The following is a 55623-nucleotide window of genomic DNA, read 5'->3' on the forward strand; positions in this document are numbered from 1 at the left end:
GATGTTCTGGGTGATGGCCGTGCTGACGACGGTGTTCGGTGTGCTGGTCGCGCGGCTGGTCCCGGCGCCCCCGGGGCTGGCCAGCGGCCGCTTCGACGGCGTCGGGGCGCTGGGGCTGAGCGCCGGGCTGACCGCGCTGCTCCTGGCGATCTCGTACGGCGGTGAATGGGGCTGGCTCAGCACCCCCACCCTGGGCCTGGCCGTCGCGTCCGTGGTGGTGCTGGGGCTGTGGGGCGTATGGGAGCGCCGGGCGGCCGATCCGCTGATCGATCTGGTCACCACGGCACGGCGGCCGGTGCTGCTGGTGAACATCACCTCCGTCGTCGTCGGCTTCGCCCTGTACGCACAGATCCTGATGGTGCCTCAGCTGCTGGAACTCCCGGAGCGCACGGGCTACGGCTTCGGCCTGTCGACCGTGCGGGCCGGACTGCTGATGCTGCCCGCCGGGCTCGCGATGATGGCCGCGTCGGCGGTCGGCGCCAGGATCTCCGCGGCCCGTGGCCCCAAGTTCTCGCTGCTGCTGGGCACCGCGCTGATCGGCCTGGGCTACGCGGTCTGCCTGGCCCAGATGGGCTCGATCACGATGCTGATCATCGGCACCGTGGTGTCCAACGGCGGCGTCGGTGTCGCCTACGGGGCGATACCCGCGTTGATCATGAAGGCCGTCTCGCCCACCGAGACCGGGGTCGCCAACGGGTTCAACACGCTCATGCGGTCCATCGGCACGTCGCTGTCCGGCGCCGTCATCGGCGCGATCTTCGCCGGGCGGAGCATGCCGCTCGGCGGAACCTCCGTCCCGCTGCGGGGAGCCTTCGTGCTCATCGCGGTGGTCGGCATGGCCGGAGCGGTGTTCGCCCTGGCCATCGGCGCCGCGATCCCCGGCCGGCCGCACGAATCTTCCACCTCATGAGCAGAGAGGCCATGTCATGACCGAAACCCAGGCGACCTCCAGCGCGGGACGGGCCGCCGGATGCCCGTTCGCGCCCGCCCCCGAGCTGTACGCGGCGCAGAAGCTCGACGAACTGCCCCGCGTCACGCTGCCCAACCCGCTGCTCGGCGACTTCGACGCGGTGCTCGTCACCCGGTACGACGACGTCAAGAGCGCCCTCGCCAACGACCAGTTGCGGATGGGCGGCTCCATGCCGTACCAGGCGGGCAACCTGCTGAGCTACGACGGCGCCGACCACACCCGGCTGCGGCGCATGCTGACCGGGTCGTTCACGACCAAGCGGGCGCGGGAACTCCGCCCGGCGATCGAGGGCGTCGTCGGGTCCGCGCTCGACGCGCTGGAAAAGGCCGGTCCTGGCGCGGACCTGGTGGAGGTCTTCTGCAACCCCATCCCGACGCTGGTCATCTGTGAACTGCTGGGCGTGCCCTACGGCGACCGCGAGGACTTCCAGCGCCGCACCAAGGTCGCGCTGGACTTCAGCGTCAGCCGCGAGGTGCAGATGGAGAAGGCCGCCGAGATGGAGGCCTACATGGCCGGTCTCGTGGCGCGCCACCGGGAGCACCCGGGCGAGAACGTGCTGGGCCGGGTGGTGCGCGAATACGGCGACCAGCTCACCGACAGCGAACTGGCGGGCATCGGCAACATGCTGCTCATCGCCGGGCACGAGACGATCGCGAGCACCCTCTCCGCCAGCATCGCCCTGCTGCTCCAGCACCCCGATCAGCTCGCGGTGGTACGGGACGACCCCTCGGCGACCGACGGCGCCGTCGAGGAACTGCTGCGGTACACCGCACCGGCCGCTGTCCTGCCGCGCCAGGCGGCCGGGACCATGTGCGTACGCGATCAGGAGATCAAGGAGGGCGAACGGGTCGTGGCGTCCGTCCTGGCCGCCAACCGGGACCCCTCGGCCACCGGCGAGGACGCGGGCCAGGACGCGGGCCAGGACCTGGACCGGCTGGACGTACGACGCCCTCCGCACCGCCACCTCACCTTCGGCTTCGGCCCGCACCAGTGCCTCGGCCAGCAGCTGGCGCGCATGGAGCTGCGGGTCGCGCTCCCGGCGCTGTTCACCAGGTTCCCCACGCTGACGTCGGCCGTCCCGCACGACGAGCTGGACTACCGCACGAACGCGCTGGTCTTCGGCGTGAACACCCTGCCGGTCACCTGGTGACCCACGACCGGAAGCGGAGCTGACCCATGAACGTCGAGGTCGACGAGAGCCGATGCGTCGCGGCCGGAAACTGCGCCGCGTTCGCCCCCGCGGTCTTCGACCAGCGCGACGACGACGGCACGGTGATCCTGCTCGACCCGACTCCGCCGGAGAGCGAGTACGAGCGGGTCCGGGAGGCCCACCCGAGGTGCCCGGCCGCCGCCATCGTCCTGCACGAGAACCCATCGGATCGCGGCAAGTGACCACACCCTGCCGAGAGTTCGCCCAACCCCAGGGGAAGAACCCATGTATGACATAGAGGTACCCGTTCTCGTTGTCGGTGGCGGCGGCTGCGGACTCAGCGCGTCGGTGTTCCTGTCCGACGCGGGCGTGCGCCACCTGCTGGTGGAGCGCCGCGAATCGACCTCGGTCCTCCCCAGGGCGCACTATCTGAACCAGCGCACCATGGAGATGTTCCGGCAGCACGGCATCGCCGACGACGTCTACCGGATCAGCGCCCCGCTGGCCAACATGAGCGAGGTCGTCTGGCGCACCTCGCTGGCCGGTGACGACCCCGTGGACGCGCGGGAGTTGCACCGGATGGACGCCTTCGGCGGCGGCAGCACCGCCGCTCCGTACGCGGCCGACAGCCCCGGCCCCTCCACGAACCTGCCGCAGCACCGGCTGGAGCCGCTGCTGCGCCGCCACGCCGAGGAGCGGGCGCCGTCCAGTCTGCTCTTCCACCATGTGATGGAGGAGTTCACCCAGGACGCGGACGGGGTGACCGCGCGGATCACCGACCGGTCGACCGGCGAGACGAAAACCGTGCGCGCCCGCTATCTGCTGGGCGCCGACGGCGGCCGGAGCGTCGGCGCCGCGCTGGGCGTGCCGATGGACGGCGCAGGTGGCGGATTCACCATCCTCTCGGTCCACTTCAGCGCGGACCTCTCCCGCTGGTGGAGCGGCGACTCGGTGCTGATGACCCACATCATCAGCCCCGAGGGCGAGGTGTCCGTGGTCGTCGCGGCCGGACCCGACTGGGGCCTGGCGTCCGACGAATGGGCGCTGCACTTCCGGATGCCACCGGGCGCCGACGCCGATCTCGGCCCGGAGGCGATCGCCGCGCGGGTGCGGGAACTGCTGAAGCTGCCGGAGGACCTGAGCCTGCGGGTCCACCATGTGAGCGAGTACCGGCCGGAGGCCGTCGTGGCCCGGTCCTTCCGCTCCGGCCGGGTCTTCCTCGCCGGGGACGCCGCCCACCGGCAGCCGCCCGCGAACGGCGGCGGCCTGAACACGGCGGTCCAGGACGCGCACAACATCGCCTGGAAGCTCGGGGCCGTGCTCGGCGGTCAGGCCGACGACGCGCTGCTCGACTCCTACGAGGCGGAACGGCTGCCCGTCGCCACGCGCAACGTGGGATGGGCGATGTTCAGCCTGCGCAACTACGGGGTCCTGTTCGGGAGCCTCGGTGTGCAGCCCGGGCAGCCCGAGGCCACCCGGGCGAGCTTCTGCGAGCTGCTCTCCGACACCCCGATGGGGGAGACCCGGCGGGCCGTGGTGCGCGAGGTGTTCGGCACCCAGCGGATCGAGTACCAGGCGCACGACATCGAACTCGGCCACCGCTACGAGACCGGCGCGGTGATCCCGGACGGTACCCCGCCACCGCCCCGGGACGCGATGGGCGCCACGTACCATCCGCTCACCCGGCCGGGGCACCGGCTGCCGCACGCGTGGCTGCGGCACGGCGACACCCGGGTGTCCACACACGACCTGGTCGGCAACAGCGGCGGCTTCGTGCTGATCACCGGGGTGCTGGGCGAGAGCTGGGCGGTCGCGGCCAAGAAGGCCGCGGACACCCACGGTGTGGCGCTCACCGTGGTGCCCATCGGGAGCAGATCCGACGAGGCGGGCCACTGGGACGCCGACGGCACCTGGGCCTCGGTGCGCCAGATCGACGACGGTGGTGCCATCCTCGTACGCCCGGACAACCATGTGGCGTGGCGCGGCGCCACCGCGAGCGAACACCCCGACGAGGACCTGGACGCGGTGTTCCGCGCGCTGCTCGTACGCCCCGTACCGGCGGCCGAGGGGAGCCGGGCCGATGACCGCCGATAAGCACCAGCTGATCGTCCGGGAGTTCCTGGCCGCGATGGGCCCGACGCCCGCTGACGTCCGCGCCGCGGTGGACCGCTTCCTGAGCGACGACTGCGTATGGGAGAACCCCGGAGCCCCGGTGTGCCGGGGCAAGGGGGAGATCCTCGCCCTCATGCCCGCCGACTTCGCACGGCTGGAGGTCAGGTTCCGGCACCTGGCCACGACCGGCGACACCGTCCTGGCCGAGCGCATCGAGAACATGTTCCGCACCGACGGCACACCCATCGCGCGGAACCTCAGGGTGATGGCGGCGTTCGAACTGCGGGACGGCCGTATCAGCGCCTGGCGGGACTACTACGACAGCACCAACCTCCTGTCCGAGCACCCGGAATGGTAGCCATGACGAATACCCGAACGGATCCGATGGAACTGCGAACGGAACTTGTCGACAGGGTCCACAAGTTCGGGCCCGTCTTCGCGGACGGTGTCGCCGAGGGGGAGCGGGAGCGGAGGCTGCCCGAGAGCAGCGTCCGGGCCATCGACGACTCGCAGGTCAGCAGGTGCTGGACCGCGCGCGCCTACGGCGGGCTCGAAACCGACGTGCGGACGCTGAGCGAGGTCACCAAGGCCCTCTCCCACTACTGCCCGTCCACCTCGTGGGTGGTCAACAACATCAACGGGTCGAACCTGCTCGCCGCGAAGTTCCCCCAGGCGGCCCGGGACGAGGTGTTCGGGACCAACCCCGGCGCCAAGCTGGCCTCGATCTTCGCGGCGCAGGGCACGGCGGTCCGGACCACGGGCGGCTATCTGCTCACCGGCGCCTGGCCGTACGGCACCGGCATTCTCCACGCCGACTGGGCGATCCTGATCGCGAAGGAACTGGGCGCGGACGGGGCACCGGTGGGCGGGCTCTCCATCCTGGTGCCCACCGCGGACCTGACGATCGAGGACACCTGGCACACCGTGGGCATGCGCGCCACCGGCAGCCACACCGCCGTGGCCACGGAGGTGTTCGTCCCCGAGCACCGGGTGATTCCGGCCGCGCTGCAGCGGGGGCGGGAGAACGCCACCGACACCACGCTGCCGCCGCTGTTCCGGTCGGCCGCGATCGCGGCCATGGCCACCATCTGCGCCTCGGTGGTGATCGGCGTCGGCCAGGCGGCGCGCGCGTTCGTGGTCGAGCGGGCGCCGGGCCGGGGCATCGCGCCCACCGGCTTCGCGAGCCAGCCGGACTCACCCACCTTCGTGTCCGCCCTCGGCAAGACGGCACTCCAGATCGACGCGGCCGAGCTGCATGTGAACCGGGCCGCCGACGCGATCGACGCGGCCGCCGCCGCGGCCACCGCGCTTCCCGACAGCGAACTCCTGCGCATCCGCGGTGACGTCGGGCAGGCGGTGAACCTGGTGACCGTCGCGCTGGACGAGCTGATGTGGGCCCATGGCGCGGCCGCGTTCGCCCAGTCGAATCCGATGCAGCAGTACTGGCGGGACGCCAACACCGCGGCCCGGCACGCGATGCTCAACGTCCACGTCGGCCATGAACTCTACGGCGGGGCGTTCTTCGGCCTGGACCCCATCGTCCCCAGCCTCTGACCGCGAGGAACCCCATGAGCTGGCTTCCCCCTTATCTCCTTCAGATGTCAGAGGTCGCGCCGGTGACGGTGGGGCAGGCCGACGTCCCCGGCTGGCTTTTCTGGTCGGTCGCCGGGCCGACGGCGGTGGGCTGGACACTGACCTACATCCTGGCCATCCGGCAGGCCTTCAGGGACGGCCGGGTGGGCATTCCCGCCTACCTGGTGGCGGTGAACTTCGCCTGGGAATTCAGCCTGGGATTCCTGCTGGAACAGACACCGACACAGCGGCAGATCAACCTTTTCTGGGTCGTCTTCAACGTCATCCTGCTGTATCAGGCGTTCCGGTACGGGCGACGCGACCATCCCGAGCTGTCGCCGCGTACCTTTACCTGGACGCTCGCCGGCGTGCTGATATGGGCGGCGCTGATCGTGATGGCGGGCGCGAATGAGTTTCACGACCGCGACGGAATGTACACCGGAATGATCATCCAGGTGCCGCTGAGCGCCTCATTCCTCCTGATGCTCAAACGGCGCGGGTCCAGTGTGGGACAGTCCATGTACATCGCCGTCGCGAAGTTCACCGGATCCGTGTTCGCCGGGCTGACCGCTTTTATCGTCTACCCGTCCCACCTGCTGTTCCTGGTGCTGGTCCCGACCTATGTCGGCCTGGACATCGCCTACCTGGTGATGCTGCGCAGGGCGATGCGCGCGGAGGGGCGGCCCCTGTGGGCGAGGCGCCATGGCGCCCTGCCCGCACCCGGCGCCCCACGGTCAGATCACGCCACTGCGTAGCGCGTACGCCACGGCGTGGGGCCGGTTGCGCAGATTGAGACGCCTGGTGACCTCGAAGACGACCCGCTTCACCGCCCGCTCCGAGAAGCACAGCTTCTCGGCGATCTCGGCGGTGTTCAGGCCCTCCGACATGAGCCGCAGGACATCGATCTCGCGCGGGGTCAGCCCGGAGAGGTGCAGACCGCGCGGCGACAGCACCTCGCGCTGGACCCGCTCCACCTGGCGGAGCAGCTCGCCGAGCATCTGCGAGGGCAGCACGCCCCCGCCGGACGCGGCGGTCCGTACCGCCTCCTCGATACGCTCACTGGTGGCGCCCACGCGCAGCAGCACCGCGACGACGTTGCACTCCACCACGGTGAGCAGATCGGCCCGGTCGACCTCACAGGCGATCAGAACCACTGGTACGTCCAGGGTTTCCTTCATTGTGCGCAATGCCGACGCCGTTTCCACGGTAATCTTCTCCGCGACGAACACAGCGACATCGGCCGAAGCACGGTGCTCGCCCGATACGACTTCGATGTGCCCAGTCGCGTCGAGATGGCTGCTGACTGCCCTGTACGTCAGGGGATCCGGTGCCCGCACCAGCGTTCGAATCAGGTTTGCCGTAGTCCTATTGCCCACGACCGCTCCCAAAGAATTCACCGTATGCTCACCCAGAGTCTTTTAACTGCTGTGTGCAGAGGGATTCGCCGAGCCTGGTCAACACCCTCGAACTGCCCAGCGGGCAGGGAGGGTTCTTTGCGATCCGGAACGACTTCAAGGACCATACAGTGGCCGAGTTCGCAGAGTCGATGACTTGCGGATGTTCTGGTTTTAAACAGGGGAAAACCCTCGGCCGGGTGCCGAAAGCCTTGAAGACGGCCGCATCGGTGTGCTGCGGCCGTCCTCAAGGCTCTTACCCGAGCGCGGGTTCGCGCTGGGCTCAGTTCCCGGGCGCCCCCGCCCCGTTCAGGACCTGGACCGTCGGCGCGGCGTCGTCCACGGGCTCCATGTCCTCGGCGATGCGCAGCGCTTCCTCGATGAGGGTCTCCACGATCCGGTGCTCGGGAACGGTCTTGACGACCTCGCCCTTGACGAAGATCTGGCCCTTGCCGTTGCCGGACGCCACACCGAGGTCGGCCTCGCGCGCCTCGCCGGGGCCGTTCACCACGCACCCCATCACGGCGACCCGCAGCGGTACCTCCATGCCTTCCAGCCCCGCGGTGACCTCGTCGGCGAGCTTGTAGACATCCACCTGGGCGCGCCCGCACGAGGGGCAGGACACGATCTCCAGCTTGCGCGGCCGCAGATTCAGCGACTGCAGGATCTGCACACCGACCTTGACCTCCTCCACCGGCGGAGCCGACAGGGACACCCGGATCGTGTCGCCGATGCCCTGGCGCAGCAGCGCGCCGAACGCGACGGCCGACTTGACGGTGCCCTGGAACGCCGGACCCGCCTCGGTGACGCCCAGGTGCAGCGGGTAGTCGCAAGCTTCGGCGAGGATCTCGTACGCGCGCACCATGACCACGGGGTCGTTGTGCTTCACCGAGATCTTGAGGTCGTGGAAGTCGTGCTCGGCGAAGAGCGAGGCCTCCCACAGCGCCGACTCGGCCAGTGCCTCGGGCGTGGCCTTGCCGTACTTCTCCATCAGGCGCTTGTCCAGCGACCCCGCGTTCACCCCGATCCGGATCGGGGTGCCGTGGTCCTTGGCGGCGCGGGCGATGTCGGCGACCCGGTCGTCGAACTTCTTGATGTTGCCGGGGTTGACGCGGACCGCGGCGCATCCGGCCTCGATGGCGGCGAACACGTACTTGGGCTGGAAGTGGATGTCGGCGATGACCGGGATCTGGGACTTCCTGGCGATCGCGGGCAGCGCCTCGGCGTCGTCCGCGCTCGGGCAGGCCACGCGGACGATGTCGCAGCCCGCCGCGGTGAGTTCGGCGATCTGCTGCAGGGTGGCGTTGATGTCGGCCGTGACGGTCGTGGTCATCGACTGCACCGAGACGGGGTGGTCACTGCCGACCCCGACCGGGCCGACCTGCAGCTGGCGGGTCTTGCGGCGCTCTCCGAGCACCGGAGGCGGCAGTGCGGGTATACCGAGCGCGACCTGGGTCACCGCGGTGTCCTTTCCACGTGGTTGGCGTGCCGTGTCGCCAGGGCACTGTGCAGCGTGAGCGCGGTGTCGGCGATGGACTCCCCGGTGAGACCGTGCTCGGCGAGGATGGCCGAACGCTCGCCGTGGCTCAGGAACTCATGGGGCAGCCCCAGGGTGTGCACCGGTGTCCAGACCTGGGCGTCGGCGCACGCCTGCGCCAGCGCCGTGCCCACACCCCCGGCGCGCGTGCCGTCCTCGACGGAGAGCACCAGCCGGTGACGGGACGCCAGATGCGTCAGGGTCGGGTTGACCGGCAGCAGCCAGCGCGGATCCACCACGGTCGTCCCGATGCCGTGTTCCGCCAGCAGCTCCGCCGCGCGGAGGGCGGGGGAGGCGAGGACTCCGGCGGAGACGAGCAGGACATCGAGCGGCTGGGACCGGCTGCGGTGCAGCACGTCCAGCCCGTCCATGCGGGTGAGGGCGGGGATCTCGGGGCCCGCGCCGCCCTTCGGGAACCGCAGCGCCGTGGGGCCGTCGTGGACGTCCACCGCCTCGCGCAGCAGCTCGGCCAGCTGGGCGGTGTCACGTGGCGACGCGACCCGCATGCCCGGTACCCCGCCGAGCAGCGCGAGATCCCACATGCCGTGGTGGCTGGCGCCGTCGGGGCCGGTGACGCCCGCGCGGTCCAGGACGAAGGTCACCGGCAAGCCGTGCAGGCCCACGTCCATCATCAGCTGGTCGGCGGCGCGGCCCAGGAACGTGGCGTACAGGCACACCACCGGGTGCCGTCCACCCATCGCCAGCCCCGCCGCGCTGGTGACGGCGTGCTGCTCGGCGATGCCCACGTCGAAGACGCGGTCCGGGAACCGCTGGGAGAACCGGTGGAGGCCGACCGGGCGCAGCATCGCGGCGGTCAGCGCGACGATGTCGGGCCGTCCGGCGGCGACGCTCGCCAGCTCCTCGCCGAACACCCCGGTCCAGCTGGGCGAGCCGCTGGAGCGCGGGCGCCCCGTCGTGGGGTCGATGACCCCGATGCCGTGCATCCGGTCCGCCTCGTCCTGCTCGGCGGGGGCGTAGCCGAGTCCCTTCCGGGTGACGCAGTGGACCACGACCGGGCGGTCCAGCTCCGCCGCGTGGCGGTAGGCCGCCTCCAGCGCGGCGATGTCGTGTCCGTCCACCGGGCCGAGGTAGGCGAGGCCGAGGTTCTCGAACAGGTTCTGGCCTTCGTGGCGGCCTTCGCGCAGCGCGGCCAGATGGTCGGCCAGGCCGCCGACCGTGGGGTCGTACGAGCGGCCGTTGTCGTTGAGGACCGCCACCACCCGGTCCTCGCTCTGGCCGAGGTTGTTCAGGGACTCCCAGGCCAGGCCCCCGGTCAGCGCGCCGTCGCCGATCACCGCGACCACGCGGCGGTGCGCCTCACCGGCCAGCCGCTGGGCCTTGGCCAGGCCGTCCGCGTACGACAGGGCCGTGGCGGCGTGCGAGTTCTCCACGTGGTCGTGCGGGGACTCGGCGCGCATCGGGTAGCCGGACAAGCCTCCGGCCGCGCGGAGCGTGGCGAAGGCGTCCTGCCTGCCGGTGAGGATCTTGTGGACGTAGGACTGGTGACCGGTGTCGAAGACGATGCGGTCGGTCGGCGAGTCGAAGACGCGGTGCAGGGCGATGGTCAGCTCGACCACGCCGAGGTTCGGGCCGAGGTGTCCGCCGGTGGCGGCGACACGTTCGACCAGGAAGTCCCTGATCTCGCTTGCCAGCACCGGGAGTTGATCCGGGGGCAACTCCTTGAGCTGCCGGGGTCCCAGGACACTGCTCAGGACGGTGGACGCGGTTGACGCAGAAGTGGACGACATGGCTCCCCCGTTCAGCTCGTAGATCCGTCCGCCGATGGCTCCGTATCGCCGCGCAGCGCGGAGGGCAGTTCGAAGCGCACGGTCTCGCGGGTGATCTCACGTTCCTCGACGGAGACCGGGCCGAACTCGCCCAGCGCGGTCACGACCTCCGAGACCAAGTGGTGCGGGGCCGAAGCACCGGCGGTGAGCGCGATCGTGCGCACTCCCTCCAGCCATTCGGGCCGGATGTCGGCGGCACTGTCGATCAGATGGGCCGGGGTGCCCTGGCGGCGGGATAGTTCCACCAGGCGGACGGAGTTGGAGGAGTTGGTCGAGCCGACGACCAGGGCGAGGTCGGACTCCCCGATGATCGCGTTGAGCGCCTTCTGGCGGTTCGTGGTGGCGTAGCAGATGTCTTCGGACGCCGGTTCGTGCAGCAGCGGGAACCGCTCCCGCAGGGCGCCGACGACCTCGGCGGTCTCATCGACCGAGAGCGTGGTCTGGGTGAGGTAGGAGATCTGCCGCGCATCGGCCGGTGACAGGTTTCGCACGTCCTCGACCGTCTCGACCAGCACCGTGGACTCCGGCGCCTCCCCGAGGGTGCCCTCGACCTCCTCGTGCCCTGCGTGGCCGACGAGCACGACGGTGTCGCCGCGCCCCGCGAAACGGCGGGCCTTGGCGTGGACCTTGGCGACCAGCGGGCAGGTTCCGTCGATGACGTCGAGGGCGCGGCGATCCGCCTCCTCGCGCACGGCGGGGGACACCCCGTGTGCGGAGAACACCACCGTCGCGCCGTCGGGCACCTGGTCCAGTTCGTCCACGAACACCGCGCCCCGCCCCGCGAGATCGCCGACGACGGACACGTTGTGCACGATCTCCTTGCGGACGTAGACCGGAGCGCCGCGCGACTCCAGAGCTTCCTCGACGATCTCGATGGCCCGCTCGACACCGGCGCAGAAGGACCGAGGGCCGGCCAGCAGGACGCGACGTGCGCCGCCGTTCTCCACATGCTCGTCCGAGCTTACGTAAGCCATGTTTCCGGAGACTAGGAAGGCGATGTCCTCCGATCAACGCGCGATTCCACTTTCCCGAACGGTCGCTGCGGCGGTGCGTCGAGGCTCTGTCACAAAGGGACTGATCGCATGGCCCCACGGGACAACAGCCTCCGGTGATCTTGAGTTGACCGCCCGGGCGCAGGTAGCCATGAACAGTGAACGCTGGACGGAATTCTCGGACGCTGGCCCGTGGAGCAGCCGCGGATGAGGTGGTTGAGATGGACGCGACCGGATCCGCGGGAGGCCCGCTGCGGAAGGCGCTCGCCGTCCTCGAGGCCCTGGCCGGGGCGTCGCGGCCACTCACCCTGTCGGAGCTGGCCCGGCTGGTCGGCCAGCCGAAGTCGACCCTGCACCGCACCATGCGGGTGCTGACCGATCTCCGTCTCGCCGTCCGCAGGGAGTCGAAGTACTACGAGGTCGGGGACTACCTGTCCCAGATGGCCGCCACGAGCGGCGCGGCCCGGGCGCAGAGTCTCAGCTACCCGATCACCCCCTTCCTCATCGAGCTGTTCCAGCTCACCCACAAGATCGTCAGCGTGGGCATGCTGTCGGGTACGAACGTCCACCATGTCGGGACCCTCTACCGCCAGGAACACGCCCGGCTCGCGATGGCGCTGCGCCACCCGTTCCCGGCGCACTGCTCGGCGGCGGGCAGGCTCCTGATCGCCAAGAGCACCCGGAACCCGGCGGACGTCGGTGGCACCGCGCTGGTCGCGGACACGCGGTGGACCGTCACCGGGACGGACACGATGCGGCGCGAGTTCGAGCAGATCCGGCGCACCGGACTGTCCTACGTCAGGAGCGAGCACATCCCCGGCCTGGTCGAGGTGGCCGCCCCGGTCCACCTCGGCAAGTCCGGCCAGGTGGCGGCGATCGTGGTGGGCGACACGGTGAACAACATGGACCTGCGCAGCGTGGGGCGCGTACTGCTGCGGACCGTGGGCGTCATCGAACAGAACCTGGCCGGGGTCTGCTGACGCCCCTCCTCGGGGAGCCCGTGGCGTGCGGCGGAGAGAGCGGGGACGCGCGCCAGGGCGCGGTGTCAGAGGGGCGTCAAAACCACGGCGTGCGGTGCCAGGAATCCGATAAGGGGGCTCGGCCCCGCCCGCTGCGCCGCCCGAAGCTGAGCACCCGATGTGTTCCAACCCGGAGGCGCGACGACATGACGAAGGTGTTCCGTGGCGAGGACCCGGCCGCGGCCGTGAGCGGGGCCGACGAGGAGCCGCCTGATACCGGCGTACGTCCCGATGGCCCCGGCGAGCGGCACCGGCTCACCGCCACCCAGGGCCTGGCGGCGCTGTCGCTGGACGCGATGGCGTCGGTGGCGTACGGGCCGGAGGCCATCGTCCTGGTGCTGGCCGCAGCGGGGGCGCACGGGCTCGGGTTCACGCTGCCGGTCACGCTCGCCATCGCCGGGCTGCTCGCGGTGCTGGTCGCCTCGTACCGGCAGGTCATCGCCTCCTTCCCGAACGGCGGCGGGGCGTACGCGGTGGCCAAGGCCCACCTGGGCAGACGGCCCGCGCTCATCGCCGCCGCGTCGCTGATCCTGGACTACGTCCTCAACGTGGCCGTGTCCGTGACCGCCGGAGTCGCCGCGCTCACCTCCGCCTTCCCGGCCCTGTACGCGGACCGGGTATGGCTCTGCCTGGCCGTGCTCGCGCTGGTGACGGCCGTCAATCTGCGCGGCGTCGTCGAGTCCGCGCGCGCCTTCATCGTCCCCACCGTCGTCTTCGTGGGCTCCATCCTCGCCATCATCGCCGTCGGACTGTTCCGCTCCGCGCCGGTCAGCACCGCCACCGCCGACGGACACGCCACCGCGCTCGGCCACGGCGCGACGACGGTCGGCGCGCTGCTCCTGCTGAAGGCGTTCGCCTCCGGCTGTTCGGCGCTGACCGGCGTCGAGGCCGTCGCCAACGCCGTACCGTCCTTCCGCGCCCCGGCCGCCCGCCGCGCCCAGCGCACCGAGGTGGCGCTCGGCGCGCTGCTGGGCGTCATGCTGATCGGGCTGTCGGTGCTGATCGGCCGCTTCCACCTCCAGCCGGTCGAGGGCATGACCGTCCTGGCCCAGCTCGCGGACGCCTCCCTCGGCCACAACTGGGCCTTCTACGTCGTCCAGTTCGCCACCATGGTCCTGCTCGCGCTGGCCGCCAACACCTCCTTCGGCGGGCTACCGGTCCTGATGAGCCTGCTGGCCCGGGACAACCACCTGCCGCATGTGTTCGCCCTCAAGGCCGACCGCCAGGTCCACCGCCACGGTGTGCTCGCCCTCGCCGCCGCCTCCGCCGCCCTGCTGATCGCGTCCGGCGGGGACACCAACACCCTCGTACCGCTCTTCGCCATCGGCGTCTTCGTCGGCTTCACGCTCTGCCAGACCGGCATGGTCCGCCACTGGCGCGCCGAACGCACCCCCGGCTGGCAGGGCAAGGCCGCGCTCAACGGCTTCGGCGCCCTGCTCACCGGCATCGCGGCGATCGTCGTCACCGCCACCAAGTTCACCGAGGGCGCCTGGCTCATCGTCCTCGCCCTGCCGCTCCTCGTCCTCGCCTTCGGACGCGTCCACCGCGCGTACGCCTCGATCGGCCGGGCCCTGGAACTCGGCCGCATCCCCGACCCACCCCACCCCGGCCACTCCCTGGTCGTCGTCCCCGTCGCCGGACTGTCCCGGCTCACCCGCGAGGCGCTGGGCGCGGCCGCCTCCCTCGGCGACCAGGTGCACGCCGTCACCGTCGTCCACCCCGACCCGGAGGACCGGCGCGCCGCCGAGACGCTGCGCCGCGACTGGGAGCTGTGGAACCCCGGCACCGACCTGATCGACGTCCCCTCCGCCACCCGCTCGCTGGGCCGCCCGATCGTCGCCTACGTGCGCGAGCTGACCGCCCGCCACCCCGAGTCCCGGATCACCGTCCTCATCCCCGAAACCGAACCCGCCCACCTGTGGCAACGACTCCTCCAGAACCAGCGCGGCGCCATCGTCGCCCACGCCCTGCGCCGCGACACCGACGCGGCGATCTGCCGCCTGCGCTTCCGGCTGCCGATGGACTGACGGCGTCAGCCGCTCACGCTCCGGGGATTCATAATGTTCTGGATTCAGCATGACGTGTACTCTCGTCGGTGTGCTGACTCTCGCCGCTGACATCGAGGTGCTGGCGCGGTTCGGCCGCGCCCTCGCCGACCCGATCCGCTGCCGGATCCTGCTCGCCCTGCGCGAGGCTCCGGCGCACCCCGCCGATCTCGCCGACGCCCTGGAGATCTCCCGGACCCGGCTGTCGAACCATCTGACGTGTCTGCGCGACTGCGGGCTGGTCGTCGCGGTGCCGGTCGGTCGTCGTATCCGCTACGAACTCGCCGACGAACGCCTCGGGCACGCGCTGGACGACCTGCGCACCGCCGTGGTGGCCGTCGCGGCGGACAAGACCTGTCCGGACGCGGAGGCGAAGGGCTGCTGCTGAGATGAGCGCGGAGACATCCATCGGCATTGGCCCGTCCCCGGCCCGCCGCGAGGCGCTGGCGAAGCGCATACGGCTGATGGTCGCGGCCACCATCACCTACAACGTCATCGAGGCGGTCGTCGCGATCACCGCCGGGACGCTCGCCTCCTCCACCGCCCTGATCGGCTTCGGCCTGGACTCCGTCATCGAGGTGTCCTCCGCCGCCGCGGTCGCCTGGCAGTTCTCCGCCCGCGACCACGCCGTGCGCGAGGCGAGGGAGAAGACGACCCTGCGGCTCATCGCCGTCTCCTTCTTCGCCCTCGCCGCGTACGTCGCCCTCGACGCGGTCCGGGCGCTGACCGGCACCGGGGAGGCCGAACGCTCCACCCCCGGCATCGTCATCGCCGCGCTGTCCCTGGCCGTGATGCCCTTCCTCTCCGCCGCCCAGCGCACGGCGGGCCGCGAGATCGGCTCCGCCAGCGCGGTCGCCGACTCGAAGCAGACGCTGCTGTGCACCTACCTCTCCGCCGTCCTCCTCGTCGGCCTGGTCCTCAACGCCACCCTCGGCTGGTCCTGGGCCGACCCCATCGCCGCCCTGGTCATCGCCGCCATCGCGGTCAGGGAGGGCCGCGACGCCTGGCAGGGCAAGGGCTGTTGCGCGCCCCCGGCCGCGCCGAACCCTGCGGCCGACGCCTGTGGCTGCTGCGAACCGTCGCCGAAGTGAGGGCGGCGGCTCAGCGCGGAAGCACCCAGTCCGGGGCCCACGTACCGGCGGCGTGGTGGTCGGTCGTCGTGGTGGCGAGGTGGGTGCGGAGGGCGGGTAGGGCCGGGTGGGGGTTGTCGCGGTGCCAGAGGAGGGAGTGCGGGTAGACGGGCACCGGGTCGGTCACCGGGATGCGGCGCAGGCCGTGGCCCGAGGGCCAGACGAGCCGGGTCTGCTCGCTCATGAAGGTGGCCAGGGCCGGGGTGTCGGCGACGGTGTCGAGGAGCGCGTCGGAGCCGAAGTTGGGGCCGGTCGCCTCGATGGTGAGGCCGAACTCGGCGACGAGGTCGTCGTAGTAGGCGGCCCACTCGGTGCCGGGGACGATGCCGGGCATCCAGATCCGGTGCCCGGCGAGCTGAGCGACGGTCACCGACCGGGCGCCCGCCAGGGCGTGGCCGGGGCCGGTGAGGAGCTGGAGCGGTTCGTCGAGCACCCGGACGGACTCGATGTCCTCGGGCAGGGGGCGGCCGGGCATGGCGACGGCGCGGAAGGACGCGTCGATCGCGCCGGACCGGATGGCGGCGACGGCCGCCTCGACGTCGAACAGCATCACCACGTCGAGGTCGATCTCGGGGTGCGCGCGGTGGAAGCCGCGCATCAGGCCCGAGGGCGCGACGCGCGAGGCGATCACGTCGACGCGCAGCGGACGGCTGCCGGGGCGTACGGAGGCGACCGCGCGCTCGGCGGCGCGCAACAGCTCGCGCGCGTGGGGCAGGAACGCCTGCCCGTCGATGGTGAGCCCGGCGCCGCGCGCGGTGCGGGTGAACAGCCGCACGCCGAGGTCGCGCTCCAGCGCGGCGATGCGCTTGGAGACGGCCTGCTGGGTGACCACCAGCTCGGCGGCGGCCTCCTGGAACTGCCCCGCGTCGGCGGCGGCGACGAAGGTCCGGACGGTGTCGAGGTCCACGCCGACACCCTATGGCCACAACCATCGGTTGTGGCTGACGGCTCCGCAGTTGTTTGATCCCAGGTCGCGGCGCTCGCTTTGATTCTTCCGATCGCGGATCGGTTGTGCGGAGCGGAATGGTGAGGGGCGTCGGGCATGAGGAGTGGACAGCGGCTGGGGCGGCGGTTCGGGTGGTTCTGGGGTGCGTACGCCTCCAGCGCGCTCGGCACGTGGCTCGCCTTCGGCGCGTTCCCGCTGATCGCCATCGAGGCGCTGCACGCAGGACCGGCCGAGGTCGCCGCGCTCGCCTCGGTGGGGGCCGCCGTGGGCGCGGCCGTGGCGGTGCCGCTCGGCCCGTGGGTGGAGTTCCGCCGCAAGCGGCCGGTGCTGATCGCGACGGACCTGGTGCGGTGCGCGGCGCTGCTGACGATCCCCGCCGCGTTCGCGCTCGGCGTCCTCACGTACGTACAGCTCCTGCTGGTCTCGGTCGTCGTCGCGGCGGCCGACATCACCTTCCGCGCGGCCTCCGGGGCGTACCTGAAGACGCTGCTCCCGGCCGAGCACCTGCTCGTCGCCAACGCCCGCTTCGAGTCCACGGCCTGGACGACCACGATCATCGGCCCGCCGCTGGGCGGCGCGGCGACCGGGCTCCTCGGCCCGGTGGCCACGGTGGTGGCCGACGCGGTCAGCTACCTGCTCTCGGCCCTCGGGCTCCGCGCGATGGGCGGGCACGAGCCGCCGCCCGAGCGCCAGGAGGCCGCGCGCCTGCGGGCCGGGGACCTGCTCGACGGCTGGCGGTACACCCTCGCCGACGCGGCGCTGCGGCCGCTGTTCTTCAACACCGCCCTGTTCAACGCCCTGGTGATGGCCACCCAGCCGCTGCTGGCCGTCCTGATGCTCGGCCACCTCGGGTTCGCGCCATGGCAGTACGGCCTCGCCTTCGCCGCGCCCTCGATCGCCGGGCTGATCGGCTCGCGGCTGGCCCGGCCGCTCGTCACCCGGTTCGGACAGCGCCGGGTCCTCGTCGTGTCCGGGGCGCTGCGCGCGCTCTGGCCCGTCGGCCTGGCCTTCCTGGGGCCGGGCACCGGAGGGCTGCTGCTGGTGATCGGCGTCGAGCTCGGGCTCATCTTCTGCTGCGGCGTCTTCAACCCCGTCTACACCACCTACCGCCTCGAACGCACCGCGACCGATCGGGTCGCCCGCACCCTGTCCGCCTGGACGGTGACGATCAAGGCCACGACCGCGCTCCTGACGGCCGTCTGGGGCATGCTGGGCAGCCTGCTCGGCCCGCGTACCGCCATCGGCCTGGCGGGCGTGCTCCTGCTGGCGACTCCGCTGCTGCTGCCCCGCCGCCGGTCCGCCACTGAGCGGACAGATAATCGGTTGCCTGGCGGCGATGGCGCTGGATCTACTGCCGCATGACGACGCCACCAGCACCCCTTGAGGCCGAGCGGACCGACGGGACATCCGTCCGGATCGGCGCGCTCGTTCCGCTGACCCGCCCTGGCTGGGCCGAGGCGGGCCACCACCTGCTCGCCGGACTCGAACTGGCCGTATCCGAGGTCAACGACACCGGCGGGATCGCCGGAAGACCACTGGAGCTGGTGGTCCGGGACACCTCGGCCGATCCGCAGAGGGCCACGGCGGCCATCGACGAACTGGCCCGCCTGGGCGTGGCCGCCGTGGCGGGGGAGTACCACAGCGTCGTCGCACGCGCCGCTGCCACCAGGGCCGACGCCCTCGGCCTGCCGTACCTCTGCTCGTCGGCGGTGCTCGACGCGCTCACCGAACAGCCGACGGAATGGGTCGCGCGTCTCTCCCCGCCGCAGTCCCGTGGCTGGCAGCTCTACGGGGACTTCCTCCTCGGCGCGGGCCACCGCCGCATCGCCATAGCGGCCCAGCCGAGCGTCTACTGGGCAGCCGGGACCCGCATCCTGCGGGACTATCTCGCCGCACGCGGCGGCACCGTCATCGAACTGGACATGCTCGCCCCGGAGGCCGTGTGCGACGCACTCGTCGGCCAGCGCGCGACAGCCCTCCTCCTCCTGGTCGGCCACCCGGAACCGGCCGTGCCGATCGTCAAGGCCGTCCGCCGCGACCAGCGCCTCGCCGAGGTCATGATCGGCGCCCCGGCCGGGCAACCGGAGTTCGCCGAATGGGCGGCGTCGCTGGGCGAGGACGGCGCCGGGATCCCGTTCCTGCGCTACCTGCCCGAGCGCCTTGGCCCCCTCGGCGTACGAGTTGAGAGGACCCTGCGCGCGCGGCTGGGCGAAGCGCCTTCCTTCGTCGCCTTCGAGGGCTACGACACGGTCGCCGTCCTCGCCGATGTGCTGCGCTCGTACGGCGCGGACCGGGCGCGCACCGCCGAATCCTGGTCGCGCGTGGCGGTCGAAGGCACTCGCGGGCAGATCCGGTTCTCCCGCACGCCGGGCATCAGCGTGTGGCAATGGGCGGGGGCGCCCCTCCAGGTCGTCGACCGGGATCCGGCGCACCCCGAACGCTTCCGGATCCTGCACACGCCGTCGTAGCCGTCGCCCTCGCGGCAGTGCCGGTCTGTCGTACCAGCGATGGATCCGCCCGGCCCAGTCGTACTGCGTTCTCAGTAGCGGGAAGTGTCGGCAGGCGCACGACGACAGGACGGCCCGCTCCCGGGGAGTCTGGGCGGACAGTCGGCACCAGATGTGGAGACCTCCTGCCGTGGCTACATTCCTTTACCAAGTGGGCCGTCTGGCCTTCCGGCGACGCTGGTACGTCGCCCTGGTCTGGGCGGCCGTCCTGGCCGCTGTCGGGCTGGGCGCCCTCAAGGCTCCGGGGGCCTCCGACGAGGAGTTCTCCATGCCGGGCATCGAGGCCCAGAAGGCGTTCGACCTCATGGAACAGCGCTTCCCCGGCGTCACCGCAGACGGCGCGACAGCCAGGGTCGTGTTCGTCGCGCCGGGCGGTGAGAAGGTCACCGCCACCGAGAACAAGCGGACCGTCGAGAAGGCCGTGGCCGACCTGGCCGACGGCCCCCAGGTCGCGAGCGCCGTCGACCCGTTCCGGGCGAAGGCCGTCAGCAAGGACGGCACGACGGCGTACGCGTCCGTCACCTACAAGGTCGCCGCAGCCGACCTCACCGACGCCAGCACGACGCGGCTGGAGCGGGCCATCGACACGGCCCGGGACTCCGGGCTGACCGTCGAGGCGGGCGGAAGCGCGATGAACGAGGGTGGCGGGCCCGGCGGTGTGGCCGAGGTGGTCGGCGTCGCGATAGCCGCCGTCGTACTGCTCGTCACCTTCGGCTCGCTGGCCGCCGCCGGACTGCCGCTGCTGACCGCGATCATCGGCGTCGGCGTCAGCATGGCCACCATCCTGACCCTGTCCGAGGCGCTGGGCCTGTCCACGACGACCGGCACCCTGGCGATGATGCTGGGCCTCGCGGTCGGCATCGACTACGCCCTGTTCGTCGTCTCCCGCTACCGTGAGGAGCGCGCCAAGGGCCACGCACCGCAGGAGGCGGTCGGTCTGGCGGTCGGCACGGCCGGTTCCGCGGTCGTGTTCGCCGGGCTCACCGTCGTCATCGCGCTGGCCGGACTCGCGGTGGTCGGCATCCCGATGCTCACCAAGATGGGCCTGGCCGCGGCGGGCGCGGTCGTGGTGGCCGTACTGATCGCGCTGACGCTGGTCCCGGCGTTCCTCGGCTTCTGGCCGAACGCCGTGCTCCGGCGCCGGGCCCGCAAGAGCGGCCGTATCGAGGAGAGCACCGAGAACAACGGCGGCACCCGCTGGGCGCGGTTCGTGCTGCGGCGTCCGCTGCCCGTGCTGCTGCTCGGCGTGGTGGGCCTCGGGGCCCTCGCGGTGCCGATGACGAACCTGCAGCTCGGCATGCCGGGTGACGAGGCGAAGTCGACCTCCACCACCGAGCGGCGGGCCTACGACGCGCTCGCCGAGGGGTTCGGGCCGGGCTTCAACGGGCCGCTGACGGTCGTCGTAGATGCGAAGGGGGACGGCGACCCGAAGTCCGCCGCCGCGATGGTCGCGAAGGAGATCGGCGGCACCGAGGGCGTCGTCTCCGTCTCCCCGGCCCGCTTCAACGAAGCCGGTGACACGGCCGTCTTCCAGGTCGTACCGTCCACGGCGCCGACCGACGAGAAGACCAAGGACCTGGTCACGACCATCCGGGACGAGCGGCCCGCGGCCGAGGCCAGGACCGGGGCGACCTTCGAGGTCACCGGCACCACCGCGCTGAACATCGACATCTCCGACAAGGTGCAGTCCGCGCTGATCCCCTACCTGGTCGTCGTGGTGGGCCTCGCGATCGTGCTCCTGCTGGTGGTCTTCCGGTCCCTGCTGGTCCCGCTGAAGGCGGCCGTCGGCTTCCTGCTGTCGGTGCTGGCCTCCCTCGGCGTGGTCGTCCTGGTCTTCCAGCAGGGCCACGGCGCCGAACTCCTCGGCGTGGAACAGACCGGCCCGATCATGAGCCTGATGCCGATCTTCCTGGTGGGCATCGTCTTCGGCCTGGCCATGGACTACGAGGTGTTCCTCGTCTCGCGGATGCGGGAGGCGTACGTCCACGGTGAGCGGCCCGGCCAGGCGGTCACGTCCGGCTTCCGACACAGCGCCCGGGTGGTGGTGGCCGCCGCGCTGATCATGATCGCGGTGTTCGCCGGGTTCGTCGGCGAGAGCGACTCCATGATCAAGATGATCGGGTTCGGACTCGCCGCCGCCGTCCTGTTCGACGCCTTCGTCGTACGGATGGCGATCGTGCCCGCCGTACTCGCCCTGCTCGGCGACAAGGCCTGGTGGCTGCCGAAGTGGCTGGACCGGCTGCTGCCCAACGTCGATGTGGAGGGCGAGGCGCTCAGCCGCCGCCCGGCAGTGGACCAGACTGCTGTCCCGGAAGCGGCCGAGACACCCGGCCGGGAAGCGGCCCGCGTCTGATACGGCCGCCCGACCCACCCCCGCCGGGGCCGCCCGTGGCGCACGACACGGGCGGCCCCGGCAGCCGTCCGCGCGGGGAACGGGCCACGATGGTCCCAGAGCACCGACCGGAGAACCCGATGAGCACCAGCCTTGAGCGTTATACGGACCGTTTCGAGCAGTACGCCGACCGCCACCCCCGCATCGTCGACGTGGCGGTCGTCCTGGCCCTGATGGGGTGCGCGACCCTCGGCAGCGATCTCACGCTGCCCGGCGCCGACCCGCCCGACCAGGGCAGGGCCGCCCTCGTCCTGATGGGCGTGTCCTGCCTCGCCCTGCTCAAGTACCGCACCCACCCGCGCACCGCCGTCGTCGTGACCGGGGTCTGCACGGTGGTCGTGATCGCGCTGGGGTATCTGCTCACCCCGCTGCTGCTGGGCCCGGTCATGGCGGCGCTCTACTGGCTGGCCACGCTCTCCGACCGCAGGACCACCCGCGTCTTCGGCTTCACCACCATGGTGGCGCTGATGGCCGCGTCCGTGGCCTCCGACTCCATGGACAGCCTCTCCGTGGTGCTCAGGACGGTCGGCCCCTTCTTCTGGCTGCTGCTGCCGCTCGCCGCGGGCACCATGACCCGGCTGCGGCGCGCCTACCTGGCCTCGGTGCAGGCCCGCGCCGAACACGCCGAGCACACCCGGGAGGAGGAGGCACGGCTGCGCGTCACCGAGGAGCGCATGCGCATCGCCCGCGAGCTGCACGACGTCGTCGCCCACCACCTGGCCCTGGCCAACGCGCAGGCCGGTACGGCAGCCCACCTCGTACTCAGCAACCCGCGGCAGACGCAGCAGATCCTCACCGACCTGACCGGCACCACGTCCTCCGCGCTGCGCGAGCTGAAGGCCACGCTGGGACTGCTGCGCCAGAACGACGACCCGGCCACCGGAGCGCTGGAGCCGTCCCCCGGCCTCGCCCGCCTGCCCGAACTGGTCTCGGCGTGCGCGTCCGCGGGACTCGCCGTCACGGTCACCACGACAGGGGAGCCGCGCCCGCTCTCGCCCGGGGTGGACCTGACCGCGTTCCGGATCGTGCAGGAGGCGCTCACCAACGTCACCAAGCACGCCGCCGCGGACTCCGCCCACGTACGCCTCGCCTACGCCGGTTCGCGCCTGCTGATCACGGTCAGCAACGACGGCCCGGACACCTCCGGCGCCACGGGTGCCAACGATTGCTTGGAGGCCGTACGGGGCCGGGGCTTCGGCCTCATGGGCATGCGCGAACGCGCCCACACCATCGGCGGCGAACTCCGCGCCGGACCCCGCCCGGAAGGCGGCTTCGAGGTCACCACCGCGCTGCCGCTCCAGCCCTCGGCACCCGAACCGGCCACGGCCGCCACCGATGTTCCCTCAGGAGGAGAAGAGTCATGACCATCAAGGTGCTGCTCGCCGACGACCAGGCCTTGCTGCGGGCCACCTTCCGGATCCTGATCGACTCCTGCGCGGACATGACGGTGGTCGGCGAGGCCTCGGACGGCGCGGAGGCGCTGGAGCTGACCCGCGCCCACCACCCCGACATCGTCCTCATGGACATCCGGATGCCGGGCACCGACGGTCTCGCCGCCACCTCCGCGATCTGCGCCGACCCGGAACTGGCCGCCACCCGCGTGCTCATCCTGACGACGTTCGAGACCGAGGACTACGTCGCCCAGGCGCTGCGCGGCGGCGCCAGCGGCTTCCTCGGCAAGGACGTCACCGCCGACACCCTGCTGGCAGGTCTGCGTACGGTGGCCTCCGGCGAGGCGCTGCTGTCACCCGCCGCGACCCGCACCCTCATCACGAACTTCCTCATGTCCCCCGCCCCCGACACCCACCTCGCGCCCCCGCAGCGCCTGTCGGAACTCACGGTCCGCGAACGCGAGGTGATGGGCCTGGCCGCCGAGGGCAAATCCAACACCGAGATCGCCGAGATCCTCACGGTCAGCCCGCTGACCGTGCGCACCCACGTCCACCGCGCGATGACGAAGCTGGGCGCCCGCGACCGTGCCCAACTGGTCGTCATCGCCTACCAGACGGGCCTGGCCCAGGCGCCCCCGCCGCTGCCGCCCGGGTGACGGGGGCTCACCAGCCGACGATCCGTTCCACCAGCAGGAACACCCCGATGGCGATCATCATCGCCCCGGAGACGCGGGTCACCGCCCGGGCCGCCCCCGGCCGCGTCTTCAGGACCGTACGGGCGAGCACACCGACGCCGAGGTACACCAGCGCGCAGGCCGTCATGTGGAGCGTGCCGAGCAGACCGGTCTGCGCGGCGACCGGCCAGCCGTGGGCGGGGTCGATGAACTGCGGGAACAGCGAGAAGTAGAGCAGCAGCGCCTTGGGGTTCAGGCCGCTGATCCCGACCCCCTTGAGCATGATCTGCAAGCGGGAGGACCCCATGGCCTCGTCGGAGGCCGTCAGCGTGGCGGGCTGCCGCAGCACACCGCAGCCCAGCCACACCAGATACCCGGCCCCGGCGACGGTCAGCGCGGTGAGCACGGTCGCCGAACTCGCCACGATCACCACCAGCCCCGCGACGGCGAGCAGCGTGTACCCGACGTACCCGGCGATCAGCCCGGCGACCGCCGGAACGACCGACCGGTCCCGCAGACCGGCCGAGATCGCGTAGGCCCAGTCGGCCCCCGGGGTGAACACCAGCAGCAGATCCACTGCCAAAAAGGCCGCCAGCGTCGTCAGTTCCATGGTTCGATCCCTCTCATTCCTTGCTCTGAGAGGGAGGCTAGGCGGAATCGGCCCGAATGTGTTTGCGTTCTTACCCCGGAACGGCCTCCGGCGAGGCAGAATCTCTCTCCTAGCCGCCACAGTCCGGAAGATTCTTGCTAAGCCGCAGGTCAGGGGCGTTCGGCGATGCGGGCTAGGACACGGTGAGGATGCGGTGCTGGCCGTGGGCGGCCAGGGGCTTGGCGTCGTGGATGCTGGTGACCCAGGTGACGGCGGCGTACCGGCCGGGGGAGAGCGGCGGGGCGAGGGTGGCTGCCCGGCCCGGGGAGAGCGGCGGGGTGCCCAGCCAGCGGGTGATGTCGAAGGGCGGGGGCGCGGTGTGGTCGAAGAACGCCTGGATGTCGTCCTCGGTGACGGTGTCGTCGGCGATGGGGTAGAGGACCAGTTCGTTGACCTGGCCTCGCATGCGGTTGACGTACCGGAGGGGGCTGCCGGGCCTGAGTTGGCCGCTCAGGTCGAAGCGGGGTCCCAGGCCGGGGGCCTCCCAGGCCGTGAGGGTGGCCGCGGGGGCGGCGGCCGGGGCCTGGTCGCGCGGTGGGCGGACCGTGAGCGTGCGGACGTACTCCTGCCCCGGCGCGGGGTCGCGGCCCCGGTCGCCCTCGAAGTCCAGGAATTCCAGGATCAGATAGCGGCCGGGCTCCAGCCCGATGGTGAAGCCGGTGTCCGTGCCGACGTGGGTGAAGCCGCCCCCGTACAGCTCGGCGGCGGCCATCAGGGCCTTGGCCGCCTCGATGTTCTCCCGGCCCTCGGTCGCGAAAACGCTCCGCAACCGGGTACGGAACTCCGCCTCGCTCACGCCGCGCCGCAGCCGGGCGAGGCCAACGGCGCCCGTCCGGTGGCTGGTAGTCCGTAACCGGAAGGCGACGGCGCCCGCGCGGGTCGCTGAGGGAGCCGAGAAGCCGTCCTCTCCGGTGACGATGTCCAACGCGGGAACGTGTGGGCCGTGGGGCGCGCGTGCTCGCGCCGTGCCGCCCATCACCGCCGTAGCACCCAGCGCCGCCAGGCCCGTCAGGGCGCCGCGTCTGCTGAACCGAACCATGGGATCGTCCTCTCCGAAGGCGTTGCCACCCACACCTGCCACATCGCGCATCACTCCGACTCGGATAGAGACGCGGACCGGCCGGCGACCGTTGCCTGCACCTGCCGCAAGGTGGACCGTGGCGTGGCCGTGGCCAACTGGTGGGTGGGTCGGCGATGATGACGGAAACCCGCCAGCCCTGCCCCCGCCGCCCCGCCTACTGTCGCGGCATGTCACAGGACAGTCGCACCATCGTCGAGGCCGCATGGCAGGCGTTCGCCACTCATGACGCCGATCAGATATCCGCGGTCTTCACCGAGGACGCCGAATGGCTCGCTCCGCCGGGAAACGCCACCGCGATCGCCCTGGACGCCCCGAGCCACATGGTCGGCAAGCGCGCGATCACACGCTTCCTCGCCGACGACTTCCCCCGGCTGTTCGTGCGCGACGTCGCGGTCACCTTCCACGGCTTCCACGTCGACGGAGATCGGGTGATCGTGGAGGAAACCATGGCGGCGACTCTGGCCGACGGCAACCACTACGCCAACGACTACTGCCTCGTCTTCGAACTCCGGGACGGCCTCATCCACCGGGTCCGCGAGTACATGGATACCGCCCGCGGACACCGCATGATCAGCTTCTGAGGCTGTAGTGGAGCAGACGGGAACGGGCGGTCTTCTCGTCCAGCCGCAGGCACACGAGCCGCGCAGCTGCGCCGCCTTCGGCGCGCCCAGCGTGCCGTCGTACACCCACCACTCGGTCAAGGCGTGGCCGCCGCCCGCGGACGGCGGGCCCGACGAACCCAACGGGGCTGTGGGGAGGCTAGACTTCGGGGTCAATGTTTCGTAAAAACCAGGTACGGCGCGGGGGAGCCCCGTACAAAACGATTGGGTAGCCAGTGCTTCTGAAAACGTTCGGCTGGTCGTTCGCGGTCACCGCGCTCGGCTTGGTGGCGGCGGTGTTCTACGGGGGGTGGACCGGCTTCGGGATCGTGGCGATCCTGTCCATCCTCGAGATCTCGGTGTCCTTCGACAACGCCGTGGTCAACGCCGGGATCCTGAAGAAGATGAACGCCTTCTGGCAGAAGATCTTCCTCACCATCGGCATCCTGATCGCGGTCTTCGGCATGCGCCTGGTCTTCCCGGTCGTGATCGTCGCCGTCAGCGCCCAGATCGGTCCGATCGAAGCGGTGCGGCTCGCGCTCGACGACAAGGAGAAGTACCAGCAGCTGGTGACCGACGCCCACCCGTCGATCGCCGCCTTCGGTGGCATGTTCCTGTTGATGATCTTCCTTGACTTCATCTTCGAGGACCGGGAGATCAAGTGGCTCGGCTGGCTGGAGCGTCCGCTCGCCAAGCTCGGCAAGGTCGACATGCTCTCCGCCTGCATCGCGCTCATCGTGCTGCTCGTCACCGCGATGACCTTCGCCACCAACGCCCACCAGCACGGCGGCATCCATGTGGACAAGGCGGAGACCGTCCTGATCGCCGGTATCGCGGGCTTGATCACCTACATGATCGTCGGCGGCCTCTCCGGCTACTTCGAGAACAAGCTCGAGGAAGAGGAGGAGCGCGAGCACGAGGCCGAGGAAGAGGCCAAGAAGAGCGGCAAGCAGGTCCCGGCGGTCGTGATGGCGGGCAAGGCCGCGTTCTTCATGTTCCTCTACCTGGAGGTCCTGGACGCGTCCTTCTCCTTCGACGGTGTCATCGGCGCCTTCGCGATCACCAACGACATCGTCCTGATGGCACTCGGCCTCGCCATCGGCGCGATGTACGTCCGTTCGCTCACGGTCTACCTGGTCCGCCAGGGCACCCTCGACGACTACGCCTACCTGGAGCACGGCGCGCACTACGCGATCGGCGCCCTCGCCGTGATCCTGCTCGTCACCATCCAGTACGAGATCCACGAGGTCATCACGGGCCTCGTCGGCGTCGTCCTGATCGCCTGGTCCTTCGTCTCCTCGGTCCAGCGCAACCGCAGGCTGGCGGCGGCCGAGGGGAAGGACACGGGGTCCGACGAAAAGGCTGAGGTCTCCTCCGGCGTCTGAGCCGGGCCGTCAGGCGGACGGCAGGAGTGGCGCCAGGCCGTCGAACCAGCCCCTGGCGCCACTCCAGGTGCGGTGGCCATCCCGCGCGTGGTCAGTTCTGCTTGTCCACGTTGATGGCCTGGCGGAGTTCCTCGCTCGCCGCTCCCGGTTCGTGCCGCTGGTTCTCCAGCAGCGCGGCGGCGATGGCGTCGAGCTTGCGCTGGATGGCGTGTTCCGCGCGCCGTTCGGAGTTCTTCAGCAGTGCCAGAAGCAGCAGCGACACAGCGGACATCGCCTCGCCCACCATCAGCAGCCACGGCGTGGGCAGCTTCAGGGCATGCGCGGTGATCGCACCGGCGACCAGAACGAGGCACACGCCGAAGAAGCCGGGGGAGCTGGTGAAGTTCGAAGCGTGTTCCGCCAGGCGCGTGAACCAGCCCGGCCGGTCGCCGTCACGGTGCGCGGGGTGCTGAGGCGCGATGAGGTCTCCAGCCGTCCTCACGACGCCCCCCGGTGGGCAGGGGCCTGCGACCCCGCCCGCTCCAGGCGTGCCATGCGATCAGCAGGGTCCTCCGCTCCGGTGGCCGTCGACACTACGTTCTCCCCATGGTCGGCACTACGTTCCTCCAACGGTCGGCCCCCATGCGGGACCCGACCAAACCTGTGAATTCGAGCTGATATGGCCGTGCCTACCCCGCCTTCCGCCGAGCATGCACCTGTGTGAACCGGCCGACATACCGGGACGGCAGGCCTTGTTCTACGATCTTCCGCATGGCGAAGCGCGCGGTACATCGGCGGGCCCGGAAGATCCTGGGCGAGGAGCCGGTGGCCCTGGTCTGGTGCGAGCTTCTTCGTCGTCATCCCGATGATGCTGATCGACAGACTGGAACCTGACCGCAGGTCAGCTGCTGCTGCACTGGTACGGGCATTCGCCCAACCCCAAACGCCTGGTCATGCTGGGGCGCGATCGCGTCTGTATCGCCACGTCTCCTCGCCGTCGACTGTCGCCCACCAAGGCCGACGACTTCCGGACCGTCGCGGAGTTCCCCCTCGACCAGGCCCACGTCGAAGGCGAGGCGGGCCAGCCGCGCGGATTCGCCACGTTCCGGCTGCGCTTCGCCGACGGCTCCTGGCTGGAGGTGGGACGGCTGGCCGAACCCGAGGACGCCGACCACTTCCTTCGCACCGTCAGCGCCTGACCAGCCAAGTCCGGTGATGCGGGCTGCGGTTCGGGTGGGACGACCTGCCTGCGATCTTCGTTGGCCTGCTCCCTGGCGGTAGCTCCTGCGGCCCCTGCGCGACCCGGCCGCCGCCGGTCTCGCCGAAGAGGACGCCGACGGCTGACAGAGATCCGGTCACCCGCGACACTTTCCTGCTGCGCAATCTGAACAGCGACATGTGCGTCACCGCTGTGGGCGGCGGCGACACGGAAGCCCTCCAGCAGCGTCCATGCGATCCCCGGTGGGAGGAGCAGACCCTCACCATGGTGGACTCCAGCAAGCCCAGTCGGTACCAGCTGCGCAACGTGGCCCACAACAAGTGCATTCACCCCGCTGGCACCACCGCGCCCACCTACCCCCGGCTGATCGCCTGCTCTGCCAACGGCTACCAAATCCACTCGTTCGACGTCCGTTGACCTCACCTCAGGGCGGGGCGACACAGCGGGCCAGCGCCATCTGACCGGGCCCGTCCCGAAGAAAGGGCGTCCGAAGCCACCTCATGGCTTCGGACGCAAAGGCGTGGCGCGAGGCGAAGTCCGATGACGGCGGACGTTTGTGGTCAACGCGCCAGCCGAGCTACAGGAACTCGCTTCGGTAGGTCGAGGCCAACTCGGCGGCGCGAGGTTGAGCACGACGTCGACCGGCTCGCTCACCGCCGCGACGACGTCGGCGGTCGTGTGGTCGATGACCTCGTCCGCACCCTCGGCCGTGACGCGCCCGCTGCTGCGCGGACCGGCCGTGGTGATCACGAAGGCGCCGGCCTGCTTGGCCAACTGCACGGCGTAGCCGCCGACCGCTGTGTCTGCCGCACTGTTCACGGCGGTCTGCTACCTCTCCGGCATGCGCCCCGGCGAGGTCCTCAACATCCGCCGGGGATGCCGCGATACCGACGCAGAGACAGGTGAGCTCCTGGTCCACGGCTTCCGCGGCAAGGGCTTCGACCGCGTCCCCGACCAGCCAGACGGTTCCGAGCCACTGCGCCCGTGATCAACTCCATCTATCGCAGGGCAGATAGCGCCGCCCCCATGCCGATCTCCCGCAGGTGGGCTTGAAGACTGCCCGGATTCATGGGGGCGGAATCGGTGATTGTGCTCCCCTGCCGTCCCCATCGCGGTCATCGACGATCCGGCGCTGCCGGAGGCGCTGGCCAAACGCGCGGCTGCCCACGTGGGGCGGCACCTCCACCCCGATGCTCCTGGCCCGCTCCCGCCACGCCTCCGTCCCCTCCCTGGAGCGGTATGCCCGCCCCGGCGTCGACGCGGTCGCCCGGCACGTCGCCCAGCGCGACCCCGCCGCCCGACGGAAGCGGGAGCGCTGACGCCTCAAGACCATCACGTTGCCGGGTATGTCTGCCCGTCACAGCGGCATCCACCGGACGGGTGCAGGGCTCGACGCGCCGCGAGTCGCACTGACACAGATCGTCAACTGATTGATTCTCACTGGTCTGGTCGCTGTCCCGGTCCTGCGAAAGGGTTCCAAGAAGGCGGCAGTGCGGCATGTGCGCACTCGATCTGCTGCCGCGCCGAGTGTTCAGGCGCATCCACGAGAGAAGGAAACACACCCATGCGCGCCCTTGTGGTCGATCACAGTGAGGCCGGCCCCGTCCGGTTCGCCGATGTCGATGAGCCCGTGCCGTCCGCCGGTGAGGCGTTGGTGGAGATACGGCACATCGGTCTCAACTTCGGAGAGCTGAACTACGTGCACCAGTGGCCGGCCGGCGCTGTGCACGGTCACGACGCGGCCGGCGTCGTGGTGCGCGCCGCATCCGACGGCTCGGGGCCGCCCGAAGGTACGCGCGTCGCGCTGGGAATGGCTCCCCACGCGTGGGCGGAGCGGGTGGCAGTCAGCCCCGCCTCGCTCGGCACCGTCCCCGAGGGCGTGGACTTGGCCGACGCCGCTGCGCTGGGGATCGCCGGAGTCACCGCATTCCGGGTGCTGCGCAAGCGTTCCCTGCTGGCGCGCGACGTTCTGATCACCGGCGCCAGCGGGGGCGTGGGACACTTCGCCGTCCAGCTGGCGGCGCTGGCGGGTGCCCGGGTGACGGCACTCGTGGGTTCGCCGGAGCGGGCCGCCGGGCTCCGCGAACTCGGGGCCGGCAAGGTCCTGACCGACCTGGCCGACCTGGCCGAGGCCGAGTGCCGGTTCGACCTCGTCCTGGACACGGTCGGTGGGCCGCTGGTGGCCCAGGCGTGGAGTTCCCTCGCCGAGGGCGGCACCATCCACCTGGTCGGTTACTCCTCGGGGCAGGACACCACGTTCCCGTCAGGGGCCTTGTTCGGCTTCGGTGAGCCCCGCAGCATCGCCACCTACGGCGACATGACGCCGACCAGCGGGGAGCTGACGGACCTGCTGGGCCTCATGGCCGCCGGGAGGCTCTCGGCACCGGTCGGACTGCGAGGCGACTGGCAGGGCGTGGACGACGCCGTCCAGGCACTGTTCGCGCGGAAGGTGCACGGAAAGGTCGTTCTTGACGTGGCCTGAAGCTGTGGACGAGGACACATGCGTCGTCGGCCGTCGGTGGGCGGTTCGCGGCGGTGGACGAGAATGGACCCATGGATGTGCTGGCGGAGGTCTTGCGTGTTTCGGGTGCGCGTGGGGCGCTCGGGGTCATGCTGAAGGCCGGAGGAACCTGGGGCCTGTGGCTGGACTCCTATCCAGGAGCGGCACTGCACGTGGTGTCCCGCGGCACTATGTGGCTCCACGTCCCAGGCGGGAAACCCGTGGAGGTGCAGGCAGGAGACGCCGTCCTGGTATCGCCGGGCACCGCACACGGGATAGCCGGCGGCGCCAGCGTGACGATGGGTTCCTGCGACCGTGAGGCGGCGGCCCGGGCTTTTGGCGATGGCCGGGCCCTGCGGCTGGGCTCGGCGCCGGTGCAGACGGAAGTGATCGTCCTGCACTATGAGCAGGACCCGGAGGTGCGCACACCGGTGCTTACCTCTCTCGCTCGGCCGATGCACGTCACAGCCCGGGAGAACGCGCAGCTCAGAAGGACCGTCGAACTTCTCGCTGCTGAGCTCGCACAACCGCAGATCGGCACCACCGCCGCCATCAACAGCATCGTCGACCTTCTGCTCGTCCAGTTCGTACGCGCCTGGCTGGCCCGCCACCCGCAGGAGCAGTCCGGCTCATGGCTGGGAGCGATGCGTGATCCGGTCGTGCGCGACGCTCTGGCATGTGTCCACGCCCAACCGGGACACCCCTGGACCACGGAGACCCTGGCCGCTGCGACGAGCGTCTCCCGGGCGACGCTGTCCAGGCGTTTCCGGTCCGCCCTCGGACAGACGCCGGGCGCGTACGTGACGCAGTGGCGCATCGACCTGGCGTCCGTCCGGCTCCGCGATACCGATGAGCCGGTCGAGTCGATCTCCGGCGCGGTCGGATACGGCTCTCCGCACGCTTTCAGCCGTGCCTTCAGACATGCCCGAGGCACGGCCCCGGGCGAGTACCGTTCTCGACTTCGCAAGTGATCCGGGCTCGGGAGAGGTCAGCACCAGTCGGGTGCCGTCCCCCCTAGCGCCCACATCGGCACGAGGAATATGCGACACCTCAACATACGAGCCCACCAGTCCCACGGCCGAAAGCAGCCGACACCTCGTTGCCCGACAACGCACTTGCCTAATGAACGGCCAGGAAGTGCCACATCGATCCCGCGTAGGCGGAGTCAGGATGGCGCGTCGGAACGTCCCCTCGCCCAGCCCACCGACGGGTGCGGGACCGGCATGACGACGAAGGACTCCCAGGCCACCGAGGACTCCGCCTGCCGCAGCCCGCGACTCGTGCGCTGTGCCGTGCTCGTCGACGCCGTCCCAGTCCTCCCAGATGGTCGTGGCGCCCCGGTCGAGCATGGCGAGCCAGGAAGGCGGGGTGCGCTGCGGCAGCACCTCGTAGGCGACATCGGCGTGCCCGGTGTCGGCGAGGACCGGCAGCAGGTCGGCGGTGGCCAGGAACCCGGTGCCCAGGCGTCTTTGACGCGCTCGCTCAACTCCTCCTAGCAGTGGCCTCCTTGGCGCGCCCCAGCGCGCGAGCGGTGGCGGCGAGTACGGCGGTGGAGCGGCGCAGGAAGGCGGTGCCCACCTCGCCCTTGTCGGCCTTGCATCAGGCGGCGCGATTCTGCTTGCGCGCGTCGATCGGTGAACCGTCGGCGGCGCGGGGATTGGGCTCGCACCACTCGCCCCAGTGGAAGGAGCCGTCCCAGACGAACTCCTCGTGGGGCAGCGGCTCGGCGGAGCGCTCGAGGTGGGAGGGGCAAGCGGTTCGGGCGGTGGCCAGCGCCCATTCGACCCAGCGGACGGCGGCGTCGAAGTTCTCAGCGAGCGGCCCGCGGTCGCCGTAGGTCTCGTACAGCGTCTCGCAGCCCTCACCCGTATCCGCCTCAAACTTCTGCAGTACCGGCCAGAACTCTCGACGGTTCATCATCGAGATCGAATTCATCCCAGCTCCGCGATGACATCACCCATGGCTTTCTGTATCTCAAGGAACAGCGACTGTCGACCGATTCTGGAGTCAGTTGTCGATCAACTGGCTCGTGAATGTCGAAGAGCGTGACGGCACTGTCGAGTTCGGGAACGTGGGACGGCCAGCCGCCCTTCAGGGCGACTGGCCATCGAGGCAGGTAATGGCAGGAGCGGGGCCAGCTTTCGCCGGTGGGCGGTTCTCTCAGATGTTGCTGCTGCCCAGGCGAGAGCAGTCGGTCCCTTCGCAGACCTTGAAGTAGACCGTGCCGCGTGCCTCGTTGAGCTCCAGGTTGTAGGTGTAACCAGTGCTGTAGTCCGTTGGCACGCGGAGGGTTGCTGCGCCGTTCAAGGCGGAGTTGTAGGCCCACTTCACGTGGACCGCCTTCTTGTTTGGCACGTTGTCCCAGATCTCGAAGATGTCGCCATAGCTTCGGTACTGGACCCCGGCCCGGTTGTTGGGGCCAAGTTGGGTTTGTCCGTCGGCGTAGGCGGGGGAGGTCGCGATACCGAGCGCGAGCGCGACCCCAGTCATGCCAGTCAGCACATTACGGATCTTCATGTCACTCCTTCTCTTGGGCTTCAGTTCGGGGTGGTCCTGCTGTACCGAGGGCCATTCCCCAGTTACCTGGTCGAACCTGACACGACAGTTCCCAGAGCGCTCTTCACAAGGCTCCTTGGGTCCTTTGTGCAACTTCAGATTCGCGCTGCTGACGTGGGCGCGTCGACTTGTTTCGGGCTGGTCCGAAGTGAGGCCATCGGAAAGAATCAGGAGTGTGGTGTTGCGTATTCACTTCACCGCCGAGGGCCTGGCGCGTACTCGTCTGGCTTCTGGCCCTCGTTCCGTTGCTTGAGCTGGCCCGTGGGGTCCGGCTGTTGCAGGAGAGATCGCATCCTGTGCGCTTGGAGACCGATCAGCCCACACCTACGCCCCTGACCTGTACGGATCGGGTCAGTGTCTGGTGGAGGCGGAGAGTAGGGCCAGTCCCGCTGGTGTGGTGGTGTGGCGGGCGTTCTTGCCGTCGCGGAGGAGAACTGTGAGGCCTGCGTTGCGCAGAACGGTGGCGTGTTCGCTGGCGCTGGCCAGGGAGATGCGGGCATGTTCGGCGAGCTGGGTAGTAGTACTGCCGGGATGGTCAGCGATCACGCTCATCACGGTGGCCCGGGTGCGACCGAGCAGCGCTGTCAGAGACTGGGACGGTTCTGCCAGGGCAGCTGCGGTGATGGTGGCCAGCTCGGAGAGCCGGTGGTCTGAGCGGATAGGGAAAGTGAGCCACGGCTGTGGTTCCGCTCTGTCGCACAGAGCCGGGTGGTGCGAGCCGAACAGGGTGGGTATGAGCAGTAATCCGCGGCCGTCGAGGTGCACATCGCCATTGCGTCCGGAGGCCATGGTGACGTGGAGCACGGGAGGATTCCACATGATCCTGCGCGGATTGAGTTCACGGAGGAGGCGCTCCACTCCGTGCTCGCTCAGATGCCTCAAACGAAGGGCCCGGTCCGCGTGAGCAAGCCGGTCGATCTGTGGCCAGTACGGTGCAATGAAGCGCTCGTGAGCCTCTTCAACCAAAGCAGCAAGTTGCTGAGCGAACAGGGGTTTCTGGCTGGCCCGGTACGTGTCCGGCGACAGTCGCGCATCGCCCTGCCTGGCCCATTCTTCTAGACCCTTACGTACACGCTCTGCCGGAGTGGAACGTAACTGCTCCACAAGATCGGCCGTGCTCCCTTCGCCGACCAGGCTGAGGAAGTCCACCCCCGCACCAGCCGGCGGAATCAACTCGAACAGAGGCCGGAATCGTGGGTGGAGACGCTTGGCCGCACGATCTCGCCAGGCGTCAAATTGCACAGGATGCGATCTCCCCTGCAGCAGCCGGATCCCGATGTCCAGCTCAAGCAACGGACGAGGAGCCGAGGCCAGACGAGTACGGGCCAGGTCCTCGGCGGTGAAGTGGATACGCAGCGCCACACCCGTGATTCTTCCCGAGGACCTCACTTCGGACGAGACCGAAACGAGTCGACGAGGCCGTGCTCCAGCTCCGCCATGACATCACCCCGACCCGAAAGCGTCAGTAGCGCGTCCGAAACCTCCTCTCAAAGCCGGTGCTGCTCGGGTATCGATGGGGCGTGGCGGTGCCGCCCAGCTGGAAGTGACTGCGCGGTGATGGGAGCGGGTGTGGGCGGCTCGCCTGAGTCGTCTGGGCGGAACCGGTGGCCGTTGGTTAAGCGTGCATGGTCGGATCTGCGAGGGCGGATTCCGTCCACGCGGAGGCGCAGGTCATCGTCAGGACATGCGCGGTGTCATCGCCTGCACCCCGAGGCGGGAGAGCGTGGGCAAGGTCTTCGGCAGCGTGCCCCAGGCGGCCGGAGGGCTCGAGTGCGGCGTCGAGCTGTTCCGGTGAGCCGAGGACGTGGGCGATATGGCCGAGCAGCGGAGTGGTGCCGCTTGCGGACATCGCTGCGCCAGTCCTCCTCGCTGACCCTGTTCCGCCGCGCGGGGGCTTAGAGAGGGTTGAGACGCCCTGGCAGGCCGGGACCCACCGCGATGGTCTGACCGCCCAGTTCCCGGTCAACGACGGTCCACTCGCTCTTCGGGCCGCACGGCAGGTAGATCCGGTAGCCGAAGGCGACGGCCCGTACCGCGAGGGACTTGGCCACGGTGGACTTACCCATGCCGATCACCCCGGCAAGCGGGATGTTGGGTTGGTGAACACCTCGAGACGCCCGTAGAGCCAGAACGGGTCGTGACAGAACGCGGCTTCCGCGTGCACATCCCGGACGACGTAGATGCCTTGCGCGCCGAGGCCGCCCTCGGCCAGGAACGGGTAGGCACCACAAGCCGTGGTCCCGGGGCCTGGTCGTCAGTGGTGGGTGAGGCCGGTGAAGGGATCGCGGAGGTCTCCCGGTGTGTGGTCACGGCTGACCCGCGCGGAGGCGGCCAGCGCACCTGCTTCGCAACCGCCGAGGTTTCAACCTCACCGCTCGCCTCATCTTCTGCAGGCGGCTCCGGCGCTGTGGGCACCGGTCATCGCCACCGCCAGCGGAATGATCAGCAGCAACGCTAGGTGTCGACCATAAATGATCAAGTGTTCGGTGACAGCTCGCCTTCGGTGAACGTGCGGGTCAGCGCATGCGTCCGCGCGGTTTCAGCGGTACTGGGGGAGTTCGGGCCATACCCGTGCTGGTACATCGGCACCGGGGTGGGAGTCGCGGACGGAGCTGCGCAACACCAGTTTCGTGCAGCTGCTGCTCAGCTCCGGCCTGCGTCGGCAGGAGGGCGGTTCCCTGCTCACGTTCGAACTGCCCAGCCAGCGACTGCGCTTCGGCCGGTACTGCCACGGCCGCATCGCCGCGGCGGTCACGCGGGCGAAGGAGAGCCGGGTCTTCTACGCATCGGTGGATGCGGTCGGCCAGGTCGCTGCCTACCTGGAGTCGGAGCGGGCTTGGGCAGTGGAGCGCGCTCAGGCGGAGGGGCGCTATGACCGGTTGCCCATGATGCGGCTGGTTACGAAGGCGACGCGGGGCCTGAAGCCGAGAGTCGAGTGGGTGGACTCGGATGGCGTCGGCGGCGGGCAGGAGCTGAGTCGGCTGGACTGGCGTGAGCGGCAGTGGCTGTTCGTGGAGGGGCCGGAGGGGCCGGAGCCAGCGTGGTTGTGGCTGACCGAGCAGGGCCTGCCGATGGCCCCGGATCGGTGGAACGGCGTGTTTCGTGGCGCGAACCTGCGCTGCGAGGAAGGCCTGTTGACTCCGGAGGAACGGAAGATCAAGCGGGAGTTCCGCCTGGCGGAGGTGCGCGGCAAGAGTCCGTACGCGACGCCGCATTCCGCCCGGCACTTTGTCTCCGCTTAGTTTCCGTGTGGCGATTGACATCAACTGGGGTGATGGCCTGGGAGTTTGGGCTTTGCATTGAGGCGTGTGGTGTTTCTACTGTCGCCACTCATGATCCTGAACATCTTCTCGTCCCGGGGCTGGCAGTCCTGGGACATCGAGCATCGGCCGCTGATCCCCGACGGGATGCCCGTGCTCATCGACAACGATCTGTGCTTCGAGGACGGCCCGGCCGCGCCGCGTCCGACGGCGGTAGTGAACCGGTGGTTGCGTGAACTCCCGTCCAGCGGGGCGCCGGCTCCGAGCTCGTGGGAGAACTACGCGCGGGTGGTCAAGGAGTGGATGGAGTTCCTGGCCGAGCACGGGGTGGGGTTGTTCGACTCGCGGGTGCGGCTGAAGGCCGCGTTGAGCCGGTACGCCGAGCATCGGGCGGCGGGTCCGTTGAAGGCCAGGTTCGCGGCGACGACGTGGGGCCAGCACATGAGCATCCTGTCGTTGTTCTACCGGTGGGCGATACAGGAGGAGTACGCGACGGCCGAGCCGTTCACCTACCGCGCCGCGCGGGCCCTGTTTGCCGGGACCGGGCGGGAGGTGAAGGTGAACCTGGCGGTCCGCCGCACCCCGAAGCCGCACGTGACGATCAAATACCTGGAGCCGGACTTCACCGAACTGTTCCGCAACGGGCTGCAGGGGCTCGCCCCGGACGGCTCGCAGGACACCGGGTTCCACGGGCGGGAGCTGACCCGCAACGCGGCGGTCGGCGATCACGCGCTGGCCACCGGGATGCGGCTGCAGGAGTTCACCTACCTGCTGCCCTGGGAGATTCCCGCCCTGCCGCCGAAGCCGACCGCGGTTCCGATCCCGTTCCCGGTGCCGGCCGGAATCACCAAGGGCAAGAAGTTCCGCACCACGTGGACGTCTTACGAGGCCCTGGCCGGGCTGCACGACTATGTCGAGCTGGACCGGGCCGCCACGACGGAAGGTTCACCCTGGCGGCCGCCATGGCGGTGGGGCGAGCCGCTGATGGTGAGCGAGCCGGACGCGCGGGGAGGGCTGATCAATGGGATCCGGCGGCCCTGGGAGTCGCTGACGCCGGCCGAGAGGCGTCGCCTGGTCGCCCCGGAGGGCGGTTCGTGCCTGCTGGCGGTGAAGAACGGCGGCGGCCCGTTCACTGCCTGGGCCACGGTCTTCGAGCGCACATCCGACCGGATACGGGCCCGCTTCGAGCCGCGGTTCCCGCACGTCTGGCCCCACCGATGCCGCCACACCTTCTCGATGAGGACCTTGGAATACCTGGTCACCGGGCACTACCGGCAGGCCGCGAAGCTCGTGCGGGACACCGATGCCGACGCCGCTCTGGTCTTCTACCTGAGCAAGGCCGACCCACTGCTGGTACTTCGTGATCTTCTAGGACATTCCACCGTCCTCACCACGGAAAAGTACCTCCGGCGCCTGGATACGACGCGCATCTTCCGGGAGGCATACGAGGGGGCTGGCGCCGCGGCCGGGCTGACGGACGACGCGGGCGCCGATCGGGAAGCCGCCGCCGAGTTCGGTGACGACATCGAGGACGGGGCTCTCTGATGCCGACCATGCTGATCGACCAACCCCTGGGAATCACCTGCGTGTTCAGCGACGGAAGCCGTGCGGCGTTCTCGCTGGACGGCTTGCCGAATCCGCTGCTGGCCCGGCAGTTGGCCACCGGCCTGGTGGATGTGATCCACCCGCACGGAACTGCGGATTCCGCGGGCACGGTCAACCATTACGTCCAGGCGATCCGGGGCATGGTGCGGGCCCTGGCCGCGCGGGGCTTCACCGGTGGCCTTGACCAGCTCAGACGGGGCAGGCTGGCCGAGTATTTGATGGGATGCTCGGGCGGCCGGGAAGCGTGCACTCGCGCGATGGTCGAGGCGTTCGGTCAGGCCGGCGGCTCGCTGGCGGACGGCGTGCTGGAGCTCGCGGCCGGACGGAACTTCAACGTTCAGCCGAACCACCACGCCCTGCCTCCCTACTCGGAGACCGAGTGGCAGCGGCTGGGCGACCTCTGCCGACGGCTCGTCGAAAAGTCGTACGCGGCCCACCGGCAGGCCCTGACCGCTGTCGCCCACGGACAGCACCCCGCCGAGGGCGGATGGACTCCCCAGAATCTTCGCTGGCTGCTGGCCACCGTCGGGCCGGTGAGCATCTCCGAGTTCGGCCGCAACGTCGGCATCTCGGCCGCTTTGGTCCACCGCCGCGGCGGTTTCCACGACGCGACGCAGGACCTTTTCCCGCACCTGGAAGTACTCATCGCCTACCGGCTGTTGTTCGGCATCTACTCCGGGATCGTGCCGGACGGCATCGAGGACCTGGTCACGCAGGACGTCGACTGGGCCGGGGATTCCACGATCCTGCTCTCCTACGTCAAGGGCCGCACCGCGGCCGAGAGTCTGAATCTGCCACGCAGGGCCGTGCGTCTGCTGGAGCAGTGGCTGGCCCACTCCACGCTGCTGCGGAGCTTCGTTCCGCCGGACGAGGGCCGCAGACTGTGGTTGGGCCTGAGCCGGGCCGGCGGTGACCGGCGGGTGAGGAAGTTCGACCGCGTCGCCATCCAGCGGTGGGTCCAGCGCCACCAGCTGGGCGGCGACGACGGAAAGCCCTTGAAGATCCACCGGTCCCGGATCCGCACCACGCACGAGGCGATGCGGGACAAGAGCACGTGGAACGGCAGCGGCCGGGCCACCATCGACCCCAACCACACCCCCGCCGTTGAGGGCGACCACTATCTGACGGCCGCAACCCCGGCCCAGCGACGTGCGGTCGAGGCCGTGATCGAAGACGCCCAGCATGACCTGCTGCGAAGGTCGCATCCGCCGACGGTGATCACAGAGGAAGAGGCCGCCGCCCTGGCCGAGGGCTATCCGCAGCTCGTGGCGGACCTTGCCCTCGACGATGAGGTGATCGCCGAACTCGTCGGCGGACAGAGGGATGTGTTCACCGCCGCCTGCGGCGATCAGCTGTCCGGACTGCACGGTCCGAAGGGCAAGCCCTGTCCGGCCCGTCCCTGGGTCTGCCTGTTGTGTCCCCTGGCGGTGTTCGCACCACGGCATGCGGTCAGCCTGCTGCGGCTGAAGGCGTTCTTTTCCCGGCAGTGGCAGCAGATGCCCGCCGCCCACTTCATGGCGGTCTTCGGCCCCTATGCCGCCCGCATCCAGCAGGTCCTGGACCGCTTCGATCCGGCCGTGATCACCGCGGCCGCAGCCCATGTCACCGACCGGGACGACGAACTTCCCCTGCGGCCCGAGGAGATGACCGCATGAGCACGGCTTTCGATCCGGCCTTCGACGGACGCTCTGCCGTCTTTGCGGGCGCCGATGTCTGCGATGAAGCCGGGCTGGCCCTGCCGGACAACGCCGCTCGACCCGCGTTCGAGGACGACATCTGGGACTTCACCCACGTCATCGGGCTGCCGACCCAGTTGAGCCCCTCGGTGAGGCGCTTCGACTTCACCCTGATCACGGACTCGCGTTGGCGACTGGTGGCCAAGGAACTGGTTCTGGCGATGCTCGCACCCCGCCACCAGACGGTTGCCCAGTTGCCCCGGGCCTTCCGCAACCCGCTCCACGTCACCAGTTGCCGCGGTCGTCTCGACGAACTCGTCCGCTTCTTCAACTGGCTGGGCGAACGGTCGACCATCAGCCTGCAGCAGATCACCACCCGGGACTGCGAGGCATACCTGGCTCACCGTCGCTACGTGCTCGACGACGACGGAGCCGTGATCGGCGAGAACAGCCACGCGACCAGGAGATCCGCCGCCCAGGTCGTCGTCGACCTGGTGAACTACCGCGACCTGTTCACCGCCGACCGCGTCCCCGCCGGGCTGCGACCCTGGGGCGGCGCCACCGCCTCCGCCGTCGCCGAGATGCCCAGCGGCCGAGCCGAGAACAAGACCCAACCGGTCGCGGACGAGATCATGCAGCCGATGCTCGCGGCCGCCCTCTACTTGATGTCCACACTGGGCCCGCACGCCGTGGACCTGGCACACAAGATCCGCGAAGCCGACCTTCACTCGGCACGGCGAGCCCAAGGAATCCGGCGCGTCGGCCCCAAGAACCGCGTCCCGGTCCGGGAGCTCAGCGAAATCCTCGCCGAGTACACGCAAACGTGCACAGCTCTTCCCATGCTGGACGACCACTACATCTCGAAACGCCTCGCGCAGGGCTGGGCCGAGGACGATCCTCTTCTCCCGGTGGCCATGGGAACCCTCGCCCGCCGGGCCGGGCTGAGCCAGTTCTGCCACCCGTGGCTGCCCACCATGCGGCCTGCGCTGGAAGACGCCCTCGCGCAGGTCGGCGTCGAGAGACCGTTCGGCCGCGATGCCGACCCGGTCCCCGCAGCCGATGGAACATCGTCACTGCCCTGGACCCTGCCACTGTCCCGGCCCCAGGCCGTCGCCCTGGTCGGCATCGTCCGCACCGCCGCGATCATCACCGCTTCCGCCATCTCAGGGATGCGTGCGAGTGAGCTGATGGAATTGCGCATCGGCTGCCGGCGACCGCCCGACGAGGCCGTCCCGGGCCTGACCCGCTACCGGATCGCAAGCAAGATCGTCAAAGGGCAGCCGCTGGGAGGCACCGCCGACGAGTGGGTCGTCATCGAGCCGGTCTATCGCGCGATCGAACTCCTCGAGCAACTGCACGACGTGCCGACAGAAGGAGCCCTGCTGATCGGCAGGTTCTCCTTCAACGTCCGCTTCAAGTGGTTCAAGAACTGGACCAACTCCGAGGCAGGGCAGCGATTTGGCCTGGCGCCAATCCCCGAGGGTCCAGTCAACTTGCGGATGCTGCGGCGCACTTTGTCCCTGGAAATGGCCTACCGGCCCGGCGGCGTCCTGGCTACCAAGATCCACATGAAACATATCGCCGTGGCCACAACGGAGGGCTATGCCTCGCGCCCTGGCGGGGCCCAGGCCGAGCTGTTGGCCGAGGTCAACAAGCACGAGAGCGAGCACAATCTCCAGCTGGTACTGGAGGAGTTCCGAAACTACCAGGACGGCGTTCTGCCCGCCGGTCCCGGCGCCCGCAGCCTCACCGAGTTCTTCGCCGGCGTCGACGACCAACTCGATGCCGCCTCGGGCACGGCCCCGAAAACCCAACGCAACGACCGCGACGTCCTCAACCTCCTGACCAAACGCGCCAACGTCCTGCACCTCGGACCGGCGAACTATTGCTGGTTCACCGACCCGTCCCGGGCACTCTGCCTCAAACTCGCGGGCACCCCCACCGCGGACCGCCCGCTGATCGGGATGTGTGACTCCGCCCGATGCCCGCAGGCCACCCACCACCCCGGCCACCGACCCGTCTGGGCCGAGCACGCCGAACGCACCGAGATCTTCCTGGGCCAGCTCGGCACCACCCGCAAGACCGAACGCACCCGACTCCAGGCCGACTACGACCGAGCCCTCCGGGTCGTCACCGAGATCGACGCCGCCAGCGCCACCATGGACGAGGAATCCGCATGAGAATCTCCGCAGCCCAGCGCACCGAGAACGAGAACCGCATCCGGGCCGCCATGGACCGCCTCCTTCGAGGCGAAATTCCGGCCGGCGGAAAATGCGACATCAAGACCCTCGCCAGCGATGCCGCGGTCGACCGCACCGCGTTCTACGGCACTCGCCCCTACTCTCACCTCCGCGTCGAGTTCGAACGACGCTTGCAAGCCCTGCAAGACGTCGGCGAGATTCCCGACCCGCGCGAGGTCCAGATTGCCCGGCTCAAGGCGGAGAACACCAAGCTCAAGGCACGGCTGGCCCGGTCGGACCAGACGATCGACGAGCTCACAGACTTCCGTAGTCAGGCCCTGGCCCGGCTCGCCGCCCAGTACGACGAAATCGTTCACCTGCGAGAGGCCGCTGCCGGGACAAGCCGGGTGAGCCGCCTTCCCGCTCCGCGAACCACGGTGATCGGAACCTGCAGTTGAAGGTGGGACGACACTGGTGGGCGTCGTCAGCAGGCTGGCCGATGGACCCCGCTCCTCTCGCAAGCAGTCAATCCCCGAACTACGCGTCAGGCGAAAGGTCTCACCTCCAAGCGGACCTCATCCCACAGTGGTGCCCATGCTGAACCGAGTAGCCGTCCTATCCGACATTCACGGAGTCCTGCCCGCCCTGGAGGCCGTGCTCGCCGAGCCAGAGGTGGGCGCCGCCGATCGCATCGTGCTCACCGGCGACATCACCGCCGGCCCTCAGCCCACCCAGGTCCTCGACCTGTTGACCAGTCTCGGCGACCGCATCGTCTGGATCAGCGGCAACGCCGACCGTGAACTCCTCGAGTACCGCCGCGGTCAACGCGACTCGATCCCCGATCCAATCGCCCCGTGGGCTGCCGAACAACTACGCGAAGAACACCTCGACCTTCTCAGTCGGTGGCCGCGATCACTCTCTCTGCCAGTGCGTGGCCTGGGGAAGGTGCTGTTCTGCCACGCCACCCCTCGAGACGATGAGGAAGTCGTCCTGGTCGACTCACGCCTCGACCGCTGGCGAGAGGTCTTCAGCGGGCTCGACAGCGATACCCGCACAGTGGTCTGCGGGCACACGCACATGCCGTTCGTCCGCCTCGCCCACGGCCGACTCGTGATCAACCCCGGCAGTGTCGGCATGCCCTACGGACGGGCCGGAGCCCACTGGGCGCTCCTGGGCCCCGGCGTCGAACTACGCTCCACACACTTCGACATCGAGGCCGCCGTCGCCCAGGTCACTCGAGACTCCTCTTACCCTGAAATCGCTGAATGGGCCGACTACTTCCTTCACGCGCGAGCTACCGATGCAGACGCCCTCGAAGCCTTCGGCCCGCGGGACGGACGCAGTCACACACCATGACGTCTCCTGAAGGGTGTGATCTGCATCATGATCGACAGGGCCGAATGCAACACGGTCGACGGACTGCGTTGCGAAAGTATTCGCGCTCACCCGCCTGGTGAATCGCTACACGGGGGTGTCCGCACACGGCCTCTGCGGACACAAGGCATGCGTACGCCCTCTACATGCTGGTCCTGCTGAACCAGCTGGTGGAGTCCCGCTACGGGCTCACCGCGGCGGACCGGCGGGACTTCGCCTTGCTGTTCGGGGACCCGTGGTGGCTGGTGAAGACCCTTCTCGGCCACGCGGACGTGGAGACGACGAAGCGGCACTACCTCGCGCCGGTTGCGCACCTTCAGTTGGAGTCAATCCTGGCCGCCGCCGAGCCCGGCGAAGACCAAGAGCAGCAGGTCGAGGATCTGGACGGTGTCTTTACGAGGCTGGCCCGGGAGTCGCAAGGGATTCAGGACATTGGCGCCGTCCTTGAGGCGGCCCGGTGACCGGGCGGGGACGGAGGGCTGTTCTGCCGCCGGCCGACCACCGCACCGAGCCCTCGCTCGCCGTCGGCGGGCTGGTGGTGACGGTGACCAACAACGCCGGTCACGGCAGGACGTTCAGCTTCGCTGAACTGCCGGTCGCCGAGCCGATGCAGCGATCGCTGGCTGCGCTGTTCGCCCTCCGCTCCAGCGGGTGGACCAGCCATGTGACGGCGAAGAGCTACTGGGTCGCGGTGCATGCGTTCGCCCGCTTCCTCTCGCAGCTGGAGGAGCCGCCCGACGATCTGGGGGACCTGACCACCGCACAGCTCAAGCGCTGGCGCGCGCAGCACATAGGCACCAACTCTGGAAGAAGCCTGCTGCGCCACGTCCGGCCGTTGCTGAAACTGGACTCCCGGCTGACCCGGGGCCCGCTCGCGGAGGAGCTGGCCCGACGTGTTCCCGCGTCAAGGCCGGTCAAGAAGTCCTATGCGGAAGAAGATCGTGAGAGGGTGCTGCGGGCCGCTCAGCAGCAGTTTCGCTCCGCCCTGCTGCGGATCCGCGAGAACACACAGCTACTGGAGCGCTGGCGAACCGGTGATCTGGTGGGAGGCAGCCGCGAGTGGCGCATCGGGCAGGTCCTGGACCACCTGACACACACCGGTGACGTTCCCCGCGCGGTGATGCCGAGCGGGGAGTTCGTGAAGGACCACCGTTTGCTGGGAGGTACCAACCCGGAGGCACCCCGCTTCGAGGGCCGCATCGTTCCCCGCACTTTCGCGAAGAAGGTGAGCACCTTCCCTCGCCCGCGACGGCGTCGTCCTCTACGACAACCCCGCCGCGTTCCTGATCTGCGCCTTCAAGCACGACAACGCCCTATGTGAACCGGACCCCGGTGCAACTGCCCCGCGGCAGTACGACTGCCGACCCGGCTGCGGCAACACCGTTCGCACCGACAGCCATGCCCGCCTGCTCCGTGAACGGGCCAACGAACTTGATCAGTTGGCATCTCACGCCCCCGCCCCGGTCAGCAAGCGGCTCCGTGTCAACGCCAACCGACTCCGTGAGACGGCCGACATCCACGACGCGACCGCCCATCCCACCGAGGCACTGACATGAACCAGCAGCACCGGGACGAACGCGCCCGCATCCGGACGGCCATGGACCGGCTTTTGGCCGGACAGGCCACGGTCTCCAACGGCAGTCTCACGGTTGTCGCCCTTGCCGCCGAGGCCAACGTCCACCGCATGGTTCTCCTCAAGCGGCACGTCGACCTGAAGAACGAGTTCTACGAACGCGTCCGCACCGAGACCCGCCAAGTCCCAGAGACCGAGAGGAGACTCCGGGACACCATCACCAAGCTCAAGAAGACTGTCACCAATCAGCGGGTCGAGATCGAGGGGCTCCGCCAGCAGGTGATCGGGCTCACGCTCGCCAGCGCCGTTCTTTCTCAAGAGATTGACGACCAAGCGAGACGCGAGCCCGTTCCCAACAATGGCGTCCCGTTCCCCCGACCGACAAACTTGCCCGGGCCTTGTGCTGTTGAGCTGGGGCGTTGCACTGTTCTCTCGATCTCGTCAGGGAAGGAGGCAGCGCATTGAGTGTGCCGCTACAGCGCAAATTGATAGCGACGAGTGAAGCAGCAGGAAGTCGGCGAGGGCCATGTGCAGGTGGTCCGCTGCGGTGCCGCCAAATCGTGCATCGGTCATGACGGTGTGTTGGCCGCGGCGCTGTCGCGCAGGAAGCCCGCGAAGGCCTGGGCGGCGGGGGTGAGGGCGTGGTCGCTCATGCGGACGAGGAGGATGCGGCGCACCGGGGCGGGGGGTTGCAGCGGCAGGACGCTGACGCCGTCTCGGATGCCTTCCAGGGCCAGGGTGGGGGCGAGGGCCACGCCGATGCCGGCGGCGACCATGGCCTGGGCCTCCTGGTAGTCGTGGGCCTCGTAGGCGATCTGCGGTTCGAAACCGGCTGTGTGGCAACTGCGGGCGAGGGCCTCGGCCACCGGGTGGTTCTCGGCGCGGGTGATCCAGGGGTCGTTCGCGAAGTCGGCGAGGGCGGCCAGGGGGCGGTCGGCGAGGGGGTGGTCCTTGCTGACGAGGAGGGCCGGGGGGTCGTCGGCGAGTGAGGTGACGACGATGTCCTCGCGGTCGATGCGGTTCCAGTCGTAGTCCCACATCAGGGACATCTCGATTTCCCGGTTCTCCAGCATCGCCCACAGGCCCGCGATGCGGGCGCTGCGCACGGTCAGCCGTACGTCGGGGTGTGTTTCCCGGAAGGCGATCACGGCCCGGGGGAGGAGGGAGGCGCCGACGGTGGGGAAGGTGCCGATGCGGAGGGTGCCCGCGCGCAGCCCCGCGAAGTCGGCGAGTTCGTTCTCCGCGGCTGTCAGCTCCCGCTCGATCCGCTCCCCGCGTATTGCCAGGGCGCGTCCCGCGTCGGTGAGCGTGACGCCCCGCGCGTGGCGCTCCAGCAGCGGTTGTCCGGCCTCGGTCTCCAGTCGGCTGACCTGCTGGGACACCGCTGAGGGTGTGTAGTTGAGCGCCCGCGCGGTGGCGGTGACCGAGCCGCGGCGGGCGACCTCGGTGAAGAGCAGGATGCGTCGTACGTCGAGCATCGCGCCACCTCCAGCGTTAATTTCAACTTAATACCCGTGCAGATTTCCGAGATTGTACTTCACGCTTTTCGCGCTCACCGTGGATCACACCACGCACGGAGGTGCCGTCGGGGTGGCCATGAGGAGTCTGTTGTGTTGCGTCTGCAGGGCGAGATGATCCGCGGAGGAACCAGCAAGTGCTGGATCTTTGACCGTCGCGATGTGGTGGCGACCGGTGTGGACGCCGACACCGTGCTGCTCGCCGCCTACAACGCCGCCGACCCCCGCCAGATCGACGGCGTCGGCGGCGCCTCCTCCACCACCTCCAAGGCCGCGATCGTCCAGCCGTCGGCCGAGCCGGGCATCGACGTCGAGTACGCCTTCGCGCAGGTCGGCATCGGTGACGAGCGCGTGGAGTGGACCAGCAACTGCGGCAACTGCGCCACCGCCGTCGCCCTGTACGCCGTCCATAACGGCCTGGTGCCGATCACATCGGACTCCACCACGGTGCGGATGCTCAACATCAACACCCGGGCCCGTCTCACCGGCACCATCCCCACCCCGGGCAGCACGGCCCCCGACGAGGGTGCGGCCGCGGTGCCGGGCACCGCGGCGCTCGGTGTGCCGGTCCTGCTCGGCTTCGAGGACCCCGCCGGTACGAGCACGGGCCGCGCCCTGCCGACCGGACGCGCCCTGGACACCCTGACCGGGCCCGCCGGTCCCATCGAGGTGTCCCTGGTCGACGCGGGCGCCCCGGCCGCGCTGTTCGAGGCCAAGGCGTTCGGCCTCGACGGCACCGAGTCCCTCACCGAGTTCGCGGCGGTGGTGCCCGCGCTCACCGTGCTGCGCCGCGAGGCCGCCCTGGCCATGGGCCTGGCCGACCAGGGCGATCCCGTCAGTCACGCCGTGCCGAAGGTCGGCGTCGTCGCCCGATCTGACCCGTACCGCACCACCCATGGCACCCTGGTCGGACAGGACGAGTACGACCTGGCCGTACGCATGGTCTCCATGCACGCACCCCACCCCGCGATCGGCCTCACCTCGGCCGTCGCCCTGGCCACGGCAGCCGCCATCCCCGGCACCCTCGCCCACCGCACCGCCCGGCAGACCGCCGACGGCACGCTGCGCCTGGGCACCCCGGCAGGCGTCATCACCGCCCAAACCGTCCCCGCGCCGGATGGCGCGTCCCCCACGGTGCTGCTGCACCGCGCCGCCCGACGCATCGCCCGAGCCGAACTTCTCGTTCCCGTCCTGGAAGGACGCCCCGCATGAGCCGCAACGATGCCGCCCCGGGAACCGTCACCGCTCCACCGCGCCGCATCCGCCGGCTGCTGTCCCTGCTCTACGTCCAATGCCTGATCGGCGTCCTCGCCGGGGCTGCCGTCGGCTGGCTGTGGCCGTCCTTCGGAGCCGATCTCAAGCCCCTGGGGGACGGCTTCATCGCGCTGGTGCGCATGATGATCGCGCCGATCATCTTCTGTACCGTCGTCCATGGCATCGCTTCCATGGGCAACGCGCGCGCCGTCGGCCGGGTCAGCCTCAAAGCGCTTCTCTACTTCGAGGTGCTGACCACCATTGCCATGGTGATCGGTCTGGTCGTCGTCAACGTCGTCCAGCCCGGCAGCGGACTGCACGTCGACACCTCCACCCTCTCCACCGAGGGCCTGCCGCCGGAGGCGACCGCGAGCCACGAGAGCTTCGCCGCCTTCGCCCTCGCCATGATTCCGGACACCCTGCTCAGCGCGCTGACCGGCCACGAGATCCTGCCGGTGCTGGTGATCTCGGTGCTGTTCGGCTTCGGCCTGCACGCCAGTGGCGAGGCGGGTCTGGGGATCGCCCAGGGCATCGAGAAAATGTCCAAGGTCCTGTTCACACTCATCCGCTGGATCATGCGGCTGGCCCCGGCCGGTGCCTTCGGCTCCATGGCCTTCACCATCGGCAACTACGGCCTGGACACCCTGCGCCACCTCTTCCTGCTGGTCGGCTCCTTCTGGCTCACCGCCCTGTTCTTCGTCCTGGTCGTGCTGGGCACGGTCATGCGCATCAACGGCCTGCGCCTGATCCCCTTCCTGCGCTACATCAAGGAAGAGCTGCTGATCGTCCTGGGCACCTCGTCCACCGAGCCGGTGCTGCCCCGCATGATGGGTAAGCTGCAGCACGTGGGTGCCTCCAAGCCCGTCGTCGGCATCACGCTGCCCGCCGGGTACTCCTTCAACCTCGACGGCACCGCGATCTACCTGACCATGGGCTCGGTCTTCCTCGCCCAGGCACTCGGCATCGACCTCAGCCTCCCCCAGCAGCTGACGATGCTCGCCGTCATGCTCCTCACCTCCAAGGGCGCCGCCGGGGTCACCGGCTCCGGCTTCATCGCCCTGGCCGCCACGCTCAGCGCCGTTCCGCACGTACCCGTCGCCGCCTTGGCGCTCATCTTCGGTATCGACCGCTTCATGTCCGAGGCCCGCGCCCTGACCAGCCTGGTCGGCAACGGCGTCGCCACCCTGGCGGTGGCCAAATGGGAGGGACAGCTCGACGAGGACCGCGCCAAGGCCGTCCTCCGCGGCGAAATCCCGTACACCTCCGCTCCCGAGGCCGAGCCCACCCCTGGCGAGAAGCCTCTGGGCGCCGACCCGAAGGCAACGGCCGGAACGGACCGTGACCCCGTGCCCGCCGCCGGCTGACGTACCCCACACATAGCCGGTCCGGAGCCCGTGCTCCGGACCGGCCCCTTCGCCCCGTACACCGACGACGATTTCCTCGACGACCTGGCCAGGGTGACGCGTGGGCGCACCGACTCCGGCCGCGCGCGGATCCTGGTCGGCGAGTCCCACGCGACGATGGACTGGCTGCGCGACTTGGGCCTGCGATTCGAGCTGATGTACCACCGGCAGGCGTACGAGGTCGATGACCGCTACCGCTTCTGGGGCGGTCTGGCGGTCTGGCGGTCGGCGTCGTCGGTGGCGGTAAGAGGATGATCGAGCAGCATCTGGCGGCCGCCGAACGCAATGGGGTGCACGTACGCTTCGACGCCCCCGTCACCCGCCTGGCCACCGCATCCGACGGCGCCGTCCAAGGTGTGGTGCTCGCCGGCGGAGACGTGACCTGGCCCTGATCCGCGGAACCCCGTACAACACGGGCGATGGCATCCGCATGCCCCTCGACGCCGGCGCCAGCCGTACGGCCACTGGAGCGGCTGCCACGCCGTCGCTCCGGCAGCCCGGGGGCACCGCCGTCCAGATCTTCGATGCTCCGGCAGTGTGCGCGGGCTGGCCCGGGAACTGGGCATCGACGAGGATCAACTCGCCGTCACCGTAGGGGAGTTGAGCGCCGCTCTCACCGGTAGCCCGTTCGATCCGACGGTCAAGGACGGTAGCCGCACCGAGGGAATCACACCTCCCAAGTCCAACTGGGCCCAGCCCCTCGACACGTCTCCCTATACCGCTTAGCCGGTCACCTGTGGCATCACCTTCACCTCCGGTGGCCTGCGCATCGACGCCGACGCGCGCGTCCTCGACAACCGCGGTCTGCCCGTCCCGGGACTGCACACGGCGGGTGAGCTCGTCGGCGGACTCTTCTACGTCAACTATCCGGGCGGTTCGGGGCTGACCGCCGGCTCGGTGTTCGGCCGAAGGGCCGGCCACTGCGCGGCGTGTCGCGCCTGGGCCTCTGGTCGCGCTGTTCGACCAGACCGGCGCCGCGCAGGACCGAGAAGTGGTGGCTGAGCGCGGCCTTGCCGACGGACACGTCGGGCCCCGGCACCGATCACCGTCCCCCACGCAGCGTGCGCGGACACCTCCACTGGTCGGCGCTGGACAACTGCGCGCCTTCACCAAGGTCGCCCTGCGGCCAGGGGAGGCCGTCACCATCGAACTCCCGCTGGAGCGCCGCGCGTTCGCCCGCTACGACATCGAAGCGGGCCGCTGGACGGTCGCCCCCGGCGCCTACACGGCCCAGATCGGCGAGAGCACCGCCCACATCGTCGCCGAACGGACGATGACCCTCACCGGTGACGCCGACGCGACCACGACCACCCTGTCCCTCGACTCCGCTATCGGAGACTGGTTCGCCCACCGGCTCGGGGTCCAGGCCGACCTCAGGTTACTGCGGAGTGCTTGCCGGTGGGGAAATTGCGGTGCGTGCTGGCACCGCGCTAGGCAGACTCGCGGACATGACTGAGAAGGTGACCCGCATCAACCCCGAGCAGCTGCATGAGACGCCCGGCTATCACCACATCACGGTGGTAGAGGCAGGGCGTACGGCCTACCTGGCGGGACAGTGCCCGCTTGATCGGAACGGTGACCTCGTCGGTGCCGGTTCCCTCGAGACGCAGGTCGACCAGGTGGCCGCGAACGCGCTCACCGCCCTGGCAGCGGCGGGTGCCCAGCCGCAACACGTGGTGCGGTCAGTGATCTACGTGCGGAGCGACCAGAGGGACATTCTCGGAGCCGCATGGCGTCGGCTCACCGAGTCTGCCCTGGGTCCGGCGTTCACCACCGCAAGCACGCTCTTGGGCGTCGCCCAGCTGGGCTTTCAGGGACAGCTCGTCGAGGTGGATCTCACCGTGGCGCTGCCTGACTGACTTCGAACGGCGTATCGAACTGGGTAGCCCAGCTAGGCATTCGCGCGACGCCACCGATCGAGACGAAGGCCGTGAAGGTGAGTCTGCTGCCTGACTGTGCGCGGGGACGAGCTGTTCGAGCTCGTGGACGCATTGCTGTGCGCGGACGGCCCGGTGACGTCGCCGGTGGCCGAGCACCGGCGTGGGTACGGTGCGATGTGCGAGGCGCCGAGCCGTGGCAACGTGGACGTACCCCGCTTGCGGCAGGTGCTGGCCGGTCTGCCGATGCCGCGGGCCGCCGACGGGCGCTTGGTCCTGGCCGTCGACCCTCGGGTGGACCCGCCCGAAGCTGCGAACCCCCAAGGCCGGCGAGCGCTGGACCTGGCTGATCATCGCAACCCACACCCAGATCCGCCTTCTGCGCGAGGCCGCCGCCGACTTGCGGCGGCCGTGGGAGAAGCCTGCCGAGCCCGGCCGACTCACCCCGGCCCGAGTCCGCCGCGGGTTCCGGAACCTCCGCCCGCACCTGCACTGCCCGAACCGCGCGCCAAAACTCTCAACCCCCGGACCTGGCAGGCCAGCAGGTGGTCGGTGACGTGGTGATCGTGGGAGGGGGCTGCCACGAAACCGGCATGGGGGTGGTGGCCGATGGTGATGTGCGGAGCTTCCGCCACGAGAGCTGCGCCTCGCTAGGTCGGGGCCGTAAGAGGCGACGAGGATCTGCGAGGAAGCGGGATTTGGCGGTGCCGGAGATTTGCGCTAGCGGGGGTGTGAAACTGGCGACCTCGCGTAATCGGGATTCGATCATTTACCACTTGGTGACGGCGTGTGCTTACCGTGAGTGGTCGTCTGGGGCGTAGCGCTGCCAGGTTCCGCCAGTTTCGGCGGCGAGTTGGGTGGTGGTGTCGTCGTGGTAGTCGAGCACGCGGGCGACCACAGGGTCCGGCCGTCGCAGGCTTCGCCGCCTCCCAGATGCGAGCTTCAACGAGCGTGCACCTGTCAGGGTCAACATCATGTTGACAACAGAGTGTTGATGCGCTGAGGTGGGGTAGTGCCCCTCCCTTTCAACGATCATGACCGTGCTGCCGAACTCGACCGTGTCCGCGCTGTGGTCAACGAGGCCGGCGCTGCCGGTCTTGAGCTGCGGCCATGGCAGCGATCCGGACAGCCAGCCTCGGACGCTGACTTGGTGCGGTTCGCCGCGTGGACCGCACGGGACGCGAAGATGACTGATCCCGCGGTCATGCACGCGGGGCTGCGGCTGCTGGCCTCGGCTCGTGCAGAGCTCGACCAGGCCGAGTCCGCCTTGCTGTTCGCCGCGCGCGGGGCGGGGATGACGTGGCCACAGATCGCCGATGCTCTCGGTCTGGCCTCGGCACAGGCCGCTCAACAGCGCCAGAATCGAGTGCTCACCCGGACCAGCGCTCCCGAGACGCGTACTGAGCCGTGCTGATCCCGCTGAACCAGGCCGACGAGCGGTGCGGGGCCAAGGCCGCCAACCTCGCCCGGCTGCTGCGTGAGGGCTTCAGCGTGCCAGCCGGGTTCGTGATCGAGGACGTGGGTGACGACACCTGGGTCCACGAACTCGAGTCCGCGCTGCGGAGCCTGGGTTCTGGACCGTTCGCGGTACGCTCCTCCGCCGTGGGCGAGGACGGCAGCCAGGCCTCATTCGCCGGTCAGCTGCACACCACCCTCGGCGCGACCACTCCGGCGCAGGTGGCTCAGGCGGTGCGGCGCACCGCCACGTCAGGCACCGGGCCACGGGCCGCCGCGTACGTCGCCCGGACACGTCGGTCACCCCGACCAGCGGTGTCGGTGATCGTGCAGAGGCTGGTCCAAGCCCAAGTGGCCGGGGTGTTGTTCACGCGCCAGCCCGTCACCGGCGCCGACCAGATGGTTATCGAGGCGGATCGCGGGCTGGGCGACAAGGTCGTCAACGGGAGCCTCACCCCGCAGAGGTGGACCCTCGACGGAGACGCGGTCACCGCCCCGGACACCGTCGTGGAACCGGTCCTGACCACGGCGCAGGTACTCACGCTGGCCGAGACCGGCCGCCGGGTCGAGGCCGTGTTCGGATGCCCGCAAGACGTCGAGTGGGCCATCGCCGACGGCACGGTATGGGTGCTGCAAGCGCGCCCCATCACCACGACCACCGAGCCGGGCGGACACACAGCCCGCAGTGCAGGCAAGGTGTTGGTCACCGGCACTCCAGCCAGCCCCGGCAACGCGACCGGGCGGGTACGGGTGATCGACGGACTGGACGACTTCACCCGCTTCCGCTCCGGTGACGTGCTGGTCTGTCGCACGACCTCACCCGCCTGGACCCCGCTGCTGGCCCGCGCCGCCGCGGTCGTCACCGAGGTCGGCGGGGTTCTCGCCCACGCCGCGATCGTGGCCCGCGAGTTCGGCATCCCGGCAGTCACGGCCACCAACGACGCGACATCTGTGCTGGCTGACGGACTGTGCGTCGTCGTGGACGGCACCCGCGGCACCGTCGCCACTGGACGGAGCCGACACCCAGAGCACACCACGGAGCGTAGATGAGCCAGGCTTCCCCGATCGGCCTCCTAGTCCTGCACGCCGTTCGGACCATGGGCTATGCCGACACAGCACGGGCCGCCGCTCGCCTGAACGTCCATGAGGACGAAGCGCGTGCGCACCTGCTGGACGCCCAGGCCCAGGACTGGATCACCTACTCTTCCTTCGCCGGCGACGGCGGCTGGTCGCTGACCGAGTCCGGCAAAGCACATGGGGAGCGACTGCTGGCTGCTGAGCTCGAGGGAACCGGCGCCCGTGCAGCGGTCGAGCAGGTCCACCAGGACTTCCTGCCGCCCAACGACGCCATGGCCGCGACCTGCACCGCCTGGCAGCTGGCCGAGATGGGCATCAACGCGCAGACCGTGACCCTCGCCCAGACGCTTGCGGCGCTCGAAGGCCCCGCCACCGCCCTGGCCGGGCTCGAAGGCCGCCTGACTGCCCACCTCGACCGGTTTTCCGGCTACCACCAGCGTTTCACTGAAGCCCTGACCAAGGCGCGCGTCGAACCTGCCTGGATCACCGGTACCGACCGCGACTCCTGCCACCGGGTCTGGTTCGAACTGCACGAAGACCTGATCGCCACCCTCGGCATGACCCGCTGATCCCGTCTGAGCAGCCGGTAACTGGACCGCAGCGTCAGGATCCGGGCGGTTCTTCGAGACGGCCACGCTCCGCATCACCGCCTCGGCGGGGTCTCACAGGCCGGGCGTGGGCAGCAGCGGTTCGATCAGAGCCGGGGGTTGAGGAACATCCATGTCAGATCAGGCGCCAAGCCGATGTCGGCCCTCGTGGGCGGCATCTTCCTCAACCCCGGGCTCGGGGTGAGTCGACTGTCCACAGTGGAGTTCGACGGCCCGCCGCGGCAGGTCGAGCCGCTCACCGTCGAGGAGCTGGAGGACAGCATCCGGCGGGTGAGCGGCACCGATTCACGATCACCACGATGTCGTCCGGGACCCGCTGGATCGACACCGCGCGGCAGGCGACCACGTACCGGACCGGCCGGGTCCTGCTGGCCGGGGACGCGGCCCACGTGTACGCGCCGGTCGGCGGCCAGGGCCTCAACGTCGGTATCGTCGACGCGGCGAACCTCGGCTGGAAGCTCGCGGCCGTGGTACGCGGCTGGGTCGGCGAGGACATCCTCGACACGTACACCACCGAACGGCATCCGGTCGCGGCGCGCCTGCTGCAGAACACCCGGGCCCAGATCGCCCTGATGCGACCCGACCCGCGGACGAGGGCGCTGTGGGAGATGTTCTCCGACCTGTTGGACCTCGACGACGCCCACCGGTACGTCACCGACATGCTCGCCGGCATGGACGTCCGGTACGACCTGGGCGACGACCACCGGCTCGTCGGCACCCTGTGCCCGGACATGAAGTTGACGCTGGAGCGGCCCGACCCGGACGTCGTCACCGCGGTGACTCGGTCGGCGGACCTGCTGCGTGAGGGGCGTGGGCTCCTGTTCGACCTCGTCGACCGCGCGGAGGTCCGCGACGCCGCGGCCGCGTGGACCGGACGGGTCAACACCGTCACCGCCCGCACGGACCGGGTGGACGTCGACGCGTTGCTCATCCGGCCCGACGGCTGTGTCGCCTGGGCCTTGCCCACCGGGCAGGACCTCGACGCCACCACGCTGGTGCGTGCGCCGGGCACATGGTGCGGCCAACCGGCCTGAGCACCGCATTAACAGTCGTCTCAGGTTCGCTCGGTACGAAGTAGGCATCCAGACAAGCGATGCAACCCGTATGTAGGAGGCTAGTGATGGCAGTCAACGCAGCGCCGTCCGGGGAAGCGCCGGCCGGTCGGTTGGCAGGCCGGT

General features: G+C 69.8%; 56 protein-coding genes and 6 pseudogenes (2 of these 62 only partly in view). 46 read left to right on the forward strand and 16 right to left on the reverse strand.

All coding sequences use genetic code 11. The features are described 5' to 3' along the window. The 7 genes in view from ACWC5C_RS20475 to ACWC5C_RS20505 are tightly spaced (at most 43 nt apart) and all read left to right on the forward strand, a layout consistent with a single transcriptional unit that may run on beyond the window. A protein-coding gene (locus tag ACWC5C_RS20475) for an MFS transporter (protein ID WP_450877141.1) crosses the window boundary here: on the forward strand, nt 1-910 show its 3' portion. Its footprint begins 542 nt before the window's first position; the window shows 910 of its 1452 coding nt (coding positions 543-1452); the start codon falls outside the window, past its left edge; it ends in the stop codon at nt 908-910. 16 nt (nt 911-926) lie between these two features. After that, a complete protein-coding gene (locus ACWC5C_RS20480; protein WP_450877143.1) occupies nt 927-2120 on the forward strand; it encodes a cytochrome P450 in 1194 nt (397 codons plus the stop codon). Nucleotides 2121-2146: 26 nt separating this feature from the next. Further along, nucleotides 2147-2362: a ferredoxin gene (locus tag ACWC5C_RS20485; RefSeq protein ID WP_450877145.1), complete on the forward strand. Its 216-nt coding sequence runs from the start codon at nt 2147-2149 to the stop codon at nt 2360-2362. Nucleotides 2363-2405: 43 nt separating this feature from the next. Beyond that, the gene (locus ACWC5C_RS20490; RefSeq protein WP_450877147.1) at nt 2406-4214 is read left to right on the forward strand and encodes an FAD-dependent monooxygenase; all 1809 of its coding nucleotides are present in this window, start codon (nt 2406-2408) and stop codon (nt 4212-4214) included. Then, nucleotides 4201-4590 (forward strand): limonene-1,2-epoxide hydrolase family protein, encoded by a 390-nt coding sequence (locus tag ACWC5C_RS20495; protein ID WP_450877149.1) that lies wholly within the window; start codon nt 4201-4203, stop codon nt 4588-4590. Before ACWC5C_RS20490 ends, ACWC5C_RS20495 begins: the two co-directional genes overlap by 14 nt. 2 nt (nt 4591-4592) lie before the next feature. Next, complete coding sequence (locus ACWC5C_RS20500) at nt 4593-5786, forward strand: hypothetical protein (protein WP_450877151.1); 1194 nt, start codon at nt 4593-4595, stop codon at nt 5784-5786. A 14-nt stretch (nt 5787-5800) separates the two neighbouring features. Then, nucleotides 5801-6559, forward strand: a complete 759-nt coding sequence (locus tag ACWC5C_RS20505) for a transmembrane-type terpene cyclase (RefSeq protein WP_450877153.1) — start codon at nt 5801-5803, stop codon at nt 6557-6559. On the opposite strand, the gene ACWC5C_RS20510 is transcribed toward ACWC5C_RS20505, so the two are convergent. The 4 genes from ACWC5C_RS20510 to ispH all read right to left on the reverse strand — a co-directional run bounded on the left by ACWC5C_RS20510 (nt 6539) and on the right by ispH (nt 11496). After that, nucleotides 6539-6982: a response regulator transcription factor gene (locus tag ACWC5C_RS20510; protein ID WP_450877155.1), complete on the reverse strand. Its 444-nt coding sequence runs from the start codon at nt 6980-6982 to the stop codon at nt 6539-6541. The two genes, ACWC5C_RS20505 and ACWC5C_RS20510, sit on opposite strands and share 21 nt — an antisense overlap. 499 nt (nt 6983-7481) lie before the next feature. Further along, on the reverse strand, nt 7482-8657 hold the full coding sequence (gene ispG / locus ACWC5C_RS20515) for a flavodoxin-dependent (E)-4-hydroxy-3-methylbut-2-enyl-diphosphate synthase (RefSeq protein WP_385436601.1): 1176 nt from the start codon (nt 8655-8657) through the stop codon (nt 7482-7484). After that, entirely contained in the window at nt 8654-10483 is a 1830-nt protein-coding gene (locus tag ACWC5C_RS20520) for a 1-deoxy-D-xylulose-5-phosphate synthase (RefSeq protein ID WP_450877157.1), read from the reverse strand. The genes ispG and ACWC5C_RS20520 overlap by 4 nt, the downstream gene beginning before the upstream one ends. 11 nt (nt 10484-10494) lie before the next feature. After that, the gene (ispH, locus tag ACWC5C_RS20525) at nt 10495-11496 is read right to left on the reverse strand and encodes a 4-hydroxy-3-methylbut-2-enyl diphosphate reductase (RefSeq protein WP_450877159.1); all 1002 of its coding nucleotides are present in this window, start codon (nt 11494-11496) and stop codon (nt 10495-10497) included. 239 nt (nt 11497-11735) lie between these two features. Here ispH and ACWC5C_RS20530 point away from each other — a divergent pair, with 239 nt between their 5' ends. The 4 genes from ACWC5C_RS20530 (at nt 11736) to ACWC5C_RS20545 (ending at nt 15669) form a co-directional block, all read left to right on the forward strand. Further along, complete coding sequence (locus ACWC5C_RS20530; protein WP_450877161.1) at nt 11736-12494, forward strand: IclR family transcriptional regulator; 759 nt, start codon at nt 11736-11738, stop codon at nt 12492-12494. 185 nt (nt 12495-12679) lie between these two features. Then, complete coding sequence (locus tag ACWC5C_RS20535; RefSeq protein ID WP_450877163.1) at nt 12680-14560, forward strand: APC family permease; 1881 nt, start codon at nt 12680-12682, stop codon at nt 14558-14560. Nucleotides 14561-14630: 70 nt separating this feature from the next. Next, nucleotides 14631-14966 carry an ArsR/SmtB family transcription factor gene (locus ACWC5C_RS20540; RefSeq protein ID WP_450877368.1) on the forward strand — a complete coding sequence of 112 codons (336 nt, stop codon included), beginning with the start codon at nt 14631-14633 and terminating at the stop codon, nt 14964-14966. Nucleotide 14967: 1 nt separating this feature from the next. Further along, nucleotides 14968-15669 (forward strand): cation transporter, encoded by a 702-nt coding sequence (locus ACWC5C_RS20545; protein ID WP_450877165.1) that lies wholly within the window; start codon nt 14968-14970, stop codon nt 15667-15669. Nucleotides 15670-15679: 10 nt separating this feature from the next. Here ACWC5C_RS20545 and ACWC5C_RS20550 read toward each other — a convergent pair whose 3' ends face one another. Next, the gene (locus ACWC5C_RS20550) at nt 15680-16615 is read right to left on the reverse strand and encodes a LysR family transcriptional regulator (protein WP_450877167.1); all 936 of its coding nucleotides are present in this window, start codon (nt 16613-16615) and stop codon (nt 15680-15682) included. A 135-nt stretch (nt 16616-16750) separates the two neighbouring features. Here ACWC5C_RS20550 and ACWC5C_RS20555 point away from each other — a divergent pair, with 135 nt between their 5' ends. From ACWC5C_RS20555 to ACWC5C_RS20575, 5 genes are all read left to right on the forward strand, one after another. Further along, nucleotides 16751-18016 carry an MFS transporter gene (locus ACWC5C_RS20555; protein ID WP_450877169.1) on the forward strand — a complete coding sequence of 422 codons (1266 nt, stop codon included), beginning with the start codon at nt 16751-16753 and terminating at the stop codon, nt 18014-18016. Next, nucleotides 18013-19122 (forward strand): ABC transporter substrate-binding protein, encoded by a 1110-nt coding sequence (locus ACWC5C_RS20560; RefSeq protein WP_450877171.1) that lies wholly within the window; start codon nt 18013-18015, stop codon nt 19120-19122. Before ACWC5C_RS20555 ends, ACWC5C_RS20560 begins: the two co-directional genes overlap by 4 nt. 169 nt (nt 19123-19291) lie before the next feature. After that, nucleotides 19292-21514: an MMPL family transporter gene (locus ACWC5C_RS20565; protein ID WP_450877173.1), complete on the forward strand. Its 2223-nt coding sequence runs from the start codon at nt 19292-19294 to the stop codon at nt 21512-21514. Nucleotides 21515-21633: 119 nt separating this feature from the next. Then, nucleotides 21634-22917, forward strand: a complete 1284-nt coding sequence (locus ACWC5C_RS20570; protein WP_450877175.1) for a sensor histidine kinase — start codon at nt 21634-21636, stop codon at nt 22915-22917. After that, nucleotides 22914-23600 carry a response regulator transcription factor gene (locus ACWC5C_RS20575; protein ID WP_385436589.1) on the forward strand — a complete coding sequence of 229 codons (687 nt, stop codon included), beginning with the start codon at nt 22914-22916 and terminating at the stop codon, nt 23598-23600. Before ACWC5C_RS20570 ends, ACWC5C_RS20575 begins: the two co-directional genes overlap by 4 nt. Before the next feature lie 7 nt (nt 23601-23607). On the opposite strand, the gene ACWC5C_RS20580 is transcribed toward ACWC5C_RS20575, so the two are convergent. Together ACWC5C_RS20580 and ACWC5C_RS20585 are read right to left on the reverse strand one after the other, a co-directional pair. Beyond that, entirely contained in the window at nt 23608-24228 is a 621-nt protein-coding gene (locus ACWC5C_RS20580) for a LysE family translocator (protein ID WP_450877178.1), read from the reverse strand. 172 nt (nt 24229-24400) lie between these two features. Next, nucleotides 24401-25306, reverse strand: coding sequence for a hypothetical protein (locus ACWC5C_RS20585; RefSeq protein ID WP_450877180.1), 906 nt, complete (start codon nt 25304-25306; stop codon nt 24401-24403). Nucleotides 25307-25515: 209 nt separating this feature from the next. Here ACWC5C_RS20585 and ACWC5C_RS20590 point away from each other — a divergent pair, with 209 nt between their 5' ends. Continuing rightward, nucleotides 25516-25929: a nuclear transport factor 2 family protein gene (locus tag ACWC5C_RS20590; RefSeq protein ID WP_450877182.1), complete on the forward strand. Its 414-nt coding sequence runs from the start codon at nt 25516-25518 to the stop codon at nt 25927-25929. Nucleotides 25930-26183: 254 nt separating this feature from the next. After that, entirely contained in the window at nt 26184-27332 is a 1149-nt protein-coding gene (locus ACWC5C_RS20595; RefSeq protein ID WP_450877184.1) for a DUF475 domain-containing protein, read from the forward strand. A 91-nt stretch (nt 27333-27423) separates the two neighbouring features. Here the strand turns inward: ACWC5C_RS20595 and ACWC5C_RS20600 are convergent, their stop codons facing one another. Then, on the reverse strand, nt 27424-27813 hold the full coding sequence (locus ACWC5C_RS20600) for a low affinity iron permease family protein (RefSeq protein WP_450877186.1): 390 nt from the start codon (nt 27811-27813) through the stop codon (nt 27424-27426). 451 nt (nt 27814-28264) lie between these two features. Here ACWC5C_RS20600 and ACWC5C_RS20605 point away from each other — a divergent pair, with 451 nt between their 5' ends. After that, the gene (locus ACWC5C_RS20605; protein ID WP_450877188.1) at nt 28265-28510 is read left to right on the forward strand and encodes a hypothetical protein; all 246 of its coding nucleotides are present in this window, start codon (nt 28265-28267) and stop codon (nt 28508-28510) included. Between the two features lie 65 nt (nt 28511-28575). Further along, nucleotides 28576-28947 (forward strand): RICIN domain-containing protein, encoded by a 372-nt coding sequence (locus tag ACWC5C_RS20610; protein WP_450877370.1) that lies wholly within the window; start codon nt 28576-28578, stop codon nt 28945-28947. A gap of 81 nt (nt 28948-29028) precedes the next feature. Here the strand turns inward: ACWC5C_RS20610 and ACWC5C_RS20615 are convergent, their stop codons facing one another. Next, on the reverse strand, nt 29029-29349 hold the full coding sequence (locus ACWC5C_RS20615) for a hypothetical protein (protein ID WP_450877190.1): 321 nt from the start codon (nt 29347-29349) through the stop codon (nt 29029-29031). 371 nt (nt 29350-29720) lie between these two features. Between ACWC5C_RS20615 and ACWC5C_RS20620 the strand changes: the two genes are divergently transcribed. The 3 genes from ACWC5C_RS20620 (at nt 29721) to ACWC5C_RS20630 (ending at nt 32001) form a co-directional block, all read left to right on the forward strand. Further along, complete coding sequence (locus ACWC5C_RS20620) at nt 29721-29849, forward strand: PmrA (RefSeq protein ID WP_450877192.1); 129 nt, start codon at nt 29721-29723, stop codon at nt 29847-29849. A 245-nt stretch (nt 29850-30094) separates the two neighbouring features. After that, complete coding sequence (locus tag ACWC5C_RS20625; RefSeq protein WP_450877194.1) at nt 30095-31012, forward strand: zinc-binding dehydrogenase; 918 nt, start codon at nt 30095-30097, stop codon at nt 31010-31012. A gap of 71 nt (nt 31013-31083) precedes the next feature. Next, nucleotides 31084-32001 (forward strand): cupin domain-containing protein, encoded by a 918-nt coding sequence (locus ACWC5C_RS20630; RefSeq protein WP_450877196.1) that lies wholly within the window; start codon nt 31084-31086, stop codon nt 31999-32001. A gap of 381 nt (nt 32002-32382) precedes the next feature. Here the strand turns inward: ACWC5C_RS20630 and ACWC5C_RS20635 are convergent. The 5 genes and pseudogenes from ACWC5C_RS20635 to ACWC5C_RS20655 form a co-directional block, all read right to left on the reverse strand. Next, nucleotides 32383-32688, reverse strand: a pseudogene (locus ACWC5C_RS20635) (alpha-L-rhamnosidase-related protein); the annotation flags it as partial. After that, complete coding sequence (locus tag ACWC5C_RS20640; RefSeq protein ID WP_450877198.1) at nt 32630-32965, reverse strand: hypothetical protein; 336 nt, start codon at nt 32963-32965, stop codon at nt 32630-32632. The pseudogene ACWC5C_RS20635 and the gene ACWC5C_RS20640, both read right to left, overlap by 59 nt. Nucleotides 32966-33190: 225 nt before the next feature. Further along, nucleotides 33191-33547 carry a hypothetical protein gene (locus ACWC5C_RS20645; RefSeq protein WP_450877200.1) on the reverse strand — a complete coding sequence of 119 codons (357 nt, stop codon included), beginning with the start codon at nt 33545-33547 and terminating at the stop codon, nt 33191-33193. A gap of 390 nt (nt 33548-33937) precedes the next feature. Next, nucleotides 33938-34948 (reverse strand): winged helix-turn-helix domain-containing protein, encoded by a 1011-nt coding sequence (locus ACWC5C_RS20650; protein ID WP_450877202.1) that lies wholly within the window; start codon nt 34946-34948, stop codon nt 33938-33940. A 268-nt stretch (nt 34949-35216) separates the two neighbouring features. After that, nucleotides 35217-35822 (reverse strand): annotated as a pseudogene (locus tag ACWC5C_RS20655) (ATP-binding protein); the annotation flags it as partial. A gap of 394 nt (nt 35823-36216) precedes the next feature. On the opposite strand from ACWC5C_RS20655, the gene ACWC5C_RS20660 reads away from it, so the two are divergent. The 9 genes from ACWC5C_RS20660 (at nt 36217) to ACWC5C_RS20700 (ending at nt 45719) form a co-directional block, all read left to right on the forward strand. After that, nucleotides 36217-36828 (forward strand): hypothetical protein, encoded by a 612-nt coding sequence (locus ACWC5C_RS20660; RefSeq protein ID WP_450877204.1) that lies wholly within the window; start codon nt 36217-36219, stop codon nt 36826-36828. Between the two features lie 90 nt (nt 36829-36918). Then, complete coding sequence (locus ACWC5C_RS20665; RefSeq protein ID WP_450877206.1) at nt 36919-38391, forward strand: site-specific integrase; 1473 nt, start codon at nt 36919-36921, stop codon at nt 38389-38391. Then, nucleotides 38391-40106 carry a hypothetical protein gene (locus tag ACWC5C_RS20670; protein ID WP_450877208.1) on the forward strand — a complete coding sequence of 572 codons (1716 nt, stop codon included), beginning with the start codon at nt 38391-38393 and terminating at the stop codon, nt 40104-40106. Before ACWC5C_RS20665 ends, ACWC5C_RS20670 begins: the two co-directional genes overlap by 1 nt. After that, complete coding sequence (locus ACWC5C_RS20675) at nt 40103-42307, forward strand: site-specific integrase (RefSeq protein WP_450877210.1); 2205 nt, start codon at nt 40103-40105, stop codon at nt 42305-42307. The genes ACWC5C_RS20670 and ACWC5C_RS20675 overlap by 4 nt, the downstream gene beginning before the upstream one ends. Next, nucleotides 42304-42765, forward strand: a complete 462-nt coding sequence (locus tag ACWC5C_RS20680; RefSeq protein WP_450877212.1) for a hypothetical protein — start codon at nt 42304-42306, stop codon at nt 42763-42765. Before ACWC5C_RS20675 ends, ACWC5C_RS20680 begins: the two co-directional genes overlap by 4 nt. Nucleotides 42766-42901: 136 nt before the next feature. Then, nucleotides 42902-43663 carry a metallophosphoesterase family protein gene (locus ACWC5C_RS20685; protein WP_450877214.1) on the forward strand — a complete coding sequence of 254 codons (762 nt, stop codon included), beginning with the start codon at nt 42902-42904 and terminating at the stop codon, nt 43661-43663. Nucleotides 43664-43827: 164 nt separating this feature from the next. After that, nucleotides 43828-44142, forward strand: a complete 315-nt coding sequence (locus tag ACWC5C_RS20690) for a hypothetical protein (RefSeq protein WP_450877216.1) — start codon at nt 43828-43830, stop codon at nt 44140-44142. After that, entirely contained in the window at nt 44139-45002 is an 864-nt protein-coding gene (locus tag ACWC5C_RS20695; RefSeq protein WP_450877218.1) for a hypothetical protein, read from the forward strand. Before ACWC5C_RS20690 ends, ACWC5C_RS20695 begins: the two co-directional genes overlap by 4 nt. Before the next feature lie 231 nt (nt 45003-45233). Beyond that, nucleotides 45234-45719: a hypothetical protein gene (locus ACWC5C_RS20700; RefSeq protein ID WP_450877220.1), complete on the forward strand. Its 486-nt coding sequence runs from the start codon at nt 45234-45236 to the stop codon at nt 45717-45719. 104 nt (nt 45720-45823) lie between these two features. On the opposite strand, the gene ACWC5C_RS20705 is transcribed toward ACWC5C_RS20700, so the two are convergent. After that, entirely contained in the window at nt 45824-46732 is a 909-nt protein-coding gene (locus ACWC5C_RS20705) for a LysR family transcriptional regulator (protein WP_450877222.1), read from the reverse strand. Nucleotides 46733-46864: 132 nt separating this feature from the next. Between ACWC5C_RS20705 and ACWC5C_RS20710 the strand changes: the two genes are divergently transcribed. The 5 genes and pseudogenes from ACWC5C_RS20710 to ACWC5C_RS20730 form a co-directional block, all read left to right on the forward strand. Then, the gene (locus ACWC5C_RS20710) at nt 46865-47983 is read left to right on the forward strand and encodes a PrpF domain-containing protein (protein ID WP_450877224.1); all 1119 of its coding nucleotides are present in this window, start codon (nt 46865-46867) and stop codon (nt 47981-47983) included. After that, nucleotides 47980-49389, forward strand: a complete 1410-nt coding sequence (gene dctA / locus ACWC5C_RS20715; RefSeq protein WP_450877226.1) for a C4-dicarboxylate transporter DctA — start codon at nt 47980-47982, stop codon at nt 49387-49389. The genes ACWC5C_RS20710 and dctA overlap by 4 nt, the downstream gene beginning before the upstream one ends. Before the next feature lie 30 nt (nt 49390-49419). Then, nucleotides 49420-49683, forward strand: coding sequence for a hypothetical protein (locus ACWC5C_RS20720; RefSeq protein ID WP_450877228.1), 264 nt, complete (start codon nt 49420-49422; stop codon nt 49681-49683). Next, on the forward strand, nt 49680-49820 hold the full coding sequence (locus tag ACWC5C_RS20725; protein ID WP_450877230.1) for a hypothetical protein: 141 nt from the start codon (nt 49680-49682) through the stop codon (nt 49818-49820). The genes ACWC5C_RS20720 and ACWC5C_RS20725 overlap by 4 nt, the downstream gene beginning before the upstream one ends. A 349-nt stretch (nt 49821-50169) precedes the next feature. After that, a pseudogene (locus tag ACWC5C_RS20730) lies at nt 50170-50295 on the forward strand (FAD-binding protein); the annotation flags it as partial. Here the strand turns inward: ACWC5C_RS20730 and ACWC5C_RS20735 are convergent. Further along, nucleotides 50288-50455, reverse strand: a pseudogene (locus tag ACWC5C_RS20735) (helix-turn-helix domain-containing protein); the annotation flags it as partial. The pseudogenes ACWC5C_RS20730 and ACWC5C_RS20735 sit on opposite strands and share 8 nt — an antisense overlap. On the opposite strand from ACWC5C_RS20735, the gene ACWC5C_RS20740 reads away from it, so the two are divergent. From ACWC5C_RS20740 to ACWC5C_RS20780, 9 genes and pseudogenes are all read left to right on the forward strand, one after another. After that, entirely contained in the window at nt 50423-50884 is a 462-nt protein-coding gene (locus tag ACWC5C_RS20740; RefSeq protein WP_450877232.1) for a fibronectin type III-like domain-contianing protein, read from the forward strand. The pseudogene ACWC5C_RS20735 and the gene ACWC5C_RS20740 overlap by 33 nt on opposite strands. Beyond that, the gene (locus ACWC5C_RS20745) at nt 50877-51287 is read left to right on the forward strand and encodes a RidA family protein (protein ID WP_450877234.1); all 411 of its coding nucleotides are present in this window, start codon (nt 50877-50879) and stop codon (nt 51285-51287) included. The genes ACWC5C_RS20740 and ACWC5C_RS20745 overlap by 8 nt, the downstream gene beginning before the upstream one ends. Before the next feature lie 123 nt (nt 51288-51410). Next, nucleotides 51411-51533 (forward strand): annotated as a pseudogene (locus ACWC5C_RS20750) (hypothetical protein); the annotation flags it as partial. Between the two features lie 58 nt (nt 51534-51591). After that, a pseudogene (locus tag ACWC5C_RS20755) lies at nt 51592-51852 on the forward strand (NF041680 family putative transposase); the annotation flags it as partial. A 465-nt stretch (nt 51853-52317) separates the two neighbouring features. Then, entirely contained in the window at nt 52318-52719 is a 402-nt protein-coding gene (locus ACWC5C_RS20760) for a hypothetical protein (RefSeq protein ID WP_450877236.1), read from the forward strand. Next, the gene (locus tag ACWC5C_RS20765; RefSeq protein ID WP_450877238.1) at nt 52713-53810 is read left to right on the forward strand and encodes a PEP/pyruvate-binding domain-containing protein; all 1098 of its coding nucleotides are present in this window, start codon (nt 52713-52715) and stop codon (nt 53808-53810) included. Before ACWC5C_RS20760 ends, ACWC5C_RS20765 begins: the two co-directional genes overlap by 7 nt. Continuing rightward, nucleotides 53807-54406 (forward strand): transcriptional regulator, encoded by a 600-nt coding sequence (locus ACWC5C_RS20770; protein ID WP_450877240.1) that lies wholly within the window; start codon nt 53807-53809, stop codon nt 54404-54406. Before ACWC5C_RS20765 ends, ACWC5C_RS20770 begins: the two co-directional genes overlap by 4 nt. Nucleotides 54407-54744: 338 nt before the next feature. After that, complete coding sequence (locus ACWC5C_RS20775) at nt 54745-55479, forward strand: FAD-dependent monooxygenase (protein WP_450877242.1); 735 nt, start codon at nt 54745-54747, stop codon at nt 55477-55479. An 86-nt stretch (nt 55480-55565) separates the two neighbouring features. Beyond that, nucleotides 55566-55623, forward strand: the beginning of a protein-coding gene (locus ACWC5C_RS20780) for an MMPL family transporter (protein ID WP_450877244.1). The gene runs 2093 nt beyond the window's last position; 58 of the gene's 2151 nt are visible here — the first part of the coding sequence; it begins with the start codon at nt 55566-55568; its stop codon lies beyond the right edge, outside the window.

It is taken from the genome of Streptomyces sp. NPDC001700 (assembly GCF_053596435.1).

Excerpts from the sequence above, each read along its gene's own strand:
- ACWC5C_RS20545 (WP_450877165.1), top strand. The coding sequence starts at position 14,968 with ATGAGCGCGGAGACATCCATCGGCATTGGCCCGTCCCCGGCCCGCCGC.
- ispH (WP_450877159.1), bottom strand. The coding sequence starts at position 11,496 with ATGGCTTACGTAAGCTCGGACGAGCATGTGGAGAACGGCGGCGCACGT.
- ACWC5C_RS20590 (WP_450877182.1), top strand. The coding sequence starts at position 25,516 with ATGTCACAGGACAGTCGCACCATCGTCGAGGCCGCATGGCAGGCGTTC.
- ACWC5C_RS20640 (WP_450877198.1), bottom strand. The coding sequence starts at position 32,965 with ATGAATTCGATCTCGATGATGAACCGTCGAGAGTTCTGGCCGGTACTG.
- ACWC5C_RS20775 (WP_450877242.1), top strand. The coding sequence starts at position 54,745 with ATGTCGTCCGGGACCCGCTGGATCGACACCGCGCGGCAGGCGACCACG.
- ACWC5C_RS20745 (WP_450877234.1), top strand. The coding sequence starts at position 50,877 with ATGACTGAGAAGGTGACCCGCATCAACCCCGAGCAGCTGCATGAGACG.
- ACWC5C_RS20645 (WP_450877200.1), bottom strand. The coding sequence starts at position 33,547 with ATGAAGATCCGTAATGTGCTGACTGGCATGACTGGGGTCGCGCTCGCG.
- ACWC5C_RS20665 (WP_450877206.1), top strand. The coding sequence starts at position 36,919 with ATGATCCTGAACATCTTCTCGTCCCGGGGCTGGCAGTCCTGGGACATC.
- ACWC5C_RS20520 (WP_450877157.1), bottom strand. The coding sequence starts at position 10,483 with ATGTCGTCCACTTCTGCGTCAACCGCGTCCACCGTCCTGAGCAGTGTC.
- ACWC5C_RS20500 (WP_450877151.1), top strand. The coding sequence starts at position 4,593 with ATGACGAATACCCGAACGGATCCGATGGAACTGCGAACGGAACTTGTC.
- ACWC5C_RS20495 (WP_450877149.1), top strand. The coding sequence starts at position 4,201 with ATGACCGCCGATAAGCACCAGCTGATCGTCCGGGAGTTCCTGGCCGCG.
- ACWC5C_RS20535 (WP_450877163.1), top strand. The coding sequence starts at position 12,680 with ATGACGAAGGTGTTCCGTGGCGAGGACCCGGCCGCGGCCGTGAGCGGG.
- ACWC5C_RS20530 (WP_450877161.1), top strand. The coding sequence starts at position 11,736 with ATGGACGCGACCGGATCCGCGGGAGGCCCGCTGCGGAAGGCGCTCGCC.
- ACWC5C_RS20725 (WP_450877230.1), top strand. The coding sequence starts at position 49,680 with ATGATCGAGCAGCATCTGGCGGCCGCCGAACGCAATGGGGTGCACGTA.
- ACWC5C_RS20480 (WP_450877143.1), top strand. The coding sequence starts at position 927 with ATGACCGAAACCCAGGCGACCTCCAGCGCGGGACGGGCCGCCGGATGC.
- ACWC5C_RS20570 (WP_450877175.1), top strand. The coding sequence starts at position 21,634 with ATGAGCACCAGCCTTGAGCGTTATACGGACCGTTTCGAGCAGTACGCC.
- ACWC5C_RS20630 (WP_450877196.1), top strand. The coding sequence starts at position 31,084 with ATGGATGTGCTGGCGGAGGTCTTGCGTGTTTCGGGTGCGCGTGGGGCG.
- ACWC5C_RS20705 (WP_450877222.1), bottom strand. The coding sequence starts at position 46,732 with ATGCTCGACGTACGACGCATCCTGCTCTTCACCGAGGTCGCCCGCCGC.
- ACWC5C_RS20675 (WP_450877210.1), top strand. The coding sequence starts at position 40,103 with ATGAGCACGGCTTTCGATCCGGCCTTCGACGGACGCTCTGCCGTCTTT.
- ACWC5C_RS20555 (WP_450877169.1), top strand. The coding sequence starts at position 16,751 with ATGAGGAGTGGACAGCGGCTGGGGCGGCGGTTCGGGTGGTTCTGGGGT.
- ACWC5C_RS20680 (WP_450877212.1), top strand. The coding sequence starts at position 42,304 with ATGAGAATCTCCGCAGCCCAGCGCACCGAGAACGAGAACCGCATCCGG.
- ACWC5C_RS20700 (WP_450877220.1), top strand. The coding sequence starts at position 45,234 with ATGAACCAGCAGCACCGGGACGAACGCGCCCGCATCCGGACGGCCATG.
- ACWC5C_RS20690 (WP_450877216.1), top strand. The coding sequence starts at position 43,828 with ATGCTGGTCCTGCTGAACCAGCTGGTGGAGTCCCGCTACGGGCTCACC.
- ACWC5C_RS20685 (WP_450877214.1), top strand. The coding sequence starts at position 42,902 with ATGCTGAACCGAGTAGCCGTCCTATCCGACATTCACGGAGTCCTGCCC.
- ACWC5C_RS20625 (WP_450877194.1), top strand. The coding sequence starts at position 30,095 with ATGCGCGCCCTTGTGGTCGATCACAGTGAGGCCGGCCCCGTCCGGTTC.
- ACWC5C_RS20620 (WP_450877192.1), top strand. The coding sequence starts at position 29,721 with ATGCTCCTGGCCCGCTCCCGCCACGCCTCCGTCCCCTCCCTGGAGCGG.
- ACWC5C_RS20605 (WP_450877188.1), top strand. The coding sequence starts at position 28,265 with ATGCTGGGGCGCGATCGCGTCTGTATCGCCACGTCTCCTCGCCGTCGA.
- ACWC5C_RS20585 (WP_450877180.1), bottom strand. The coding sequence starts at position 25,306 with ATGGTTCGGTTCAGCAGACGCGGCGCCCTGACGGGCCTGGCGGCGCTG.
- ACWC5C_RS20510 (WP_450877155.1), bottom strand. The coding sequence starts at position 6,982 with ATGAAGGAAACCCTGGACGTACCAGTGGTTCTGATCGCCTGTGAGGTC.
- ACWC5C_RS20670 (WP_450877208.1), top strand. The coding sequence starts at position 38,391 with ATGCCGACCATGCTGATCGACCAACCCCTGGGAATCACCTGCGTGTTC.
- ACWC5C_RS20505 (WP_450877153.1), top strand. The coding sequence starts at position 5,801 with ATGAGCTGGCTTCCCCCTTATCTCCTTCAGATGTCAGAGGTCGCGCCG.
- ACWC5C_RS20580 (WP_450877178.1), bottom strand. The coding sequence starts at position 24,228 with ATGGAACTGACGACGCTGGCGGCCTTTTTGGCAGTGGATCTGCTGCTG.
- ACWC5C_RS20485 (WP_450877145.1), top strand. The coding sequence starts at position 2,147 with ATGAACGTCGAGGTCGACGAGAGCCGATGCGTCGCGGCCGGAAACTGC.
- ACWC5C_RS20490 (WP_450877147.1), top strand. The coding sequence starts at position 2,406 with ATGTATGACATAGAGGTACCCGTTCTCGTTGTCGGTGGCGGCGGCTGC.
- dctA (WP_450877226.1), top strand. The coding sequence starts at position 47,980 with ATGAGCCGCAACGATGCCGCCCCGGGAACCGTCACCGCTCCACCGCGC.
- ACWC5C_RS20560 (WP_450877171.1), top strand. The coding sequence starts at position 18,013 with ATGACGACGCCACCAGCACCCCTTGAGGCCGAGCGGACCGACGGGACA.
- ACWC5C_RS20770 (WP_450877240.1), top strand. The coding sequence starts at position 53,807 with ATGAGCCAGGCTTCCCCGATCGGCCTCCTAGTCCTGCACGCCGTTCGG.
- ACWC5C_RS20575 (WP_385436589.1), top strand. The coding sequence starts at position 22,914 with ATGACCATCAAGGTGCTGCTCGCCGACGACCAGGCCTTGCTGCGGGCC.